Origin of the sequence: Daejeonella sp. (assembly GCF_017495225.1) — a bacterium.
Taxonomy (GTDB): domain Bacteria; phylum Bacteroidota; class Bacteroidia; order Sphingobacteriales; family Sphingobacteriaceae; genus Daejeonella.
On record NZ_JAFEIG010000005.1, the window covers coordinates 1 to 57,671 of the forward strand.

General features: G+C 36.5%; 48 protein-coding genes and 1 tRNA gene (1 of these 49 running past the window's edge). 24 read left to right on the forward strand and 25 right to left on the reverse strand.

All coding sequences use genetic code 11. The features are described 5' to 3' along the window. Positions 1-589: 589 nt before the first annotated feature. From QZ136_RS02030 to QZ136_RS02045, 4 genes are all read right to left on the reverse strand, one after another. Positions 590-2,323 (reverse strand): M56 family metallopeptidase, encoded by a 1,734-nt coding sequence (locus QZ136_RS02030; protein WP_291399772.1) that lies wholly within the window; start codon positions 2,321-2,323, stop codon positions 590-592. Position 2,324: 1 nt separating this feature from the next. Continuing rightward, positions 2,325-2,696, reverse strand: coding sequence for a BlaI/MecI/CopY family transcriptional regulator (locus tag QZ136_RS02035; RefSeq protein WP_291399774.1), 372 nt, complete (start codon positions 2,694-2,696; stop codon positions 2,325-2,327). 484 nt (positions 2,697-3,180) lie between these two features. Further along, entirely contained in the window at positions 3,181-3,747 is a 567-nt protein-coding gene (locus QZ136_RS02040) for an energy transducer TonB (RefSeq protein WP_291399776.1), read from the reverse strand. 1,182 nt (positions 3,748-4,929) lie between these two features. Next, positions 4,930-5,754 carry a DUF1080 domain-containing protein gene (locus QZ136_RS02045; RefSeq protein ID WP_291399778.1) on the reverse strand — a complete coding sequence of 275 codons (825 nt, stop codon included), beginning with the start codon at positions 5,752-5,754 and terminating at the stop codon, positions 4,930-4,932. A gap of 560 nt (positions 5,755-6,314) precedes the next feature. On the opposite strand from QZ136_RS02045, the gene QZ136_RS02050 reads away from it, so the two are divergent. After that, the gene (locus tag QZ136_RS02050; protein WP_291399780.1) at positions 6,315-6,686 is read left to right on the forward strand and encodes a DCC1-like thiol-disulfide oxidoreductase family protein; all 372 of its coding nucleotides are present in this window, start codon (positions 6,315-6,317) and stop codon (positions 6,684-6,686) included. 79 nt (positions 6,687-6,765) lie between these two features. Here the strand turns inward: QZ136_RS02050 and QZ136_RS02055 are convergent, their stop codons facing one another. The 8 genes from QZ136_RS02055 to QZ136_RS02090 all read right to left on the reverse strand — a co-directional run bounded on the left by QZ136_RS02055 (position 6,766) and on the right by QZ136_RS02090 (position 18,809). After that, positions 6,766-8,400 (reverse strand): TldD/PmbA family protein, encoded by a 1,635-nt coding sequence (locus QZ136_RS02055; protein ID WP_291399783.1) that lies wholly within the window; start codon positions 8,398-8,400, stop codon positions 6,766-6,768. A 40-nt stretch (positions 8,401-8,440) separates the two neighbouring features. Then, on the reverse strand, positions 8,441-9,757 hold the full coding sequence (locus QZ136_RS02060) for a TldD/PmbA family protein (RefSeq protein WP_291399785.1): 1,317 nt from the start codon (positions 9,755-9,757) through the stop codon (positions 8,441-8,443). 3 nt (positions 9,758-9,760) lie between these two features. Further along, on the reverse strand, positions 9,761-11,395 hold the full coding sequence (locus QZ136_RS02065) for a TldD/PmbA family protein (RefSeq protein ID WP_291399787.1): 1,635 nt from the start codon (positions 11,393-11,395) through the stop codon (positions 9,761-9,763). A 77-nt stretch (positions 11,396-11,472) separates the two neighbouring features. Beyond that, the gene (locus QZ136_RS02070; protein WP_291399788.1) at positions 11,473-13,230 is read right to left on the reverse strand and encodes a hypothetical protein; all 1,758 of its coding nucleotides are present in this window, start codon (positions 13,228-13,230) and stop codon (positions 11,473-11,475) included. 1 nt (position 13,231) lies between these two features. Further along, positions 13,232-15,382 (reverse strand): DUF4175 family protein, encoded by a 2,151-nt coding sequence (locus QZ136_RS02075; RefSeq protein WP_291399791.1) that lies wholly within the window; start codon positions 15,380-15,382, stop codon positions 13,232-13,234. Further along, the gene (locus tag QZ136_RS02080) at positions 15,379-16,887 is read right to left on the reverse strand and encodes a BatA domain-containing protein (protein WP_291399797.1); all 1,509 of its coding nucleotides are present in this window, start codon (positions 16,885-16,887) and stop codon (positions 15,379-15,381) included. The genes QZ136_RS02075 and QZ136_RS02080 overlap by 4 nt, the downstream gene beginning before the upstream one ends. A gap of 3 nt (positions 16,888-16,890) precedes the next feature. Beyond that, on the reverse strand, positions 16,891-17,778 hold the full coding sequence (locus tag QZ136_RS02085; RefSeq protein WP_291399799.1) for a DUF58 domain-containing protein: 888 nt from the start codon (positions 17,776-17,778) through the stop codon (positions 16,891-16,893). A 38-nt stretch (positions 17,779-17,816) separates the two neighbouring features. Beyond that, positions 17,817-18,809 (reverse strand): MoxR family ATPase, encoded by a 993-nt coding sequence (locus QZ136_RS02090; protein WP_363244650.1) that lies wholly within the window; start codon positions 18,807-18,809, stop codon positions 17,817-17,819. 141 nt (positions 18,810-18,950) lie between these two features. Between QZ136_RS02090 and QZ136_RS02095 the strand changes: the two genes are divergently transcribed. Together QZ136_RS02095 and ispG are read left to right on the forward strand one after the other, a co-directional pair. Beyond that, positions 18,951-19,577 (forward strand): DUF4159 domain-containing protein, encoded by a 627-nt coding sequence (locus QZ136_RS02095; protein WP_291399803.1) that lies wholly within the window; start codon positions 18,951-18,953, stop codon positions 19,575-19,577. 128 nt (positions 19,578-19,705) lie between these two features. Beyond that, positions 19,706-21,823 (forward strand): (E)-4-hydroxy-3-methylbut-2-enyl-diphosphate synthase, encoded by a 2,118-nt coding sequence (gene ispG, locus QZ136_RS02100; RefSeq protein WP_291399805.1) that lies wholly within the window; start codon positions 19,706-19,708, stop codon positions 21,821-21,823. Here ispG and QZ136_RS02105 read toward each other — a convergent pair. After that, the gene (locus QZ136_RS02105; protein WP_291399807.1) at positions 21,816-22,649 is read right to left on the reverse strand and encodes an alpha/beta fold hydrolase; all 834 of its coding nucleotides are present in this window, start codon (positions 22,647-22,649) and stop codon (positions 21,816-21,818) included. The two genes, ispG and QZ136_RS02105, sit on opposite strands and share 8 nt — an antisense overlap. A gap of 360 nt (positions 22,650-23,009) precedes the next feature. Between QZ136_RS02105 and hemA the strand changes: the two genes are divergently transcribed. The 12 genes from hemA to QZ136_RS02165 all read left to right on the forward strand — a co-directional run bounded on the left by hemA (position 23,010) and on the right by QZ136_RS02165 (position 35,964). Next, positions 23,010-24,236, forward strand: a complete 1,227-nt coding sequence (gene hemA / locus QZ136_RS02110; RefSeq protein WP_291399809.1) for a glutamyl-tRNA reductase — start codon at positions 23,010-23,012, stop codon at positions 24,234-24,236. Positions 24,237-24,305: 69 nt separating this feature from the next. Beyond that, entirely contained in the window at positions 24,306-25,916 is a 1,611-nt protein-coding gene (gene hemC / locus QZ136_RS02115; protein ID WP_291399811.1) for a hydroxymethylbilane synthase, read from the forward strand. Between the two features lie 22 nt (positions 25,917-25,938). Beyond that, entirely contained in the window at positions 25,939-26,907 is a 969-nt protein-coding gene (hemB, locus tag QZ136_RS02120) for a porphobilinogen synthase (RefSeq protein ID WP_291400062.1), read from the forward strand. 103 nt (positions 26,908-27,010) lie between these two features. Continuing rightward, positions 27,011-28,390 carry a glutamate-1-semialdehyde 2,1-aminomutase gene (gene hemL, locus QZ136_RS02125; protein WP_291399813.1) on the forward strand — a complete coding sequence of 460 codons (1,380 nt, stop codon included), beginning with the start codon at positions 27,011-27,013 and terminating at the stop codon, positions 28,388-28,390. After that, positions 28,387-29,262 carry a HAMP domain-containing sensor histidine kinase gene (locus QZ136_RS02130; RefSeq protein WP_291399816.1) on the forward strand — a complete coding sequence of 292 codons (876 nt, stop codon included), beginning with the start codon at positions 28,387-28,389 and terminating at the stop codon, positions 29,260-29,262. Before hemL ends, QZ136_RS02130 begins: the two co-directional genes overlap by 4 nt. Then, a complete protein-coding gene (locus tag QZ136_RS02135) occupies positions 29,252-29,956 on the forward strand; it encodes a response regulator transcription factor (RefSeq protein ID WP_291399818.1) in 705 nt (234 codons plus the stop codon). Before QZ136_RS02130 ends, QZ136_RS02135 begins: the two co-directional genes overlap by 11 nt. 2 nt (positions 29,957-29,958) lie before the next feature. Continuing rightward, positions 29,959-30,465 (forward strand): tetratricopeptide repeat protein, encoded by a 507-nt coding sequence (locus tag QZ136_RS02140; RefSeq protein WP_291399820.1) that lies wholly within the window; start codon positions 29,959-29,961, stop codon positions 30,463-30,465. 20 nt (positions 30,466-30,485) lie between these two features. Then, a complete protein-coding gene (hemE, locus tag QZ136_RS02145) occupies positions 30,486-31,511 on the forward strand; it encodes a uroporphyrinogen decarboxylase (protein WP_291400063.1) in 1,026 nt (341 codons plus the stop codon). 37 nt (positions 31,512-31,548) lie between these two features. Further along, entirely contained in the window at positions 31,549-32,088 is a 540-nt protein-coding gene (locus tag QZ136_RS02150; RefSeq protein WP_291399822.1) for a CopD family protein, read from the forward strand. Positions 32,089-32,164: 76 nt separating this feature from the next. Next, positions 32,165-33,304: a hypothetical protein gene (locus QZ136_RS02155; RefSeq protein WP_291399824.1), complete on the forward strand. Its 1,140-nt coding sequence runs from the start codon at positions 32,165-32,167 to the stop codon at positions 33,302-33,304. A 34-nt stretch (positions 33,305-33,338) separates the two neighbouring features. After that, a complete protein-coding gene (locus QZ136_RS02160) occupies positions 33,339-34,736 on the forward strand; it encodes a serine hydrolase (RefSeq protein ID WP_291399825.1) in 1,398 nt (465 codons plus the stop codon). Between the two features lie 121 nt (positions 34,737-34,857). After that, on the forward strand, positions 34,858-35,964 hold the full coding sequence (locus QZ136_RS02165) for a Fic family protein (protein WP_291399826.1): 1,107 nt from the start codon (positions 34,858-34,860) through the stop codon (positions 35,962-35,964). Positions 35,965-36,111: 147 nt separating this feature from the next. Here the strand turns inward: QZ136_RS02165 and QZ136_RS02170 are convergent, their stop codons facing one another. Next, entirely contained in the window at positions 36,112-36,978 is an 867-nt protein-coding gene (locus tag QZ136_RS02170; protein WP_291399828.1) for a J domain-containing protein, read from the reverse strand. A 156-nt stretch (positions 36,979-37,134) separates the two neighbouring features. Between QZ136_RS02170 and QZ136_RS02175 the strand changes: the two genes are divergently transcribed. The 4 genes from QZ136_RS02175 to QZ136_RS02190 all read left to right on the forward strand — a co-directional run bounded on the left by QZ136_RS02175 (position 37,135) and on the right by QZ136_RS02190 (position 40,359). Continuing rightward, positions 37,135-37,704 carry an RNA polymerase sigma factor gene (locus QZ136_RS02175; protein ID WP_291399830.1) on the forward strand — a complete coding sequence of 190 codons (570 nt, stop codon included), beginning with the start codon at positions 37,135-37,137 and terminating at the stop codon, positions 37,702-37,704. Further along, positions 37,685-38,476: a hypothetical protein gene (locus QZ136_RS02180; RefSeq protein WP_291399832.1), complete on the forward strand. Its 792-nt coding sequence runs from the start codon at positions 37,685-37,687 to the stop codon at positions 38,474-38,476. Before QZ136_RS02175 ends, QZ136_RS02180 begins: the two co-directional genes overlap by 20 nt. A gap of 11 nt (positions 38,477-38,487) precedes the next feature. After that, on the forward strand, positions 38,488-39,300 hold the full coding sequence (locus tag QZ136_RS02185; protein WP_291399834.1) for an outer membrane beta-barrel protein: 813 nt from the start codon (positions 38,488-38,490) through the stop codon (positions 39,298-39,300). A gap of 66 nt (positions 39,301-39,366) precedes the next feature. Then, on the forward strand, positions 39,367-40,359 hold the full coding sequence (locus QZ136_RS02190; RefSeq protein ID WP_291399836.1) for an ABC transporter ATP-binding protein: 993 nt from the start codon (positions 39,367-39,369) through the stop codon (positions 40,357-40,359). A 36-nt stretch (positions 40,360-40,395) separates the two neighbouring features. On the opposite strand, the gene leuB is transcribed toward QZ136_RS02190, so the two are convergent. The 11 genes from leuB to atpD form a co-directional block, all read right to left on the reverse strand. Next, on the reverse strand, positions 40,396-41,454 hold the full coding sequence (gene leuB, locus QZ136_RS02195; RefSeq protein ID WP_291399838.1) for a 3-isopropylmalate dehydrogenase: 1,059 nt from the start codon (positions 41,452-41,454) through the stop codon (positions 40,396-40,398). Positions 41,455-41,837: 383 nt separating this feature from the next. Continuing rightward, entirely contained in the window at positions 41,838-43,355 is a 1,518-nt protein-coding gene (locus QZ136_RS02200; RefSeq protein ID WP_291399839.1) for an alpha-isopropylmalate synthase regulatory domain-containing protein, read from the reverse strand. Positions 43,356-43,369: 14 nt separating this feature from the next. Then, complete coding sequence (leuD, locus tag QZ136_RS02205; protein WP_291399853.1) at positions 43,370-43,966, reverse strand: 3-isopropylmalate dehydratase small subunit; 597 nt, start codon at positions 43,964-43,966, stop codon at positions 43,370-43,372. Positions 43,967-43,994: 28 nt separating this feature from the next. After that, on the reverse strand, positions 43,995-45,389 hold the full coding sequence (gene leuC / locus QZ136_RS02210; RefSeq protein ID WP_291399855.1) for a 3-isopropylmalate dehydratase large subunit: 1,395 nt from the start codon (positions 45,387-45,389) through the stop codon (positions 43,995-43,997). A 48-nt stretch (positions 45,390-45,437) separates the two neighbouring features. Beyond that, on the reverse strand, positions 45,438-46,946 hold the full coding sequence (locus QZ136_RS02215) for a 2-isopropylmalate synthase (protein WP_291399857.1): 1,509 nt from the start codon (positions 46,944-46,946) through the stop codon (positions 45,438-45,440). A 177-nt stretch (positions 46,947-47,123) separates the two neighbouring features. Continuing rightward, the gene (gene ilvC / locus QZ136_RS02220; protein WP_291399859.1) at positions 47,124-48,179 is read right to left on the reverse strand and encodes a ketol-acid reductoisomerase; all 1,056 of its coding nucleotides are present in this window, start codon (positions 48,177-48,179) and stop codon (positions 47,124-47,126) included. Positions 48,180-48,228: 49 nt separating this feature from the next. After that, complete coding sequence (gene ilvN / locus QZ136_RS02225) at positions 48,229-48,849, reverse strand: acetolactate synthase small subunit (RefSeq protein ID WP_291399861.1); 621 nt, start codon at positions 48,847-48,849, stop codon at positions 48,229-48,231. A 29-nt stretch (positions 48,850-48,878) separates the two neighbouring features. Continuing rightward, positions 48,879-50,615, reverse strand: coding sequence for a biosynthetic-type acetolactate synthase large subunit (gene ilvB / locus QZ136_RS02230; protein WP_291399863.1), 1,737 nt, complete (start codon positions 50,613-50,615; stop codon positions 48,879-48,881). 55 nt (positions 50,616-50,670) lie between these two features. Next, complete coding sequence (gene ilvD, locus QZ136_RS02235; protein WP_291399865.1) at positions 50,671-52,350, reverse strand: dihydroxy-acid dehydratase; 1,680 nt, start codon at positions 52,348-52,350, stop codon at positions 50,671-50,673. Positions 52,351-52,874: 524 nt separating this feature from the next. Further along, positions 52,875-53,123, reverse strand: coding sequence for an ATP synthase F1 subunit epsilon (atpC, locus tag QZ136_RS02240; RefSeq protein ID WP_291400065.1), 249 nt, complete (start codon positions 53,121-53,123; stop codon positions 52,875-52,877). A gap of 117 nt (positions 53,124-53,240) precedes the next feature. Beyond that, positions 53,241-54,746, reverse strand: coding sequence for a F0F1 ATP synthase subunit beta (gene atpD / locus QZ136_RS02245; RefSeq protein WP_291399867.1), 1,506 nt, complete (start codon positions 54,744-54,746; stop codon positions 53,241-53,243). A gap of 324 nt (positions 54,747-55,070) precedes the next feature. Between atpD and QZ136_RS02250 the strand changes: the two genes are divergently transcribed. The 5 genes from QZ136_RS02250 to obgE all read left to right on the forward strand — a co-directional run. Next, the gene (locus QZ136_RS02250) at positions 55,071-55,991 is read left to right on the forward strand and encodes an SDR family oxidoreductase (protein WP_291399869.1); all 921 of its coding nucleotides are present in this window, start codon (positions 55,071-55,073) and stop codon (positions 55,989-55,991) included. Positions 55,992-56,068: 77 nt separating this feature from the next. After that, positions 56,069-56,530 carry a redoxin domain-containing protein gene (locus QZ136_RS02255; RefSeq protein WP_291399871.1) on the forward strand — a complete coding sequence of 154 codons (462 nt, stop codon included), beginning with the start codon at positions 56,069-56,071 and terminating at the stop codon, positions 56,528-56,530. Between the two features lie 101 nt (positions 56,531-56,631). Further along, positions 56,632-56,705 (forward strand) — tRNA-Arg (locus tag QZ136_RS02260). A 100-nt stretch (positions 56,706-56,805) separates the two neighbouring features. Next, positions 56,806-57,378: an adenylate kinase gene (locus tag QZ136_RS02265; RefSeq protein WP_291399873.1), complete on the forward strand. Its 573-nt coding sequence runs from the start codon at positions 56,806-56,808 to the stop codon at positions 57,376-57,378. A gap of 77 nt (positions 57,379-57,455) precedes the next feature. Further along, a protein-coding gene (obgE, locus tag QZ136_RS02270; protein ID WP_291399875.1) for a GTPase ObgE crosses the window boundary here: on the forward strand, positions 57,456-57,671 show its start. 801 nt of this gene lie beyond the right edge of the window; 216 of the gene's 1,017 nt are visible here — the first part of the coding sequence; the start codon lies at positions 57,456-57,458; the stop codon falls past the right edge of the window.

The window sequence follows — 57,671 nt, forward strand, 5'->3', positions numbered from 1 at the left end:
GTTGGTTAGTAGTTGGTTGGTTAGACTAGCGACATTTGGTAACCGGTGGCTGAGGCTCTCGAAGCCCGTTATCAGTTGACCTTGTCAGTTAGCAGGCAGACGACATCTGAATTAGTACATAGTATTTAGTACATAGTATTTAGATATTAGCTATTTTTTTTTACTTGTCTTTACTCCTTGCTCCTTAATCCTTTTTCTAATCTCCGCAATCATGAAAATCAAATAAATCATAGTTCAGACAATTTAGTTGGTTAGTAGTTGGTTGGTTAGACTAGCGACATTTGGTAACCGGTGGCTGAGGTTCTCGAAGCCCGTTGTTAGTTATCAGTTATCAGTTGACCGTAGTCAGTTAGCAGGCAGACAGACGACATCTGAATTAGTACATAGTATTTAGATATTAGCTATTATTTTTTTACTTGTCTTTACTCTTTGTTCCTTGTTCCTTGCTCCTTGCTCCTCATTCTTTTCTCTTTGCTCCTTATTCCTCGCTCAAACATTTATTAATACCAATTAAAGCCCTTAAAATTATGAGTTGGCGTCATGGATACCCAATTTATACCAACTCATAATTTAAAAAACACATACCGACCTAATTGATTTTTTCTCCGCTAGGTTTTGGGGCAAGCTGGAAAGAAATTGGTAAGGTAAAAGCTACATTAACTGGTTTTCCTTTTATCGTTCCAGGGGTCCATTTCGGACTTTCTTTAAGGACCCTAATAGCCTCTTCATCTGCACCACTACCAATACCTTTTAAAACTCTTACATCTGTGATATCACCGCTTTTTAAGATAGTGAAGCTAACTATCACTCTTCCCGTAACATTATTTTTTCTTGCTTCTTCTGGATATTTAAGATTAGCTTGAAGATATTCGCCCCAAGCTTTCATTCCACCTACGAATGATGGAGGATTATCCACATCGCCAAAGTCTACCTTTTTTTCTGGGGGAGGGAACTGAATGACATCCTTGTCTGTGTTTTTTTCTTGAGCATAACCTACAACATACATTGTTTTAATTAAATTGGTTTTCACAGTCTTTCCGAAATCTGGTAGAGGAACAAGCTTGGACTCCATTCCTGATAATTGAAATGCAATTGCCATTGAATACTCATCGTCTTTAGCCTCTACAGACTCCTTGAAAAGATCGAAAGAGCGGAGTACTTCCAAATCGATATCATTTTGTAAACCTTTTGTTATTTTGACATTTGAGATTTTTCCGCTCTGCACTTTGAACGATACGATCGCATAACCCATGATATTATTTTCTCTGGCTGAACTAGGATAACGAAGATTTTTTTGTAAATGCTTCCAAAGGGTGTTGAAGTCATTTTCTTGCGAATTTTCATTGGAATTGATTGAATTCGGCTTTTCATCGGCAACAGACGATTGAATTTTTGTTATTTCGTTTGAATTCTTTAAAGAATCTTTTGCCAAAATCTCTTTTGACACCAATGGCATAAGTAGCTCCTCGGCCTTCGCTAATAAGTCTGTTTTTTGTTTTGCCACACTTGCAGCTGAGAAAATTAACATAAGGGTAAAAAGCGGTGCAGAAAGACCATATTTCCAAAGGCCTGTTTTGCTTGATTTGGTTTTGTTAAGCATCTTAATTCGTCTTTTTAAAATTGAATTATTGAAAAAATTGTTAGTTAGTGCATTGGGATTAATTCCCATTGCATTGTTAAATAAAAGCATGGCATATTGTGATTTACATTCCATGTGCTTTGCTGCTTCTTCATCTGCGATAAACTCATGGATTTGCATAATTTCCTTTTTATACAAGTAAATAATCGGATTAAACCAGTTAATGATACTTGATAGTTCAGCCAAAATGATATCTATAGAATGTAATTCCCTGATATGTACTCTTTCATGATTAATAATAGTATCAGAGTCGGGTAGGGTTTTGTCGACAATTAATTTATTGAAAAATGAAAATGCCGAACCTTTTTCTTCTTTTAGCTTCGATTTAAGCATTAAAAGTCTAAAAATGAATCTTAAAAAGAAAAATGTTACACCAATCAGATAAAGCATTATAATTAAGTCTGACATTGCCCAAGTTGTTGATTTTTCCACGTCTTCAACTACAATCGTTTCAAAGATGAAGTTTGCAGGTACAATAGCTGATTCTCTAATCTTATTTGTTAGAAACAAATCATTAAACCATGGCGAGTTGAGAAATGGAATGGTAAATGATAAAATGATACTCCCATTCAGAAATATTCTATTTTGTTTAAAATAGGTTTCATTTCTTAAAATTACCGTATAAAATCCCATGAATAGGATCAAATACAGGTTTGTCTGTAAAAGATAATTCAAGATATTCATATCATTTGTTCTTAAGTTTATCAATCAATTTCAATATTTCATCAGCTTCTTTGAGGTTGAGTTTTTTCTCTTTAACGAAGAAAGAAAACATGTTTTCAACCGAGTTTTCGAAATAGCCACTTAGAAGTTTTTCAGTGGCAAAGCTTTTATACTCCTCAATACTAATTAGAGGAAAATAACGATGGCTTTTTCCGAAGGCCTCATGGTCAATAAATCCTTTAGATTCTAGAATACGTATAATAGTGGATACCGTATTATAGGCAGGCTTGGGCTCAGGCAGCAAATCAACTACATCTTTTACGAAAGCTTTTTCAAGATCCCATAAAGCCTGCATGATCTGCTCTTCTGCTTTAGTTAATTCTTTAATTTCCATAATCCTTTTTTAATTAACAACAATTAATAATACCTGGTTCGAACTGGTAAATCAAATCTAAAACTAATTTATTAGTTAATCAACTAAATATTTAGTTTTCAATGAAAATATTTTACAATTAATTGATAATCAGTTTAATAATTTACAAGTAATCATCCTTTGTAAATCTTTAATAGTCAGAGGAGAGGATCTATCTAATGAATTAAAGAGAATGGCAAATTTGATAGGACAAGTCCTAAAAGTAATCTATTAGTAGGTGAAATTAAAAATACTCTGGAGAGTGTGAGTCAATAATTTAGTTTAAGAATTTGGAAAGGGGGAGTCAGTTGTCTTTATCTTTGTCAGATAATCGACATTTGTTCACCGCTAGCTGAGGTTCTCGAAACCCCTTATTAGATAGCAGAGATATTTTACAATAATTGTCCTACAAAAAATAAAAAATGAGCTGGCATATTGTATTTCCCAATTAAACCAACTCATAATTTTAAAAATTTCTTCTAAACGGACTTAGGTTATCTTCATTAGTTTTTGGTGCTAATTGGAAAAAAATTGGCATTGTATAAGCTACTCTAACGGGTTTTCCATATTGATAGCCTGGTTTCCAATTGGGACTTTGTCGCAGGACTCTCACCGCTTCTTCATCACAACCACCACCAATGCCTCTTAAAACCTTCACATCTAAAATCTCTCCGATTTGTGAGACTACAAAGCTAACTATTACTCTTCCTGTAATGTTATTTCTTCTTGCATAGTCTGGATATCTAAGGTTTTCTTGGAGATATTCTGCCCAGCCCCTCATTCCGCCAACGAATGATGGTAATTGTTCTATACTTGAAAAGTCGTAAATTTTTTCTTGTGTATTCGACTTTGTAGTATCTCCTTGTAAATTAGTCATTATTGGTTTTACCCAATTCTCCGAGTCAGATAATACATCTGTCTTTTTTTTTGCGAAGAGTGCATTCGAGGATATTAATACCAAAGTAAATATGCTTAAAACTGAAATATATTTGCTCGAGTTTGATTTTATTGATTTAAATTTATTAATCACCATTACTATTCTTTTTTAATATTTATTAACTAAAATAGTAAATATTTTCTTTATAAACAATTATTTTAATAAAAATTATATTTAAATAGCTTAGTATAAGTAGTTAATCTATAAATACTTAGCTAACCGAAAATGTTAGAACGATGATTTATCTGATTAAAAATTATTTGAAAAACGAATAAGGAGCAAAGAGAAAAGAATAAGTAGCAAGGAACAAAGAGCAAAGACAAAAGACAAAAGAAACCAGCACACGAGTATTTCAGATGTCGTTAGCCTGACAACCGATAACAGACAACTCATTTCCTACCTTTAAGAAAAGGCTTCGAGTACCTCAGCTACCGTATAAATTATTTCTCCCGCAGATCCCGCAGAATTCCGCAGATCGCCTCTGCGCTAATTCGCGAAAATCTGCGGGAGCCAATTTTAATCGATTTCCAGATGTCGCCAGTCTGCTTTCAAAAACCTAGCTTCATTACCTCAGCCACTGGGCAACATATGTCGTAAGCCTAACCATCTAACCAACTAATTAGAGCAAGGAATAAGGATCAAAGACAAAAGACAAAAGAAACCAGCACACGAGTATTTCAGATGTCGTTAGCCTGACAACCGATAACAGACAACTCATTTCCTACCTTTAAGAAAAGGCTTCGAGTACCTCAGCTACCGTATAAATTATTTCTCCCGCAGAACACGCAGAATTCCGCAGATCGCCTCTGCGCTGATCCGCGAAAATCTGCGGGAGCCAATTTTAATCGATTTCCAGATGTCGCCAGCCTGCTTTCAAAAACCTAGCTTCATTACCTCAGCCACTGGGCAACAGATGTCGTAAGCCTAACCATCTAACCAACTAATTAGAGCAAGGAGCAAAGAGTAAAGACAAAATACAGTATTTCAGATGTCGTTAGCCTGACAAAGACAACTGACAAAGGGCTTCGAGTATCTCAGTCACCGGGTACAGATGTCGTTAGCCTAACCAACTAACCAACTAACCAACTAACCAACTAACCATCTAGTTAGAGCAAGGAGTAAGGAGCAAAGAGTAAAGACAAAATACAGCATTTCAGATTTCGTTAGCCTGACAAAGACAACTGACAACGGGCTTCGAGTACCTCAGCCAACGTGTTACAGATGTCGCTAGCCTGATAACTGACAACTGCTAACTGATAACCGCCAACTGACAACTCCCTATTTCCCCAACACCTTCCCCAGTACCTTCTCTAATTTAACTGGATCATTCATATATTTTTTCAAATCGAAAAGCTCTACTTTTCTGAATTCTACAGGGTGACTTTCGCTTTGGAGTGAGATATAACCCTCTTTTAGTGCTTGACCATCCATTTTTAAGGAAGCATTGAAATTAGCGACATTGCCGCCTCCAATTTGAGGTTTTGTATATTCAAATACTGTTTTTCCTTCCAATCGATGCTGAATAAGCGAATCGCCTAGGACTACAATTTCTGCTCTTACCCATTGATCGCCATGATATGTTTTTGAGCTTGAGTTTACACAGTGTGGAGTGAATAATTTCCCATTCACATGAACATTAGTGCCTGGTGTACAAAGGTTAAGGGTAGTTCTGTCAGATTTGCCATCACCACCTAAAAATTGAGTCTCTAAAGAAATTGGAAAATCCTGATTAAGCTCCATACTTTCTGGCGATTGTCCATGCAGCATAGCTCCACTATTTCTAAATGCCCAGCCTGGTCCACCGGGAATTTGATCTCCAGTAAAACGGTACTCCACCACGAGCACATAAGCCGAAAATGGTTTTTTATAAAATATATGTCCATAGCGTTCATTCCACTCTTTATAACCATCATAAGATACTTTCATCACCTGATCTTCCACGCGGAACGTGTTTTGATAATTTTCATTTAGCGGGTGACCATTAATCTTAACTTTCCAATCATTAAGATCTTTACCATTAAATAGGCTTATCCAACCCTTTTTTTGTGCTGAACAGGTAGTGCTTATTAGCAATAAGGCAATTGTGATGTATTTTGTGAACATATATTTTATTTTGAATAACTAATATAGGAAAAAAATTAAAATGGTTTTCCAACCTAGGTACAGGTCGCGACCTGTCCTTACCAAAAAATTAATTAGATTTTTTTCTAAATGGACTTTAATATTTTTTAATTTGAACCATTAAGGGATTAAGAAAAATTAAGAATTGGATAAACCACAATTATTTAAAAGATTTTTTTTGCGTCTCTGCGAGACCCACTCTGCGCTAATCCCCTCAAATCTGCGGGAGAAAAATGACCAAACGGGCTGGTACGGTGACAACACCGACCAGAGGAGCGATAATTAATACTTAGTATTTAGTACAGAGTATTTAGAAATGAGTGAATTGGAAAATTGGATTTTTAATAACTATGGATAGTTTTAGAAATATAATTATTAAGAAATTGATGAATGGCAAGCCCTTCATGAACCATAATTTCTTAATGTTTTTAATTTGAACCATATGTAGGGACAGGTCGCGACCTGTCCTTATCTAATACCTTAAATATCTATCATTTATCAATGGGAATAATCGTAAATTTGTAAAAAATAATGGGCAATTAATGCGTTTTAGCAAGTTGAAAGTTTTTGTTGATGGTTGGTGCCCGATGTGTAGGAAATTTGGCCGTGTTTTAGTAAAATTAGATATTTTAAACCTCATCAGCCTCCAAGATATTAGAACATCTGAAGTCCCAAGTCAAGATTTTAAAGACAAAGGCCTAAAGGCCATAGCATCAAGCAAAAGCAATGGAAAAATTTATTTTGGCTTTGATTCCATCTTTCAAATTTCCTTGTTAATTCCTTTTTTATGGATATTCATACCCTTTTTATTCGTCCTAAAAATCACTAAAATTGGTGCTTTTTTATATTCTGAGTTGGCAATGAAGCGGACTATCATTCCATTGCATTGCGATAAGGATTGTGATGCAATCTAATTTAATCTGTCGATTTTTTGCAAAAAAAAATACCGGCAAGCTCTGAGAATTTGCCGGTATCTAATTGATAGTGAAGAAATTATATCTTCCTTCCTGTATTAATGACATTAACCCCCTTGAAAAGGGTAGTAGCACATCCATGAGTAACAGCACTTACCTGGCTCGGCTGACCTTTTCCATCGAAGAAAGATCCGCCCAGACGATAGTCTTTTTCATCACAAATTGCAGAGCAAGAATTCCAAAATTCTTGGGTGTTTGATTGGTAGGCCACATCTTTCAATAAACCACCAATTTTACCATCCTTAACTTCAAAACATAGCTGACCGCTAAATTGGAAATTATACCTCTGCTGATCAATAGAGTAGGAGTTACGTCCGAAAATATAAATTCCTTTTTCTACGTTTTTCACCATTTCGTTTGCGCTGAGCGGTGTTTTACCTGGCTTCAATGAAACATTTGGCATGCGCTGAAATTGAACCTTATCCCAACTGTCGGCATAGCAGCAACCCTGCGATTCTGGAAGTCCGAGGATATGTGCCTGATCACGAGTAGCTTGATAATTAACCAAAATGCCATCTTTAATGATATCCCAGTTTTTACATTTTACCCCCTCGTCGTCATATCCTACAGCAGCTAAAGAGCCTTTTTCAGTTTTATCGGCTTCGAAATTCACAATCTTGCTTCCAAAATTGAATTTCTTACTTTCCCATTTATCCAAGGTTAGGAAGCTTGTTCCTGCATAATTCGCTTCATATCCCAATACACGGTCGAGCTCTGAAGGGTGTCCCACCGATTCATGTATCGTAAGAAATAAGTTGGTTGGATCAATAATCAGATCATATTTACCAGGCTCAACAGGCTTAGATCGTAGTTTCTCGTCCACATGTCTTGTTGCAGTAACTGCATCCTCCAACATGTTATATCTGTTTTTGTAAATGGTAAATGGCCCCTCAATCTCTTCTTCCTTCTTAGGATTTAGATATTCATAACCCATGCCCATTGGCGAACTCAGTGAGTTACGTGTTTCAAATTTCCCTGATTTAGAATCGATTTTTGTTACTGTAAATGTTGGCCACAACCTATGGATGTCTTGATCGATGTAAGAACCCTCAGTAGAAGCAAAATACTTCTGCTCATTCACCAAAAATAGGGATGAATTCACAAAATTTGCTCCGCCTTTCATTGCAGCATCATTCACAGCAAGTAATAATTCGGTTTTTTCCTTAATCGGAATCTCAAAAGCATTTTTCTCAAAAGGTGTTTGCCAGCTTACTTCACCATAACCCTGCTGTGGAGCAAGTTTAACCGGTTCCGTTAATAATTTGGAATTCACTTTTGCAATTTGTACTGCCGATGCAGCTGCACGCGCAATATTGTCTTCCGTTAAATTATCAATCGCGGCAAAACCCCAGCTTCCATTGGCAATTACCCGAATTCCCATTCCATAAGATTCAGTATTGCTAATGTTTTCCACCCGATTTTCACGGGTGGTTAAAAACTGATTTAAATAGCGACCAATGCGAACATCGGCATAGCTAGCACCCTTTGAACGAGCGGCATTTAATGCAATATCTGCTAACTTTTTCTTAAGACTTACATCAATGGGCATCAAGGCTTCTTCAATGGCAATATCACGGCCTAAAACCGGAATAGATTGTAGCATCGATGCACCCACACCAATTCCTGAAACGTATAAAAAATCTCTTCTTCTCATAACGATAATTTATTAATTTATAATTAAATACCGATCTGAATTATACTGCATCAGACAGTGAAGAGAAAGTAAAGTCTCTAATTTTCATTGGTGGAACAATCATATTACCACTACGTTGTGGTTTACCCAAAGCTTCCACATTGTTTAGCATGATTATCGGACTTTCATTAAATCTGAAATTTTTTACTGGGTACATTATTTTTCCGTTTTCAATGTAGAAAGTACCGTCACGTGTAAGTCCCGTTAGTAATAAAGTCTGAGGATCCACACTTCTGATATACCAGAAACGAGTCACTAAAATACCTCTTTCGGTACTCTTAATAAGGTCTTCAAGAGAGGCTGTTCCACCTTCCATGATTACTCTATTGGCACCTGGGACAGGTTTTACGCCTTTTTGTTGTGCCCAATAACGAGAGTAGCTTAGGTTTTTTACTACACCATTTTCTACCCAGGTTACTTTTTCTTGTGGGATACCATCGCCATTCCAAGTCGCTGAAGGGAGGTCTGCATTAAAAGGATCTGAGTAAATATTTACTTGTTCATTAAACAATTGCTCACCTAAACGCGTACCGCCACCTTTTTTGCTCATGAAGCTTCTACCTTCTTCGGCACTTCTAGCGTCAAAACCACGAACCATGTTTGATAGCATATCGCTAGCAGCCAAAGGTTCTAAAATAACGGTGTATTTTCCAGGCTCCAATGCTTTTGCACCCGCAGAACCCACTGCTTTTTGGGCAGCGACTTTTGTTAAGGCTAAAGTATCAAGTTTTGAGATGTCATTGAAAGATTCACTAACATAGCCTGATCCTGTACCTGCCTGATTACGAGTGGTTACCGAGAAGGAAACATCAGTATCCATATTGTATGCAAAAAGTCCCTTAGAGTTCATGATTGCTCTAAAGCTAGTTGAGTTTTCCAAGAAACCTGCCGCCTCTAGATTGGCTGCTTTTGCAATATCCAGACTCTTTTTAACGGCCTCTGCACGAATATCTGGATTTACAGCTGCTGTAGTTTTGTTGTAAGTGATAGATTCAGCAAATGTTTTTGGTCCCTCTAATGAAACATACTCCGGATTTGGAGGTGCCAATTGTGCTAATTCCTCAGATCTTCTAACCACTTTTTCAAGGGATGCATCATCAAACTCATTGATTGTTGCTGATCCTGTTTTTTTACCAAATGTGGAACTAATTGCTAGTCCCATAGTGCTAATATCTCCCGCTGTTGAAACGGCATTTCTTGCATAGCGAATATTTCCGCCTTCGGTACCTGTCAGACTAACTTCACATTCGTCTGCTTTTGAAAAGCTCAATGCTTTTTTCAGAATTGCTTGAGCTTCTGCTTTACTTATTATGCCCATATCTTAAATTTTTCTTGCTGTATTAATAACATTTACTCCATTAAATCTTGTTGTAGAACTTCCGTGAGAAACGGCATTCGACTGGCCTGGTTGCCCTTTTCCATCGTTAAATGCACCACCTAAGCGATAATCGCGTTCATCACAAATAGCACCCACGGCATTCCAAAATTCTTGTGTATTTGATTGGTAAGACACATCTTTTAGCATGCCCACAATTTTACCTTCCTTAATTTCGTAAAACATTTGTCCGCCGAACTGGAAATTATATCGCTGCTGATCAATTGAGAATGAGCCATCCCCAATGATGTAAACACCTTTTTCTACATCTTTAATCATGTCGTCAACGCTTAATTCCTCTTTCCCAGGTTGTAGGGATATATTAGGCATACGCTGAAATTGTACATCTGCCCAGCTTTGAGCATAAGAACATCCCTGAGATTCTTTTAAACCAATCATGTGTGCTTGATCACGTGTTGCTTGGAAGTTTACTAAAACACCATCTTTTACGATATCCCATTTCTTGCATTCAACACCTTCATCATCATAGCCTACAGCCCCTAAAGAGGTCTTTTCGGTCTTGTCGGCTGTAACATTCACCAATTTATTGCCGAAATTGAAGTTTTTAGAATTTAGCTTGTCGAGGGTTAAGAAACTCGTTCCAGCATAATTAGCTTCATAGCCGAGTACACGGTCGAGTTCTGTAGGGTGTCCTACCGATTCATGTATGGTTAGCCAAAGGTGTGAAGGGTCAAGAACTAGGTCATATTTGCCTGGTTCAACAGACTTAGCCTTCATTTTTTGGTCTACATTAACTGTTGCAGCTTTTATATCTTCAAGGATATCATAGCGGTCTTTGTATCGAGTAACTACTCCCTTAACTTTACTGCTCTCTGTAGGATCGAGGTATTCATAACCCATACCCATTGGGGTACTTAGCGACCTAATCGTATCAAACTTACCATTGCTACGATCAATTTTAGTTACCTGGAAATTAGGATATATTCGGTGAATATCTTGATCAATATAGGAACCATCCGTAGAGGCGAAATATTTCTGCTCATTAACAGCGAATATCACCGAGTTTACGAAGCTTGCTCCACCCTGCATCGCTAAAGCGTTTGTAGCAAGTAAAAGATCAACTTTTTCTTTAACTGGAACCTCAAATGCATTTTTTTCGATTGGCGATTTCCAGCTAACCTCACCATAGCCATTTTGAGGGGCTAATTGGACTGCCTCACCTTGAATTTTGGCATTAGCCTTCGCCACAGCAACTGCTCTTTCGGCAGCTTTGGCAATTTCTTCCTTAGTTACATTGTTTGTGGAAGCGAAACCCCAGCAACCATTGGCAATTACGCGAACCCCAACACCATAGGATTCGGTATTAGAAACCCCTTGTACATTTTTTTCACGTGTAGCCACAAATTGATTGAGGTAACGACCAATACGAACATCGGCATAACTCGCTCCTTTTGCTTTAGCCGCATTTAGAGCTACATCGGCCAATTCTTTTTTAATTCTTGTATCCACAACATTCAATGCTTCCATTGGATCGATGGGATTACCGAAAAGTGATAAGTTTGGTAGCATTAATGCCCCCGCACCGAGTCCACTTAGGTAGAGAAATTCACTTCTTTTCAATATGTTATCCTCCTTTAAATTGGTTAATTATATAAAAAACGCTTTGTTAAAATTTTTAATCATTTCTAAACATGAAGTTAGGATAATTTTTCTTCAAGCCATAAATATGTGCAACAAAGTAAAAATAAAATGTAAAACCAGATTGCTGAAAATTGATCTTCATAAATTGAATTAGCAAATTTTTCTTCGATACTTTCCTTTTTTTCGCGCATCCATCTTTTCTTAGTATTTTTTGTTTTTTCTGCAGCACGCACTCCTCTCCAAGCCGATTTATCAAATACATAAATCCATTCTTGCTCATTATCAATGGGTTGCCAGCCTGTGTTTTTTGGCCACCAGCTTCCTCGCTGCTCAAATTGAAGTATAGGATCTTGAATTAAAGCAATCTGATCATTATTTATATTAAGTTGTGAAGAATCACTCGAAAGTTGCAATTCTTGATCTAGTATCGGTATCTGCGGAAGAATATAATTAACAGAACTTTCCTTCTTTTTTCCAGCTTTTTGAAGAATGTACGTCCAGAATGAGGAATAATCATTTAGCTGATTACCAAGAACCCATGTATAAGAATCATTGATCAAACTAAGTACAATTCTACCTTTTCCCAATAATTTACTGCTTATTAGAATATCGCCTGATTCATTTTTAACCAAGCTTTGTGTTCCTGATTGAGGCATTATCGATAATAATGTACTTCCCTGAAGAATGTTTTTTGTTGCTTCTTGGCCATTCCAAGTTAAATTCATGGTTTTTGGAATAACTTTTTTATTCTCCTGCAGGCTAAAGGCTTTCTTATAAAAACCAGATCCAGATTCAATAGCATCGGTTTTAATTATCAATCCCATGCCCAAATTGACTTGATTTTGCAAAGCTTGACTTTCTGCATTGCTTAAACGTGCTAATTCTTGGATATCGCCTATAAGCACATCGAAATCATTCAGCAAAGTGCTATTAATACGCGTCAAATCGATTTTTAAGCCATTTAGAAACTCGCTATTGAATTTATTGGTGCTTATAGTAGTTCTTATGGCTAGGCTATAGCCTTGTTCTGAAAGCCAATTTTTGAGAAATTTATGCTCAAAGTCGGGTGATGCGGCCAAAATCAAAATTCGCATGGGCTCTTTTGCCTTAACCAGTATTGGCAAGTCTTCTTTAGCTAATGTATCTCCATTGGCTAAGGCAATTAAGGAATAAACTGCTTTATCGAGGTGTTTTGGGATGCACTTTAACTCAAAACTGGTACTTTCTTTTTCGATAATTACCGAATCTAGATTAGTGCCCATCCCTTGTAAAACTAGCTTAATCTCTCGCTTTTCAAGGTTATTGTAGCTCCCTTGAATTAATAATTCTTCTCCTGATCTTATCTTTTTTGACCAGTTAATAGAGCTAATTCCATCTGCCAAAACAGAAGGATGAAAAATTAGATTTTTATCCTTAAGACTCTCAAATTCATGATTTTCTAAGCCATAGCCATAAACATGGAAAATTTCAAATTTGGGATTTGAACTTAAAAATTCATTGAGATCGCCAATGTGTTTTACGTTTTTATTTTTTTCTGCAATCTCTTTTTCTGTAGTAAAAATGGCGCGACCTTTCCAGCTTGCCAGACTATCTTTATGATAGCCTTCAGTCAATAAAATTGCGATATTTGTCTCTTTATCAGAAACTTGACGCTTATATTTAATGGGTGAAGCAATAAAAAAGAGCGCGATTATCGCAAAAATCGAAGCCAATATTCTCAAAATTCGGTTCGATTTATTTTCGCGTTTAATCTCCTTAAACAGGATAAAAGCGAGTAACAAGGCTAGGGCAATAAAAATATAGATCTGATCCATTTTAAGGTTGCGCTTGCTTTAATTGTTTAAAATATTCTGTTGAAAGGGATGTTTTTGAACGCGCAGGATTTGCCTGTGGTGTTCTATTTTCATCCTTAATTATTCTTTGCAATGCAGATTCCACCATAGAAATCTCTTTGGAACTAAGCTTTAAATTAATGTTTGTGCTAATGATTTTTCGCATGATTTCTAAAGCACTTAGGTAGCTACTAGGCTCAGAAATTGCCTTTGCACTGATTTTTCGGCTTGCATCTTGAAGGATTGTACGATCTTGCCGACTTAAAACTGCTCCATTTCTAAGTTTTGAAATTATGGCACTTGCTTTTTTTAATGAACTCTGTTCCTCATTTTTTGAAAAGGTTTTTTCGGCAATAGGTTGAATGATTTTATCAAGCTCGCCACTAAGCCGCTTTTCTTCTTTGATTGCTGCAGTTTTTAAAGCTGTTTTTGATACATAAGCTCTTGATTTTTGTTGTAAATCTTTCAATAAACGCAAGGCTTTGTACTCAAATGGTAATGCTTCATCCGGCTTATATGTCCGCAAACGTAATTCCGATTTCCACATTTCAGTCAGCGTGGCTTTTAATTGAGCCTTCAACTCCGGCTCAAAAAAGGTGGCATCCTCTGCAACATCATGCTTATGAGCATAAGAATCCATAATTTTCTCGGCATCACCAAAGTTGGCTCCAGCTTCCTCATCTTCATGATCCTCATGGCCTTCATGATCCTCATGTTCTTCATTGCCAGGGCCAATTTCGCCTTCTGATTCCTCCCCTAAAAACTTCCCATAGCGAAGACGCAAGAGTTTTTGATCGATACCTAAATTATTGCTTCTGCTTCTGAACTCTTCAATGCTGAGACTATTCTTTTCTTTGAGTAGCTTTTCTGTGTCGATGATAATCTGCCTTTGACTTCTAAAATATTCTGGAACCAAGTTTACACCACCCAACATGCCATCCATGCTCATTAGTTTTGCCGTGTCTTGTATGCTTACTTGGTAAACGTCCGAGCGACTTATCTGCTTGCGACTATCTATGGCTTGAATGTAAAAATAAAGTTCATCGCCCGCTTGCATTCCTAAACTTGCTAAGTCGATGGTTTTCTGTAGTTTATATTCTTTATCCCCACTAATTTTATCGCTAAAGCGGATGCTCTGCTCCTTAAATTTTACTCCTTCCCCTTGACCGCTACTAATTGTAGCCGAAATATAAACCTCATTTATCCCATAATCATCATTTACCTGAACTTGTAAATTTGTTCGTTGAGGCTCACCATAATCAATGGTGCTATATTGCTTTGGCGATGAAATTCGAATTAATGGCGCTTCATCTTTTATGATTTCTAATTTATATAAATCCGACAATTTGCCATCTAATTTCACTTGGTAAAATCCCGATTTATTAATGCTTCTGCTAAAGGCCCAAAGTGTCCGACTTTTATTTAAAGCACGTAATTTTGAAGTTTCTGTATCATTGAAAATAAAATCCAATCTATCCACCGATTGATTTGTCTCAATGGTCCACTCAAGTACAGAAGCATCTTCAACAATAGCTGAAAACTGCTTTTGAGTCCGCTTTTTATTGTTTGTATAAGATGGTGGCGTAATTTTTAAACTGACAGATGCTATTTCTGGCAATATTTTATCCGCTACCAAGGTATTTGTCCCACTAATAGATAAATTATTAGATTTTAAGTCGATTGGGTCAATTTTCCCAATCAGTATTGCAGCCGAAACAGATAAAATCATTAAAAGGGATGCAGATTTTAATCGTTTGTAAATTAAACCGGGTATTTTAAGGTTATTTAACTGATTTTCAACTTTTTGTGCTTGTATTTTTTCCAGAATGTTTAATTTTTCTACATCTTTTAAAAGCAGGGAACTGCTTTCTTCTAATTGTGGATAGCTCTGGTTTAATAATCGGGCAACGTCTTCTTCGTTAATTTTTAGAATATTAGAAATTTTAATAAAAATCAATCCTAAAATTAGTGTTAAATGAACTGTGTGCCAGCTGGATATGCTTGAAAAGATATCCCAAATAGATATTGTTAAAATGGAGATAGAAAAAGCTAAAAACAGCTTTGCCAATAGACTCGATACAATCCATTGGAATTTTATTTTTTGAATAAATGCTTTTCCTGTTGAATAACTCATGCTAAATTATTTCTAAAGCTTAAGTACCTTTCAAGCATAAAAATTAGGATCAATGCGAGCCAAAACTGATTTTCTAAATCGGTGCTATTAGATGGTTTTTTATCAGCCAAGGCTTCTTTCTGATTTGAAAAAATCGGAAGCATTTGTGTTTCGCTTACTTTTCTATTGTCTAGTTCATGTATTTTTGGGTTGTTATTTTTTGATAAAATAATGTTTATCAATGCTTTAGGAAGCTCCTCGCTCCAAACTAACTCGTTCCAATCGGGGTTAAATCTGGAATAAAATTCGATTTTGCTATAATTTTTTTCTTGCCTCTGACTAAGAATTGGGTTTCCGAAACCGTCTTGCCAAATTAGAAAATCACCAGTTTTATTTTCATGGATATTAATTCTTTTGTAAAGTCCAATTTCTGAATCGCTAGTATTTTGATCGAGCTTTAGTGTGGTACGTACATTTTTAACTGCACCACTTTCATAGGTTAAAATTTTGGTTTTTGGCGCAATTTGCTGTGGTATTGCCGATTCTGATAGCCAAAAAATAATATTTTGCCCCGAAGGGATGTTTTTGGTGCTAAATTCTTGGAGCTCAATTTTTCGTGAAGTATATGTTTTTATCGCCTTGATGGCTGCTTTAATATAATTGGCGTCCGACTTAAATTTATCGGTATAAATCGCTATTTTGATGCCTGTGGTATCGATTGTAAGCGAATTGCTATTTTTATTTTTCGTATCTTTATAATTGAGCTTTGCAAGTCCTTGTTCAAAATTCAAAGTCAACCTGCTGTTTTTAATTGTTGGATCGAAGGTTTCGGTGTTGTAAGTGGTGGCTGTGGGACTACTAGTCGCGATTGTTGCCATGATGCTTCCTGATTCTTGAAACCATGCATTTTCAAGCCAAGAATTTGTAGAATCTGCTGCTGTGATTGTTTTCCAGATCAGAGGGAATGAAATTTCAGCACGCTTATTTCCTAGTTTATTTAATCTATTGCCCGTAAACAGAAAAGCTTTTGTATTGGCTGGAATTTTAACATTCAATAAATCAAGGAGTGGCCAATAGGAAAAGGCTTCATTTTTGTCTTTTGTAGAGGTATTTTCTTTTTGAATTTCATCAATTTTAGTCTCTCTGAAATTAGGTTCGAAATAACGTAAATCATATCCCAATCCAGCAAGAGAGTCGATTTCAGGTTTAAAATTGCTATAAATTTCTTTACTGTTTTCTTCTTCAATGAGTATCCATGCTGATTTTGTTTTATATGTATTGATACTGTTCCAAAGTGGCTTTGCCAAGATAATAGCTAAAATAATCAGTAATAGGCATCGTAATAATAAAAGAAGGAGATCGATTAGTTTTAGGCTTTTTGCACTTTGCCTGGAACTTTCACCCAAGAGACTAATGCTGCCAACTTTGAGTGTTTTGCCTTTTTTTACATTCCACAAATGGATGATCAGCGGAATAATAATTCCGCCAATAGCAAATAACCAGATGGGATTTAATACTTGTAGCAAGGTTTAAATTCTTTGTTTTTTACGTTGATTTAAAAAATCTCTTAATGCTTGGTCGAGAGGTTCGGCCATGCTAATCATTCGATAATAAATATTTCGATCTAAAAGCTTCATTCTGAGTCCGTTCAGGTGCTCGTTTAACTTCTCTTGATAGTCTTTTTTTGCTGTTTTTACATCAATTTTAACAGTTTTTCCGGTTTCCAAATCTTCTAATTCTGAATAAGCTTTAAAATCGAGGTCGAGTTCATTTTTGCCCATCAAATGGAATACAATCACTTCATTTTTTAGTGCGTTGAATGTATCTAGTAATTGCAAGAGCTCTCCATTTTCTTCGTAAAGGTCTGTTATAAAAATTAGGAGCTCTCTGCCCTTGGATGCAGAATAAAGATCTTTATAATAAATAGGTTTTGTAAAGCTACCTCCAGCTTTAATATTTTCCAGTTGATAAAACATTCTTGATAAATGTTGGAAATCTTGTTTGGAGGCTAAGGAGTAAAAACCTTCATCCTGAAACACATAGAGCCCGATTGCATCGCCTTGTAAATGAGCAAGATAAGCAAGTGATGCGACTAGATATTTAGCATAATCAATTTTTTTGAAGTTCCCATCTTCATGATTCATAGAGGCACTTGCATCAATTACAAAGCGTACCGAAATGCTCGTTTCCACTTCAGATTCGCGGATATAATAGCGATCAGAACGGCCATACATTTTCCAATCGAGCCATCGTAAATCATCACCAGGTTGGTAGGAGCGGTACTGACTAAATTCTAAACCCGGACCTTTCAGAGCGCTTTTATTAAGTCCCGTCATAAAACCATCCACCACAGTTTTTGCTGCCAATGAAAGGTCTTTGATTGCCATTACGACTTTCGGGTCTAATAATTTACTCATGTGGTAGTTTTGCTTAATTAAGAAATATCAATAATTATTTAAGCCTTTATTTTTGAACGTTCCACCGATTTAATTAGTTCGGCTGTCACTTGATCCGAGCTCACATTTTCTGCTTCAGCTTTAAAATTAACGAGTATTCGGTGTCTTAATACCGGATAAGCCATGCTATGCAAATCTTCCATAACAACAGCAAAACGGCCTTTTAGCAAGGCTCTTGCCTTGGCTGTTAATATTAATGCTTGCCCTGCTCGTGGTCCCGCGCCCCAGCGTACCCATTCTTTAACATATTCTATGTTGGTGGTATCAGGACGTGTGGCACGAATAAAATTGCTGACATATTCCACCAAATCTTCGCTAATACTTACCTCTCTAACGAGTGATTGGATCTGTAATATATCTTCACCGCTCAAAACGGGTGTTATTTCTGCTTTTTTAGAACCAGTAGTATTATTTAATATTCCAAATTCTTCTTGTGCTGTAGGATAGCCTATTTTTACAAAAAGTAGGAATCGATCGAGTTGTGCTTCAGGTAGGGGATAGGTTCCTGCCTGCTCAATTGGATTTTGGGTTGCAAGTATAAAAAACGGACGATCAAGAGGGTATGTTTGTCCGCCATAAGTTACCTCAAACTCCTGCATGGCCTCAAGTAACGCTGCTTGAGTCTTTGGTGGGGTACGATTTATCTCATCCGCAAGAATGATATTTGCAAAAATTGGTCCTTTATTAAATTTAAAAAACCTTTTTCCTGTACTATGATCTTCTTCTAAAATTTCGGTTCCAATGATATCGGTAGGCATCAAATCGGGTGTAAATTGAATCCTACGGAAAGAAAGATGCATGGCTTGCGATAAGCTCTTTACCATCAATGTTTTTGCAAGTCCCGGAACCCCCTCCAACAGACAATGCCCACCAGCCATTAAAGCGATGATCATTTCTTCCAATACTTGATCCTGTCCAACAATAACTTTTTGAATTTCCTGCTTTAAATGAGGTAGTTTTGAAATTATTGCCTTGATCTTGCTTTCTGACATTTCCATTTCGTATAATTGAATAAATAAAGCGAAAATTAGGAATATTTTGGCGGATTGTAGAGATATGTGTTTTTCCAACCGTATTTTTACACAAAAAGCTTTCTAAATTGTTTTTTGGGAAGAATATTAAAGATTTTGTTGATGAACGTTATTTCTAAGTTCACATTTGCGAGAATTAAATACCGCTCAGGAAACTGGGACACGGATCAACGTATGCCTTCCAATTTGCTGAACTCTCTAGTAGAATATACCACAATTCCGATTAATTATGAAGAAAAAGTTGTAGATCTTGCTAGTAATGAGATATTTATGTATCCGTTTACTTATCTCAGCGGACATAAATTGGTTCAATTCAATCAGCAGGAGAAGGTCAATTTTAAAAAATACGTTGAAAATGGGGGCTTTGTGTTTGTAGATGATTGTAATCATGATATCGACGGACTCTTCGCTAAATCGTTTGAGGCGCAAATGAGCTCACTTTTTGGTCCCACAGCCTTAAAAAAGATTCCGAACAATCATGAAATTTATCGATCTTTTTTTGAATTTGAAAAGGGTCCGCCTACCACTTCTTTTGAACTAAATGGCTGGGGCGATGATTTAGTTCACGATTACCTTAAAGCAGTGGAGTTTAACGGCCGAATTGGTGTTTTATACAGCAATAAGGATTATGGATGTGAGTGGGATTATGATTTTAGAAATAAACGCTTTTATGCTGAAGATAATACCAAATTCGGGGTCAATATTATTGTGTATGCGATGGGAGTGTGAAATATTTTCACTGTATTTATTTGATTATCAGGATATTGTATTTAATTGTATCGCTTTTTAGCCTTACAAAAATTTGACAATAGATAAGCATCATATTATGTATTTTTGTAAAATTTTGATCCTTTTTAATGATAAAGAAGCCATTTGATGCTCTAAACGGCAAGTATTGTAACTCTTTGGATACTTATTCTAGGTTTGTAACTCGGGAAGTATTGATTGGAAATATTGCGATGGGTGCGCACAATCCGATAAGAATTCAAAGTATGACTACAACTGATACCATGGATACCCTTGGCACGGTTGAGCAGACTATCCGAATGGTGGATTCTGGATGTGAGTTAGTTAGAATAACTGCACCTAGTATTAAGGAAGCTAAAAATTTAGCTTTAATTAAAAAGGAATTAGTTGCCCGTGGATATCAAGTCCCATTAATTGCAGACATACATTTTACACCTAATGCAGCTGAAGAAGCAGCTAGGATTGTAGAAAAGGTCCGAATTAATCCTGGGAATTACGCAGATAAAAAGCGTTTTGAAAATTTTGAGTATACCGATTCTGAGTATCAAGCTGAGCTAGAGAGAATTTACAAAAAATTCACCCCTCTTGTTAAAGTTTGTAAGGAATATGGTACTGCCATGCGAATTGGTACCAATCATGGTTCACTTTCTGATCGAATTATGAGCCACTATGGCGATACTCCTCGTGGGATGGTAGAATCCGCCATGGAGTTTATGCGCATGTGTGAGGATTTAAATTATTATAATCTCGTAATTTCAATGAAATCGAGTAATCCTCAAGTGATGGTTCAGGCTTATCGATTACTAGTTGAAACTATGGTAAAGGAGGGAATGAATTATCCTTTACATTTAGGTGTAACCGAAGCTGGTGATGGAGAGGATGGAAGAATTAAGTCGGCAGTAGGTATTGGTGCCCTTTTGGAAGATGGTTTAGGTGATACCATTCGTGTTTCACTTACAGAAGATCCTGAATTTGAAGCTCCTGTGGCTTCTGCATTGGCAGATAGGTATAAGGTGAGGCAGTTGTCAGTTGGAGGTTCTCAGTTGTCAGTTGACGGTTCTCAGTTGGCAGTTGGCAGTCAAAAAGTTGACAGTTCTCAGTTGACAGTTGGCAGTCAATCAGTTGGTAATAAATCAGTTGACAGTTATCAGTTATCAGTTGGCATTGATGGAAATAGTTTGGGGGCAAATCATAATCCCTATGAGTATCAGAAGCGTCAATCAGCAGAGCTAAATACCTTTATTGGCGGTCATCAAGTACCTCGAGTAGTAATTGATATTTCAGGTAAAAATTTAAAAGATCCAGCGGTTTTAGGTGATGTAGGATATATCTATTCATCACTGCTTGATAAATACAATATGGCTGAGCAATCATGCGATTTTGTTTATTTAGCCGATCAATTACCTTCTTTTAGCTTCCCTGGTAATTTAAAGCAACTTTATAATTATTCAACTTGGAAGACGCTTGCCAATAAAAGTAATTGTCATCCATTTTACACTTTGGAAGAGTTTATATCATCAAAAGATCATGATGCTGCATTGAACTTAGTTTCAATAAGCAATCAAGATATTGATTCTGAGTTATTTAAGGATTTACCTCTCGATGATACCTTAGTTTTTGTTTTAGAAACTGACGCGCTATGTGGTTTGCAGGATCAGCGTAATGCCTTCTTCAAATTAATCGAAATGGGTCTTGATGTTCCAGTAATTATCAAGCGAAAATATTCCTTAAATGATCAAAAATCGGTTCTCTTACCTCAAGAATCTGATTTTCAATTATATGCTGCCACTGATTTCGGAGGTTTATTATTGGATGGTTTTGGTGATGGAATTTGGGCAGAAGCATCAGATATTCCGACAAAAAATATTCTTTCTACCTCTTTTGGTATTTTGCAGGCTACGCGTTCTAGAATTTCAAAAACCGAATATATTTCTTGTCCGAGTTGCGGTCGCACCCTCTTCGATTTACAGATTACTACTCAAATGATTCGTAGCCGTACAGATCATCTTAAAGGCTTAAAAATTGGAATCATGGGCTGCATTGTGAACGGTCCCGGAGAGATGGCAGATGCTGATTATGGTTATGTAGGTACGGGACCGGGTAAAATAACCCTGTATCGTGGTAAGGAAGTTGTGAAAAAGAATGTTGATTCTGATAATGCTTTAGATGAGTTAATTGGGATTATCCGTGAAGATGGGAATTGGATAGAGCCAGAAATAATTAGCTAATTTTTAGAAATTCCACGCTTTTTTCGCATACCAAATGAAGCTCAAGGGATAATTCATCTTTTGTGAAAGGATGTGAGACACCAAAAACGTGGTTTGCATAAGGAACAGTAAATAATTCTGCTTGCGGACAATTTTCATTGAGTTTTAAGGCCTCATCAAGAGAAACATTAATATCTTGATCTCCGTGAATAATGAGCCAAGGCTTATGAATTTGTTGAGCTGCGAGTAATATATCGTATGCTTTTACATTTTTTTCTAAATCGTGTAAAAGGTCGATTTTTAGGGGAGTGTACTGTTTTGTGCGTGTATTAAAACTAAAAATAACACCCTTGCTTCGCCACTCTTTTTCATCTTCTTTTTTCCAGAGACTTCTAAAATCAGAGATTGCAGCCCAAGTTATCAGTTTGTTGATACGAGTGTCTTTAGCAGTCTGAATGATCGATGTTCCGCCACCTCGACTATGTCCGATAAGGTATAATTTTTCTGATTTAGGAAAGTCTTTGCCACTTTTTGCAAATGAAATTACTTGGTCTAAATCAAAAAATTCTTTACTAAATGTATTGTCGCCAAAGGCACCAAGATCAGTGAATTCTGTTGGTTTTTCGGGACTTGTACCATTATGTGAAAAATTGAATTTTAGAAATCTGAATCCTTGTTTTACAAAGTATTCTGCAACAAGATTGTAGGCTCCCCAATCTTTAAAACCTTTAAAACCATGTACAAATAATACAATGGGCCGATCTTCTTGACCATTTTTAAAATGAAGATCCATTAAAATGGGTCTTCCTTCTGCTCCTTCAATAGTGAATGATTGACGGATAATCATAATATAATTAATTTTAATATCTATTTGGCGATAAACACCATATTCAATCAAACTCTTTTGAAATGAACATTACAATATATGAAAATTAAGCTATTTTCCAAACTTTATTGGATGTTTTGTAACAAATTCGGCCCAATTTGATCTATTTCTATTAAATTTTATTTATTGGGATTATTTACGTTTTATCAAGATTTTTTTCAAAAAAACATCCCGAATTAATATATTTCGAGGTTATTTTACAGCTTATTGTCATATCTTGTTTATAATCTTTCTAAACGCTTGTGTTTACATAGGTATGACATATTGAAAAACCCTTATTTATTACATTTGTTTCGGTTTTAAAAAATAGGATTACACAACTTGAAGTATTTAAAAGTCATTGCCTTTACGCATAAACAAATCGACCTAAAGGATTTAGGTAAATTTGTTATTTGCAACGAGTCATTGGAAAGTAGTTTAGAAAGTGTTAGACAGAAGTTTGGCATTCCTGAAATATTTTACATTGGGACTTGCAATCGCGTAGAGTTTGTTTTTACTGCTGAGCAAAATCTAACACATGAATTTGTAAAGGATTTTATTCAGGCTTTAAACTTGCCCATTTCTGAAGAGCAGGCTCATAATTTTTCTGAGCAAGTTTCAATTTATGAAGATGAGGATGCATTAAATCATCTTCTTAGGATTTCATGTTCACTAGAGAGTTTAGTAGTTGGTGAAAAGGAAATTCTTGCCCAAGTACGTAAGGCTTATGATACTTGCCGTGTTGCAGGCTTTACCGGCGATTACATGCGTCTTATAATGAACCGTGTTGTTAAAACATCCAAAGAAGTTTATACCAACACCGCTATTGCTCGCAAACCTATTTCAGTGGTTTCTTTAGCTTACAGAAAATTGCGAGAGCTTAAAATGTGTACTAATTCTCGAATTTTGATTATCGGTGCCGGCGAGACAAATAAAAATCTTTCTAAATATCTACAAAAGCATAAATATTCAAACTTTACAATTTTTAATCGCTCGATTGAAAATGCACGTGTTCTTGCTGATGAATTGGGTGGTGTAGCTTATGGTTTAGATGCATTAAAAACGTTTAAAAACGGATTTGATGTTATTATTACTTGTACAAGTGCTACAGAACCTATAATTACCAATGAAATTTATAAGTCACTTCTTAATGGAGATGAATCTAGAAAAGTGATTGTTGATTTAGCTGTTCCAAATGATACAAGTCCGGAAGTGCTTCAAAACAACCCTGTTACCTTCATCGAAGTCCATAGTCTGCAGGAAATAGCCAACAGCAATTTAAAGGAGCGTTATGAGGAACTTATTTTTGCTGAGCGTATTATTGAAGAGAACATTCAAGATTTCAAACCTGTTTTAAAGCAACGCCGGGTTGAGATTGCCATGAAAGAGGTGCCAGAAAAAATCAAAGAAATCAGGAATGCTGCTGTAAACGGTATTTTTGCTCAAGAAATTGAAAATATGGATCAACAATCGCGCGAAGTATTAGAGCGAGTGATGAATTATATGGAAAAGAAATATATCAGCCTTCCAATGATTATGGCAAAGGATATATTGATAAATAACAGTTGATTTCCTGCTTATCCCAATGATTTTGGCTATTTTTGGCCTTCAAAAAACGAGTCAATACAATTTAATGCCATGTCTGATCATTTAACAGAAGATAAAGAAAAGTCTAAAATAATTATTGGTACCCGAGGGAGTGAGCTCGCATTATGGCAAGCTAATTACGTTAAGGATCTTTTGTCTAACATCGGACTTGATTCGGAGTTAAAAATCATTAAAACTCAAGGCGATAAAATTCTTAACTTAAGTTTTGATAAGCTTGAAGGCAAAGGCTTTTTTACAAAAGAACTTGAAGAGGAGCTTTTAAATGGGACTATCGATCTTGCTGTTCATTCTCATAAAGATTTACCGACTAATCATCCTGAAGGTTTAATTATAGCTGCAGTTTCTGAGCGTGAAGATCCTGCTGAGCTTCTTTTAATCTTGAAGGATTGTGTTGATGTTCAGCATAAATTATCTTTGAAATTTGGGGCTATGGTTGGTACATCGTCTAACAGACGAAAGGCACAGCTTTTGGCAGTTCGCCCAGATCTTGAAATTGAAGAGCTTCGTGGGAATGTGATTACAAGAATCCAGAAGTTAAGGGATGAAAAATATGATGCTATCATGCTTGCTAAGGCAGGTGTTTTGCGCTTAGGGCTCGATTTAAGTGAATTTTATGTCGAGGAGTTGGAGCCTAATGAATTGATTCCTGCGCCTGCTCAAGGTGTTTTGGCTTATCAAATTCGTGAAAGCGATACCGCTCTTTTTGAAAAGCTTCAAGCCATTAATAATAAGGATATTGCAGAGCAAATTGGTATCGAAAGGAAAGTGTTGAACCTATTTGAGGGTGGCTGTCAAATGCCTTTGGGATGTTATTGCCGTAAGGATGGTAATACGTTTCAAATCTGGACTTCCAAGGCGGATGATGGTGATGATTTTCCGGATAGACTTTTCACTGAATCTCAAACATCTGAAGGAATTGCTGAAAAGATTGTTGCAAAATTTGCTCCTAATCGGGAATTTCCCAAAAATATATTTATTACCCGCGAACTTTCTGAATCAAGCTACCTAAAACACTCCATGGCTAAGCATGGCGTTGAAGTGGAGGGGCGCTCTTTAATTCGGACTTTCCCATCGATTAATAAATTGGATTCATTTATTTTTAGAAATATAGATTGGGTTTTCTTCAGTAGTAAGAATGCGATTGAGTATTTCTTCAAATTAGAGCCCCAACTTCCTAAAAAAGTCAAATTTGGAGTCTTGGGTAGAGCTTCCGAGGATGCACTACGTCTCCATGGTAAAAAAGCCGATTTTAATGGTGAAGAGGAGGGTATTGATACAAGCGATATCGCTAAAGAATTTGCTAAACTTGCCAATGGTAAAAATGTTCTTTTCCCAAGTGCAAAAGGCTCTTTAAAGACTATTCAAAAGGAATTATCTGCTGATACTAAAATACTTGAATTGACTGTTTATGAGACTGTTAGCGCAGATGATGTTGAAAAATCTAATGCTGAAGTCTTGATTTTTACAAGTCCCTCAAACGTAGATTCCTATTTTGCCAAGAACTTGCTTGAGCCTGATCAAAAGGTAATTTGTATTGGTAAAACAACAGGGCAGAAATTTGATGAAATGGGTGTTAAATATACTTTGCCATTTTCGCCTGATGAAATAGGCTTGGCAGAGGCCGTATTTGCGCTCGACTAATTTAAAATATAGCATGGATAATATGTTAATTCGCCCTAGGAGACTAAGAAAAACGCCGATTTTGCGCGAGATGGTTGCAGAAACCAGATTGTCGAAGGATATGTTCATTTATCCTTATTTTGTTGTTCCTGGCAAAAATGTGGTTCATGGTATTGATGCAATGCCTGGAATTAATCATTTTTCAGTTGATACACTTTTGAAGGATGTTGAGAAATCCTTGAAAGTGGGACTAAACAAAGTATTGCTTTTTGGTGTTGGTGAAGAAAAGACGGAGGATGCCAGCTCTTCTTTCGATAAAAATTCGATCGTAGCAAACGCGGTGCGTGGATTAAAAAAGGCTTTCGCAGACGATATTTACATAGTTACTGATGTGTGTACTTGTGCATACACTACGCACGGTCATTGTGGGATACTTCACGACAATTATGTACAGAATGATCAAACTGTTGATATTTTAGCACAAATGGCCTTGGCGCATGCTCAGGCAGGTGCTGATATGGTTGCTCCTTCGGATATGATGGATGGACGAATTCGTGGGATGCGTGAAAAATTGGACCAGCATGGCTTTGTAAACACTGCCATTATGAGTTATAGCATAAAATTTGCTTCAGCTTATTATGGTCCTTTTAGAGAAGCTGCCGATTCAGCTCCAGGCAAGGGCGATAGAAAGGCCTATCAGATGGATTTTAGAAATCCTCGTGAAACGATGCGCGAATCTGCTCTTGATGAGCAGGAAGGCGCTGATATTCTGATGGTTAAGCCAGCATTAGCCTATTTAGACGTTATTCAAAATTTAAGAGCTAGCACCAATTTACCAGTTGCTTGTTATAATGTTTCAGGCGAATATTCGATGGTTAAAGCAGCAGCAGCAAATAATTGGATTGATGAGCAGAAAGTAGTCATGGAAAATATGTATGCCTTTACTAGAGCAGGAGCTAATATTATAATTACTTATCATGCTAGAGAAATTTTGGAGAAAAACTGGATGTAAGTGAGTTGACAGTTGTGAGTTGACAGTTGTCAGTTATCAGTCGAACGACATCTGAAATTTTCTACTAACTACTAATTACTAACTACTAACTACTATAATAATAATGTTAGAATCAATAAAAAAGATATTTTCTGGATCAGAGGAAGAGCCCATTGTTAATTCTACGGTTAAGCCGGATATTTCTAGAGTGAAGTCGGCAGAATTATATGAAAAATCAAAGACTTTTTTCCCTGGTGGCGTAAATTCGCCAGTTAGAGCCTTCAAGTCGGTTTATGGAACACCACTATTCATTCAAAAGGGTGATGGTTGTTTTATTTGGGATGCGGATGGCAATCAGTTTATTGATTTTTGTGCTTCTTGGGGACCATTAATCTTGGGTCATAACAATACGGCAGTCCGTGAAAAAGTGACTGAAGTAATGCAGAATGGTATGAGTTTTGGGGCTCCTACAGCTCTTGAAAATCAGTTAGCTGAACTCATCCTTAAGCATAATAAATTCATTAAAAAGCTTCGTTTTACGAGTTCTGGAACAGAAGCGGTTATGTCGGCGGTTCGTTTGGCACGTGGTTATACCAAGCGCGATAAAATCATCAAATTTGAAGGTTGCTACCATGGTCACCTTGATTCATTACTGGTAAAAGCGGGTTCAGGTTTAGTAACTTTCGGTGAAACATCCTCTGCGGGCATCCCAAAATCTGTGGCGGATGAAACAATTGTTATTCCGCTAAACAATATCCAAGCTGTAGAACAAGCATTTGAACAATTTAAAGATCAAATTGCGGCTGTAATAATTGAACCTATTCCAGCTAACAACGGACTATTACTTCAAACTAAAGAGTTTTTAGAATTCTTGCGTAGCATTTGCACAAAAAATAAGTCATTATTGATTTTTGATGAGGTTATTTCCGGATTTAGAGTCGGATTTGAAGGTGCAGCAGGTTATTATGATATCCAACCAGATATTATCACTTATGGTAAAATTATAGGTGGAGGATTGCCGGTAGGGATGTATGGCGCCTCTGAGGAGATTATGGGCATGATTTCGCCAGATGGCCCTGTTTATCAGGCAGGTACATTATCTGGGAATCCAGTAGCCATGGCAGCAGGCATCGCACAATTAACAGAATTATCTAAATCAAGTTTTTACAAAGATTTGAATGCCAAAACTGCTGAATTTGTGGAGTCTATTCAACGCTATGCAACTGCTAAAAATTATAAATTTAAGGTTTTTACAATAGGTTCTATTTTTTGGTTTGCATTTACAGAGTTGGAAAGTATCAGCTGTGCTGAAGATATCAATCCAGCAAGCATGGAAAAATTCAAAATCATGCATAGAGAGCTATTAAATCGAGGTATTTATCTCGGTCCCTCTGGCTATGAAGTCGGTTTTGTTTCATCAGCACACTCAAAAATTGAACTAGAGAAGGCAAAACGTGCTATTTTCGAGAGTTTGGATATTGTTTTTAAGGGTCAAAGAGCATGAGAAGACCGCTTATCATATTTTATGGACTAATTGTTTACACCGTAATTCAAGTAATATGGTGGGGCAGGTTATTGCTTGCTGCAAAGCCTGATAGTCTGGGTATGATAATCGGTGAAAGTTCTGTTTTTATATTTATTTTCCTTGTTGGTGCTTTTTACATGCATAAAGCCATTAAAGGCGAACGTAAATTGCATAATCAGCAACGTAATTTTTTGCTTTCCGTAACGCATGAGTTAAAATCGCCATTGGCTTCCATTAAATTATATTTGGAGACTATCATTAAGAGAGATTTGGATGCAGAGCAGCGGAAATCATTTTTGACTAACTCTTTAAAGGATATTGAGCGTCTTGATGATTTGGTAGAAAATATGCTCATCGCCACAAAAATTGAAAGTAAATCTTACACTTTTCCTAAGGAACAGTTTAACTTTTCACAGCTTGTTAATTCTGTTGCAGATCGTTTGCAATTGCATGCCTGTAGTTCTCATGTGATTAAAACGAAGGTTGATCCCCTGATTTTTATTAATGGAGATAAATTTGCGCTTACATCAGTAGTAACCAATTTGGTTGAAAATGCCGTAAAATACTCTCCACCTTGTGCCGAAGTGAATGTAATTTTGAAACAAAAAGGTACGCAAATAACCTTAATTGTTTCCGATTCTGGGATTGGTATCAATGATCAAGAAAAATCACGTATTTTTGATAAATTTTATCGGGTGGGAAGTGAGGAGACTCGCAAAACAAAGGGGACAGGTTTAGGTTTGTTTATTGTTAAGCAAGTTCTTGATAAGCACCAGGCTACAATTAAAGTGAAAAACAACAATCCTTCGGGGACTATCTTCGAAGTTATATTTAACGCACATGCTAATTAAACAAAGAATACTCCTAGTAGAAGATGAAGAGCATCTTCTCGAGGCCATCAAATTAAATTTGGAGCTTGAAGGATACAAGGTTTCCACAGCTACAGATGGGAAAAAGGCTTTAAAGATATTCAAGGAAGAACGGTTTAACTTAGTTATTCTTGATGTGATGCTGCCCGAAATTGACGGTTTTCAAGTCGCAGAGACTATTCGTCTTGAAAATTCGGAAGTTCCAATCATGTTTTTAACAGCCAAAAACACGAGCGAAGATCGTGTTATGGGTTTGAAAAAAGGTGCTGACGATTACTTGGTAAAGCCTTTTAACCTTGAAGAATTGATTTTAAGAGTTGCCAATCTTGTAAAGCGTAGCCTTAAAGGAGATGAACTGAAGGAATTAAATTCATATAAAATTGGAGATAAAACCATTTATTTCAATTCATTTGAGTTAAAGAGTGACGATGGAACGATAACTCCACTTACTAAAAAGGAGACGATGCTTCTTAAATTATTAATTGAGCGTCGTAATGAGGCGGTTTCAAGAGAGCAGATTCTTGAAACAGTTTGGAATTATGATGTTTATCCATCCACTAGGACTATTGATAATTTCATTCTGACATTCCGTAAATATTTTGAACCAGATCAGAAGAATCCGACATATTTTCATTCCATCCGTGGGGTTGGCTATAAATTTATTGATAATCACTAAAAATGCTTACTAGAAAGGCTCGATTGTGGGTTATTTTAATTGCTGTAATTTTACTTTTCTGGACGATCTATCAAGGAGTTTATGAAATAAGTGCGGCAGTGGTTTTAATGATTGGCTTCCTAATTTGGGGCTATTTTAGAGAAGGAACGGTGGTAATGGCAGCGCGAGAATTTCATGCTAAAAACTACGAAGAAGCTGAAATTTTATTAAGAGAAATTGAGGATCCTGATCGTTTAGGAAGGCATCGTCGTGGTTTTTATGAGTTTATTTATGGGAACTTAGAACTTCATAAACATAATTATGAAGAGGCTGAAAAGCACTTTCAAATTGCAAGTCGATTTCCATTACGTAACCAAAATGATAAAGCCATTGTATTGGTACATTTGGCAAATATAAACCTTCGCAAGAAGGATAAAGAAAAGGCGAAAGCCTATGTTGAGAAAGCTAAAACCTTTAAAATCTCAGCGAGAGTAAAAAATATTATCGAAAAGATTGAATCTGAAATTTAAATAACGTGAGCGCGAATAACATTCAAGAGAGCCTATTTTTAAGGGCTGCATTTTCAAAAAGTACCGAACGTCCTCCAGTGTGGATGATGCGTCAAGCAGGTAGATTTATGCCCGAATATTGGGAAATTAAAAATAAATACTCATTCCTGGAGATGTGTAAAACTCCGGAAATTGCTGCAGACGTCACCATGTTGCCTGTAAACCTTTTAGGTATCGATGCAGCAATTCTGTTCTCGGATATATTGGTAACGGCAGAAGCGATGGGTGGTGATTTGAGCTTTACTCAAGGTGTGGGACCGAAATTTGCTAATCCAGTACGTAATCAAGCAGATGTTGATAGACTTTTGACCGATGTAGATGATAAACTTCAATACGTTGCTGATGCTATAAAAGTGATTCAGCAAAGGTTAAATGGCAGCATTCCTTTAATTGGCTTTGCTGGCGCTCCTTTTACGGTAATGAGTTATCTTGTTGAGGGCGGTTCGTCAAAGGATTTTAAATTGACTAAGCTGCTGATTCATAATCATCCTGAATTGGCGCATCAATTGCTAGCCAAAATTGCTAAGGTTACTATTGATTATTTAAATCTTCAAATTGATGCAGGAGTAAATGCTTTACAATTATTTGATAGCTGGGCTCTTGCTTTATCATGGGATGATTATAAAGAATTCTCACATAATTATAACACAGAAATTATCTCTAAACTGAATAGAAAGGATATTCCAATTATTTCATTCTGCAAAGGAAGCTCCGTTTTTGCACCTTTAATGGCCGAATCAAAGCCTGATGTGATTTCTATCGATTGGAATGCAGATTTATTAGATATTAAGAGAACATTACCCGCAGGAATTGCAGTTCAAGGAAATTTAGATCCTCATATTTTATATGCTGATAAAAAGGTAATAAAGGAAAGAATCCATCGTCTTTTTGAACGTATGCGTGGCGAAAATGGCTTTATTTTCAATTTAGGACATGGTATTATGCCAGATATCCCATTTGATAATGTGAAATATGCTGTTGAATTAATGAAGGAATTTAGATATTAATTGAAAGCCTAGCTTTTAATTATTTAACAAGCAAAACATGGCCTATTTATACTTAAAATCCATTCACATCATTTTTGTGGTCAGCTGGATGGCAGGCTTGTTTTATATTGTACGCCTATTTATCTATCATGTGGAGGCCAAAGAACGACCAGAATCTGAAAGATTAACCCTGCAAGCTCAGTTTGAGATCATGCAGCATAAGCTTTGGTACATCATCACCACACCAGCTATGGCACTTTCGGTATTAGCGGGTATAGGCATGATTTGGGTAAACCCCAATTTGCTGAATATGAGTTGGATGTTGGTGAAACTTGCTTTTGTTGTTGGCTTATTGATCTATCATTTCATGTGTCAACAAATCATGAATAAGCTAAAGCGAGGCGTTTTTACTTGGACATCCACCCAATTACGTTTATGGAACGAATTGGCAACCATATTTTTGGTAGCCATTGTGTTTACCGTTATTTTAAAAAGTGCGGTAGATTGGATTTATGGATTAACCGGACTAATTGTTTTTAGTGCTGTGATCATGTCGGCCGTTAAGATTTATAAGTATTATCGTTTAAAAGGAAAATAAATTAGATTCTGTGTTTCTTTAATATTAGATTTATATTATTGAAATGAAAAACAATTTGTCTGATTTATAATTCCTAATGAAGAGATTTCTACCTTTTTTATTGCTTCTCAGCATTTTTAATACCTCTATTGCCCAAATCTCAACAGATAGTTTAGAGTATCGAATTCGTCCGGATAGCCTCAAAACAGGTGAACTTCATTTAAGCGTTCAAAGTTTCAACTTTATGAGAAACTATGAATATTTCAATAAAATTCAGGATGGTTATACTTTGTTTGGGACTCAGATTGAGCCTCAATTAGTGTATTATCCACATCCACAATTAGCAATTAGTGCGGGTGTACATCTACAAAAAGATTTTGGTGCAAGAGGTTTTTATCGTACGCTTCCGCTTTTTAGTGTGAAGTTTAAAAACGGGAATACTACACTTATCAATGGAGTTTTGGAAGGGAATATCCATCACCGCATAGTAGAACCTATCTTTGATTTTGAAAAGAGAATTACTGATCCTGTTGAATATGGGACGCAGTTTATGCTTGAGAATAAATCCTTGTTTTTGGATGCTTTTATCAATTGGAAGCGTATGATTTATAAGCCATCACCAGTACAAGAGGAAGTATTGGGTGGAATATCTGCAAACTATAAACTGCTAAAGGGTTCGAATATTCAGCTTTCTATTCCGCTACAGCTGGCTGTTTATCATAAAGGAGGACAGATTGATGAGACTTCGGATCCTCTCGAAACATTTGTCAACTCGGCGGTGGGTTTGATGTTAAAAGTGCCTATGAAAGGTTTTGTCAAAGCTTTTAGGACAGAGAACTATTTAATTGGATATAATGATTTTTCGTTCACACGTATTCAAGCTTTTAGCAAGGGGCATGGTTGGTTTTTAAATGCTGGAATTGACACCCATCATGGATCTTTATTGGGAACATATTGGAATGGGATGTCGTTTATTTCACATAATGGAATGCCATTGTATCAAAGTGTTTCGCAACATATTAACCATGTTGGTTATACAGAAAAAAACAGAAAATTAATTATGCTTCGCTATTCCTATCAGAAGCAATTAATTCCCAATCTATACCTTGATTTCAGATTTGAACCATACATGGATTTAGGTCGCCCAGCTGGATCAAGAAAGATTGAATTTTCTAATTCTTCTTTCTTGGTTTATAAGCAATCTTTTAAGGTATTGAAACCGAAGGAGGAGAGGTAATTCGATTCATAAACCATTCTTTTTATTAATTTTTATGAAGAAAATACTTTTCATTTTTCTGTTTACCATTATTTCAAACCTAGTGTTTTCGCAAAATGAAAAACATAATGTGGTTTTTAAGGATTTCAAAGAAAATTATAATCGAGGCAATTTTGAAAATATTTTCAATGGTTTTTCTGATGAAATGAAAAATGCTCTACCGATTGAAAAAATAAAGGAGTTTCTCGGGGGACTAAAATTACAAGCTGGAAATATAGAGGATGGTGCTTTTGTGAAATTTGAAAATCAAAGCTTTGCCGTTTACAAAACTGAATTCGAAAAATCAATTTTAGCAGTCAATATTTCTATTGATGATAAAAATTTGATAAATGGCTTCTATGTTAAACCATTTGTGGATGAAGTCACTCTTAATAGGGTAAATGCTTTATCTGAATTCCCAAGTGAGATTGCTAATAGTATTTATTCTCAAGCGAAAAATTTGCCTAATAAGACCCAATTTTCAATTGCGGTCTTAAAAGATGGTGATGTAAGTTATTATGGAGTGCTTATTGAAAATGACACTATAAATTCAATAAAAAACTTTAATAGAATTTTTGAAATTGGCTCAATTACCAAAGTTTTTACATCTACTGTTTTAGCTTCCTTAGTAATTGATAAAAAACTAGATTTAAATAATTATGTAAATGATTATTATTCAATCGATTTTAAAAATAGCGTAAAAATAAACTTTTCGGATTTAGCTAATCATACTTCTGGTTTACCTCGGTTGCCAGAAAACTTTGATTTATCAAATGAGATTAATCCTTATAGGAATTATGGAGAAAAGGATTTGAATGAATATTTGAGAAATATCTTAGAAATAAAAAATAGTGTTGAAAAGAAGTACGACTATTCGAACTTAGGTGCTGGTTTACTTGGGTATACCTTAGGAATTAGCCAAAAAACCAATTTCAATGATTTATTGCAAAAAAGAGTTTTCAATAAATATAAAATGAAAAACTCATATACTAGTCCGAAGGGAATTGAATTTAATATTGTGAAGGGTTTGGATACCAAAGGTCAAGAAATTCCTAATTGGGAATTTGATGTTCTTTTTGGGGGAGGTGGAATATTGTCAAGTACTGAAGATCTGGTTAAATTTTCTAGAGCACAGTTTGATAAAAGTAACAAAGAACTGGAATTAACTAGAAGTGCGACTTTCAATATAAACGATAGGATGAAAATAGGTTTAGGATGGCATATTTTAAAGACGGATAAAGGGTCTGATTGGATTTGGCATAATGGTGGTACCGGTGGTTATTCATCGTCGATGGTTTTGGATGTTGAAAAGAAGAACGGTGTGATTGTTTTATCGAATGTATCTGCTTTTAATCCTCAGATGCCTAATATTGAAAAGTTGTGTTTTGGATTGATGAAAATGGTTAAGAATTAGTTTTATTACTTAGAAAGTTATCTCAATTTACCCTTTGTTAAAATTCTATGCGGTGAAAAATTAAATTAATCACCGCATTTATGCGGTGATTAATTTGTATATTTACCGCAAATTATTTATTATGCCAAAATACATTTACGAGCATAAAAACTGGACTGATTTTTCATGGGATGATAAAGCTATCAATTCGGTTTTTGGGGAAGTTAAACTTAAGCAGGGTAGAATTATTGGGCAGATGAATGCTCTTGGTTTTTCTAATAAGGAGGATGCTACTCTAAATGCGCTAACCTTAGATGTTGTAAAATCATCTGAAATAGAGGGCGAAATCCTTAATTATGAACAAGTACGTTCATCAATTGCAAGACGCTTAGGTATCAATACTGCTGGTCTTGTTTCTAGTAGTCGTCATATTGAAGGAATCGTAGAAATGATGCTTGATGCTACCCAAAGGTATTATTTGCCTTTAACCGAAGATCGCTTGTTGGGTTGGCATGCAGCTTTATTCCCTGCGGGTTATAGCGGCCCATATAAAATTGAAGTTGGTAAATATCGGACTGGCGAAATGCAAATTGTTTCGGGTGCTATCGGCAGAGAGAAAGTTCATTATGAAGCAGTAAAATCCAAATTGGTTAAAATGGAAATGGATAAATTTTTGGACTGGTTCAATAGTGATAGCACTTTAGATCTTGTATTAAAAGCGGCTATAGCTCATTTTTGGTTCATTATCATTCATCCATTTGATGATGGAAATGGTAGGATTGCCAGAGCGTTAACTGATATGTTATTAGCAAAATCAGAGGGAAGTGGGGAGCGTTTTTACAGTATGTCAAGTCAAATATTAATAGAGCGTAAACGTTATTATGACGTATTGCAATCAGTACAACATAGTTCAAAAGATATTAGCGAATGGTTAAACTGGTTTTTAAATTGCCTGAATAAGGCTATGCTAATGACTGAAGATGCGGCACAAAGTATTCTGCATAAATCTGTTTTTTGGAAATTACACGAAAATACACCCATTAATGAACGTCAACGCTTAATAGTGAATAAACTTTTTGATGGTTTTGAAGGTAAACTCCAAAGTTCTAAATGGGCGAAAATAACCAAGGTTTCTAGCGATACTGCTTTGCGTGACATCAAAGATTTAATTGAAAAAGGTATCTTAAAGCAAACAAATGAAAAAGGGCGAAATGCAAATTATGAATTATGTGCTTTTGAACTCAAATAATAAGCAATTATTTGGTGCTTAAAATTTAATTTGTCCATATAGGGAAATTCAACAAAACAGAATGTCTAATTTATAATAGTTCGGGATTAATTATGGCTAGGAAAGTCTAATAAGTGTTTTTTAGTCATTCCCCTTGCAAATCCCATTTTATTTTCGTATATTCTGTAATTGCGTAAATAACTCTTCTTCTTTATCCGTCAAGTTAACGGGTATTTGAACGCTATATTCTATGTATAAATCCCCGAATAGATTATCCTTCTTATAAATAGGAAAACCTTTGCCTTTTAATTTCACTTTGGTGCCATTTTGGGTGCCAGGTTTTACATTCAACTTAACTTTTCCATTAAGGGTTTCAATTTGAATTTCGCCTCCTAAAATAGCGGTGTATAAATCAATTTCATGGTTTTTATGAAGATCATTGCCTTTACGTTTAAATTCAGGATCTTCATTTATTAGGAAGGTGAGAAATAAATCGCCGTTCGTTGAGCCATTTCTTCCAGCAGCTCCATGTCCCTTAATTTTAATGGTTTGTCCGTTTTCAACTCCTGCCGGAATTGTGAGTCGGATGTTTTTGCCATTTATCGTGATAGTCCGTTTTTGCGTGGTATAAACATCCCTTAAATTAAGTCTCAGTTCCGCATTTAAATCCTGCCCCTTTACATTGGCTTGTCTTCCCGATCCTCCAAACATCGAACTGAAAAAATCAGAGAAGTCGCTATCGCCGAAATTTCCATTATAGCCTTGCTGCCTTCTAGAGCTTCTTGGTCCCGCCGACTCATATTGATTAGCATGTTTCCAATCCTTCCCAAACTGATCATATTTTTTCCTTTTTGCAGGGTCGCTCAATACCTCATTAGCCTCATTTACCTCTTGAAATTTTTTTTGAGCATTTTGATCGTTAGGATTTACATCCGGATGGTATTTCCTCGCTTGCTTGCGATATGCATTTTTAATTTCCTTGTCGCTTGCACTTTTGTCAATACCCAATATTTGATAGTAATCTACAAATGCCATGAATTAAGATTTATTTGAGGTGAAATGAAAAATGCACCATAATGACCAGAATGATACTAATTTACTGAAATTTTGCCATTTTTTGATGATAATTTTTAATTATTTTATTGTGGATGCAACTCTTTTTTAAAGTTTAGCATCTTACCTTTAAAGAATATGAATTTGACTCACGCGTACACGATTGATAGTCTGCTTGAGGGATGTAAAATGGGTGATCGAAAATCCCAGGAAAGTCTCTATAAAACACTTTCATCAAAAATGATGGGTGTTTGTATGCGCTATGCAAAGGATACGAATGAGGCGGAGGATGTTTTGCAAATGGGTTTTATAAAAGTTTTTCAGAAGGTTTCTGAATTTAGAGGAGAAGGTTCTTTTGAGGGTTGGATTAGAAGAATTATGGTGAATACTGCTATTGAATCTTATCGTAAAAACCTTAGAAATTTAAATGTGGTGGATATTGATGAGGTGTACGATCAGCCGCAGAGTACATTTGACATGAGTGGATTAGAGATGAAAGATTTACTTAAACTGGTGCAGCAGCTTTCAAATGGCTACCGATTAGTATTTAATATGTATGTGATTGAGGGTTTCTCACACAAGGAAATAGCTGCCGAGCTCGGGATTAGTGAAGGGGCATCAAAGTCTCAATTATCAAGAGCGAGGTCAATATTAAAAGAAAAAATAATTAAAATGGAGGGCTTAAATTATGCATCCCATATCGGATAAAGAATTGGATAAATTATTTCAGCAGCGTTTTGAAGATCTTCAAGTAGAACCTTCAAATGCGGTTTGGGAAAAGATTTCCAATAGCTTGGATAAGAAAAAACCGGCAAAAAAGACTTTTTCTATCTTCTGGATGGCTGCTGCGAGTATTGTAGTGGTACTTTCTGCCGGATTATGGTTTACAAAATCAGATGAGAAAATCATAGCTAAAGGCAGTATCGAAATTGTTCAAGAGGAAAATAAAGTGATTGAGCAAGACGCTGTAAGTGAGGGTCTTAAGGTTACTAGCGAAGAGGAATCTGTCCCGGTTTTGATAAGTAAGTCATTGGAAAATAAAGTAGCTAATGATTTGCCAAAAGCAGAACCAACTTTAGTAAATGAAGTTGTGAAGGTAATTCCCGAAATAAAAGCTTCTGAAGAGCCATCTGGGGAAGTTATTGTTTCGAATGTTATCAAGAGGCCAATTGTCATTCAGCCTAAACAGCCAGTGAAAGTCCCGGCGAGATACTCCGGTGATCAGTCGGCACTCGATTTAAGCCAGCCTGATTTAAGTCGTGAGGTTTTAACCGCCTCAATTAGTGCCCAAGATCGAAATTCTACAGATGGATTTAATTCAAGAAATAGGAAAGTTAAGGGAGTGGGAGGTTTAGTGAACTTCGTAATTGCGCAAGTAGATAAACGTGAAGATAAACTGATTGAATTTACAGAAAGTGATGAGGGCACTGAAGTATCAGGAATAAATTTAGGACTATTAAAAATAAAAAGTAAGAAGTAAAATCTATTGAAATGAAAAGAACATTAATTTTTGTTGCCCTTTGTATGGCATTGACAAGTGCGAATGCACAGGATAAAAAGGATACTGCACTTGTGATTAGTAGTGATACTATTGGTGACTATAAAAAAAGTGTAGTGATTAAAATTGGTAAAATAGAAATTGTTAAAAAGGATAGCTCGAAAGTTGTTGTAAAGCCAAAAGATAAGCTCAAGCTACATTTTACTGCCACCCGTTTTGATTTTGGTATAAGTACCTATCTTGATAATGGTAGTTTTACCTTAAGTCCTGCAAATGCTTTTTTAGAGCGCAATAACTCAAAAAGTAGAAATTTTGCATTTGATTTCCTGGAAATGGGCTATCGTTTTAATAAAAATTTTAAAATTTATACTGCTGCAGGACTTGATTGGACGCACATGCGCTTAAGGCAAAATATCACCATTCAAAAGTCGGCACCTACACTTAGCTATGTAACTGAGTCAGTTGATTTCAAGAAGAATCGTTTTTCAAGCCAATATCTACGTATTCCTTTGGCTTTTCAATTCCGTTCAAATCCTATTAAAAAAGGGGATAGAATTGAGTTTGTAATTGGTCCAGAAGTTGGTTTCCTATTGAATGGAAAGGTTAAGCAGGTGAGCAAAGAAAATGGTAAAGAGAAATTTAAGGATGATTATAATTTAAATCCTTTCAGATATGGAGCCGTTGCAAGATTGGGTTATGGCGGAACAGGAATTTACGTAAAATATTATGGTACAGATGTTTTTGCTGAAGGTCAAGGTCCTACAGATTTCAAAAATTTAGCATTCGGAATTTCTTTTGGCATGTAAAAAATATCTTCAAAACCCCGCCTTTGCTATCATGCTTAGGCGGGGTTTTTTATTATATTTGAATCCATGTCGCAGCCTATAATTTCTCTCCAAAATATCAGTAAGCATTATTCTGAGGATTCTTCAGCGGGTGTTAATTCAATAAATCTTAGCATTCAAAAAGGTGATTTTATTGCTATTGTTGGCGAAAGTGGAAGTGGTAAGAGTACTTTGCTGAAATTAATTTACGGACTTTTAATGCCCGATTCGGGCGAGATTGAATTTAAAGGTAAGCCTCTTCATGGTCCCATTGAGAAATTAATCCCGGGCCACGAATCGATGAAAATGCTCAATCAAAATTTCAACCTCAATATTTATGCGAGGGTATATGAAAATATTGAAAGCATGCTCTCAAATGAAGATTTGAAGTCTAAAAAAGAGAAGGCTCAGTCGATGATGAATTTTCTCAGAATTGATCATTTAGCCAATAAAAAAATCATTGAGTTGAGTGGGGGTGAGCAGCAGCGTGTGGCATTAGCAAGAGCAATTATTACTGAGCCAGAGGTTTTATTGTTGGATGAGCCTTTCAGTCAGCTGGATGCATTACTAAAAACTCAATTCCGTGCCGATTTAAAAAGGTTAAATGAGGAGCTTGGAATTACGGTGATTCTTGTCTCACACGACCCTGTGGATGGATTAACCCTTTCAAATCAGATGATCATTTTAAAAGATGGAATTTTGATGGAATCGGGCAAGCCAGATCAAATATATTTATCGCCAGCACATATTTATACAGGAAAACTTCTTGGCAATGCCTTTGTTTTATCCGCTGATGAAGCCCAAAAAATGGGTATCAAAGTCAAGAAGGAAAGTGTAATGATTTACCCTGAATGGGTACAGCTAAAAAGTAGCTGGAGCAGTAAAGGATATTTAATAAAGGATATTTTCTTCAAAGGTTTTTATGAAGATTTGCTTTTAGAGCGTGATGATGTTCAGATTATTGCGATGAATCCTAAGCCAGGAATTTATGCTAAAGGGCAGAAAGTGCAGGTGGTAGTTGATAAGTATTTAGAATATTAAGGCCGACCTATTTGGAAATAGGCCAGCCCTAATTCTTTAAATATTTTTGGCTAACCAATCGCCAACTTCGCTAGTTTTATAGGCTTTATTTTTCCCGGAAAGATCTTCAGTGACAATGCCTTCAGCTAATGATTTATTAACCACTTGACGAATTAATTCGGCTTCTTCTTTTAAACCAAATGCATCTTCAAACATCATGGCAGCCGAAAGCACGGTAGCAAGTGGATTTGCAATGTCTTTGCCTGCAGCTTGAGGGTATGATCCATGTATGGGCTCAAATAAAGAGGTGTGTAGGCCTATCGATGCGGATGGCATTAATCCCATTGAACCAGAAATTACTGATGCCTCATCCGTTAAAATATCGCCGAAAAGATTTTCAGTAATCATCACATCATAGGTATTTGGCCATTGAACGAGTCGCATGGCTACTGCATCCACAAATTCATAGCTAACAGTTACTTCTGGATAGTCTTTTTCCATGTCCTGTACCGTTTCTCTCCACAAGCGTGAGCTTTCAAGCACATTGGCTTTATCCACACAGCATAGTTTCTTGCTTCTTGTCATGGCCATTTCAAAACCAATTTTTGCTAGGCGGGTGATTTCATCACGAGTATAAGTACAGGTATCAAAAGCCGTATTTCCATTATCTTTTCTACCTCGCTCCCCAAAATAAATGCCTCCAGTTAGCTCACGAAGAATGATGAGATCTGTTCCTTCGATACGCTCTCTTTTTAAAGGAGAATTATCAATCAGTGAAGGGAAGGTGAAAGTAGGACGAACATTGGCAAATAAACCTAGTTTTTTACGCATTTTTAGAAGTCCTTGCTCTGGGCGGACTGGCGCTTTGGGATCGTTGTCGTATTTAGGGTGACCAATGGCTCCAAAAAGAATGGCATCTGCAGCCATACATACCTCATGGGTAGCATCTGGATAAGGCTCACCAACAGCATCAATGGCGCAAGCACCTGTCAATGCAGATGTCCAGCTAATCTCATGATTAAATTTCTTAGCTACCGCATCACATACTTTTACGGCTTGGTCAATTACCTCCGGACCAATTCCATCTCCGGCTAAAAGGGCAATGTTTAATTTCATTATTTTAGTTATCAGTTGTCAGTTATCAGTTGTGGGTTATAAGTTGTCAGTTATCAGTTGTCTGTCAATCGAATTAAATTAGATGTTTATTTATTTTGTTATTTGTCTTAAGATATTTAAAAAGAGTATAATTCTTGGGCTATTATGGATTAAAGATCTCCGTAATCACACAAATCAAAAAAATCATAGTTCAGACATTTTTATTTAGTATAAAGTAATTAGTATTTAGTATTTAGAAATGAGTTATTTAGAAATTTTGTTAATAAATAACTATGTCCTTAATCTTTGCTCCTTATTCCTTTCTCCCTATTCCTTACTCTTTTCCATCCACCATATCAGTTGTCGTATGTCTGTCAACTGCCAACCGATAACTGACAACTCAATTATATAATATTCAGCATTTTTTGTGTCGATTTAATCGCACATACCGTTTGATCGGAATCTAAACCTCTTGTAATAAATTTCTTGTTTGGTGTTTCCCAAGTAATAATTGTTTCACAAAGAGCGTCAGAATTACTGCCAGGAGCAATTCTTACTGCATAATCAATCAACTTCGGTAAACATAAATCTTTTTTGGCATAAACCTTGGTGAGGGCCTTCATAAAGGCATCAAATTGTCCATCGCCTTGTGCATTTGCTTCAAAAAGTTCGCCATCAATTCTTACAGATATTGTTGCAGAGGGTCTCAAACCCTTAGAATGGGTTAATACATAAGATTCAACAACCACCTTATCAACGGCAGTATTGCTGTTTAGTACATCTGAAATGATATAAGGTAAATCTTCTTTTGTAACCGTTTCCTTCATGTCGCCGAGCTCGATAACGCGTTGGGTGACTTTTTTCAGATCCTCATCACTTAATTTAAGTCCCAGTTCTTGTAGATTTTTCTCAATATTAGCCTTTCCAGATGTTTTTCCGAGGGCATAGCTTCGTTTTCTACCGAATCGCTCAGGCAGAAGGTCGTTAAAATAAAGGTTATTTTTATTATCACCATCTGCGTGAATACCAGCAGTTTGCGTAAATACATTTTCACCGATAATGGGTCTATTTGCAGGAATTCTAATCCCAGAGAAAGTTTCAACGAGCTTGCTTACTGTATAAATAGCTTCTTCATTAATATTATTTTCTAACTCAGGCATAAAATCATTAAGTGCAGCCACTGCACTAGCAATGGAAGCATTTCCTGCCCTTTCTCCCATTCCATTAACGGTTAAGTGTAAACCATCGGCACCTGCTCTAATTGCCTCTAAAATATTGGCATTTGCTAAATCATAGTCGTTATGAGCATGGAAATCGACATGCATCTCAGGATATCTGGTTTTAATCTCCGAAATGTACTTAAAAGTTTCATTTGGTGTCAAAACACCTAAAGTATCGGGCAATAAGACCCTTTTTATCGGCTGTTTAGATAAAAAATCGAGGTATTGAAACACATAATCAGGGGAGTTACGCATCCCGTTACTCCAGTCTTCAAGGTAAATATTAGTAGAAATACCTAAATTTTGTGCCTGTTCAATTATGGTTTTAATTTCAGAAAAATGTTGCTCTGGACTTTTCTTTAGCTGATGAGTGAGGTGGTTCAAAGAACCTTTGGTCAATAAATTTTGGACCTTCACACCGGCCTTTGCCATCCACTCGATGGAAACCCCTTGATCCACAAAAGAGAGAACCTCAATTTTCTGGGTATAGCCATGGAAATTAGCCCAGTCCATAATAGCCTTAACGGATGCAAATTCCCCTTCAGAAACTCTTGCAGAGGCAATCTCAACACGATCCACTCTAAGTTCTTCAATAAGCAGCTGTGTGATGGTCTGCTTTTCAGATATTGAGAATGAAACTCCAGAGGTTTGTTCACCGTCGCGGAGCGTTGTATCCATTATTTCTATTTTCCTTTTTTCCATTTTACTGCTATTATTTATAAAGGAAGTTTGCTGGCGAATTCTTCTATTTCAGTTTTGATATTTTGCAGATAATCGATGTCGTCGAAGCCATTTACCATATTATCTTTTTTGTAGGCGCTAATCTCAAATGTTTCTTTCTCGCCAGTAGATAAAATGCTGATGCTTTGCTCTGGAAGATTAACTTCTAATTCGGTTTTAGGATCTGCTTCAATAGCACGGAAGATTTTTTCGGCAAATTCCGGACTAACTTGCACGGGTAAAACACCAATATTGAGGCAATTGTTCTTGAAGATATCGGCAAAAAAGCTCGAAACTACACATCTGAAACCATAATCGTATACCGCCCATGCAGCATGTTCTCTTGATGATCCTGAGCCAAAATTCTTCCCACCAACAAGTATTTTGCCACTGTAAAGAGAGTTATTTAGTACAAATTCAGTCTTGGGTGTATTATCTGGATTATATCTCCAATCTCGGAAAAGGTTATCACCAAATCCCACACGCTCTGTAGCCTTTAAAAAACGTGCCGGTATAATTTGATCGGTATCCACGTTCTCTATTGCTAGGGGAACGGCAGTGCTTTTAAGTATATTGAATTTATCGTAAGCCATTTTTATTCTTTTTGATATTCGCTTTTAATTAAATGAGTGTTCTAGGGTCAGTTACTTTTCCAGTTATTGCTGCTGCTGCGGCAACAAGCGGACTAGCAAGCATTGTTCTTGAACCTGGACCTTGACGGCCCTCAAAGTTTCTGTTAGAGGTACTTACTGCATATTTCCCTGCTGGAATTTTATCATCATTCATCGCAAGGCATGCAGAACAGCCCGGCTGACGTAAAGTAAATCCAGCTTCATTTAAAATATCTAACAATCCTTCCTCTTTAATTTGTGCTTCCACAATATGGGAACCAGGTACTAGCCAAGCAGTTACGTGATCAGCTTTTTTCTTGCCCTTTACAATGGATGTAAATGCTCTGAAATCTTCGATACGTCCATTGGTGCAGCTACCTATAAATACATAGTCCACTTTTTTGCCCATCATCGACTCGCCTTCATTAAAGCCCATATAGTTTAATGATTTAGCATAAGATGCAACACCACCCTCTACTTCAGTTGCGTTCGGAATTGATTTTGAAATTCCCATGCCCATTCCTGGATTTGTACCATAGGTAATCATAGGCTCAATAGAATTACCATCAAAGCTATATTCCATATCAAAAACTGCATCAGGGTCAGTTTTTAAGGATTTGTAATAGCTTAGTGCTTTTTCCCAAGCTTCACCTTTCGGACTAAACTCGCGGCCATTAACATAATTTATGGTGGTTTCGTCGGGAGCAATCATGCCGCCTCTAGCCCCCATTTCGATACTTAGGTTGCAAACTGTCATACGGCCTTCCATGGTCATATTTTCGAATACTTCACCTGCATATTCAACAAAATAACCGGTTGCCCCGGATGTGCTAAGCTGTGAAATGATGAACAAAGCCACATCTTTGGGAGTAACACCTTTACCAAGTTTCCCATTGATGTTAATTCTCATTTTCTTAGGTTTTTCTTGCATGATACATTGAGTGGCAAGAACCATCTCAACTTCAGAAGTTCCTATTCCAAATGCAATAGCGCCAAAAGCACCATGTGTGGATGTATGTGAATCTCCACAAACAATAGTTGCCCCGGGTTGGGTAATCCCATATTCAGGACCAACAACGTGCACAATTCCGTTTTTCTGATGTCCCAATCCCCAGTAGCTAATGCCATATTCATTTGAATTAGACTCCAAAGCCTTCAATTGGTTTGCAGAAAGTGGATCTTGAACAGGTAAATGCTGATTTATTGTAGGGGTATTGTGATCAGCTGTCGCGAAAGTCCGACCTGGATACAAAACTTTAATCCCTCTGCTTTTTAGTCCGAGGAAAGCTACCGGACTAGTAACTTCATGGATTAAATGCCTGTCAATAAATAACACATCTGGGCCACCCTCAATCTTTCGAACTACGTGAGAATCCCACACTTTGTCAAATAATGTTTTGCTCATTTTTTTTAGTTTTTAGTACTTAGTACTTAGTATTTTTACTTAGTTATTTTACACAAATTTGTTTAATGCATCTAGATAGGCATTGGCAGAAGCACGAACGATATCAGTGCTAAAACCATAGCCTTTATAGGATTTTCCATTATCTGTAACGCGCATATCTACCTTGCTCACATCATCACTTCCACTATGAATTGCATGGATATTAAACTCCTTGATGTTAAAGCTTTTACCAATAATTTGTTCAATAGCCTTGATTGTAGCATCTACAGGGCCATTCCCTTTAGCTGTGGCTTCGCTATCTTTGCCTTTATAATTAAGGGTTATGGTGGCTTCGGGACTAGCCTGGTCGCCACAAACCACTTTTAGCGCTTTTATTGCTAGTCCGTCTTTATAATTATTTTCTGTTTCATGCCCCATCAGGAATAAGATATCATCATCTTTTATCTCCTTTTTACCGTCTGCGAGTGTCAAGAAACGCTCATAAACCTGATCAAGGTCAATACGTTCGATGGTATAACCCAAACGCTCTAAGTGGTGGTTAAGGGCATGGCGACCACTTCGGGCGGTTAAAATGATCTCTGATTGATCAATTCCAACATCCTCAGGGTTTATAATTTCGTAGGTTTCTCTATTTTTTAAAACCCCATCTTGGTGGATTCCGGAGCTATGTGCAAATGCATTTTTTCCAACAATTGCTTTATTTGGTTGGACAGGCATGCGCATCATACGGCTTACCATTCCGCTTAATTCGTATAAATGCTTACTATTTATTTTATGGGTAAAATTCAAGTTGTGATGAGTTTTAAGGATCATCACAATTTCTTCCAAAGCTGTATTTCCTGCACGCTCACCTATTCCATTGATGGTGCATTCCACTTGTCGGGCACCATTTTGAATACCAGCAATACTATTTGCTGTTGCTAGCCCTAGGTCGTTATGGCAATGCACAGAAATAATTGCTTGGTCAATATTTTTAACGTTTTCTTTCAAAAAACGAATTTTTTCTCCGTATTGTTCAGGAAGGCAATAGCCATTGGTGTCTGGAATATTTACAACCGTTGCACCAGCAGCAATTACCGCTTCTATCATTTTTGCTAAATATTCATTGTCAGCTCTGCCGGCATCCTCAGCATAGAATTCGATGTCTTCGACAAAACTTTTAGCGTATTTAACCGCCTCAACAGCACGCTCCAAAATTGCTTCACGATTGCTATTGAACTTATATTTTATGTGATTATCAGATGCTCCAATTCCTGTATGAATACGTGGTCTTTTAGCAAATTTTAGAGCTTCGGCGGCACAATCGATATCTCCTTGATTAGCTCTAGTGAGTGCACAGATGATTGGCTCACGTACTGCTTTTGAAAGTTCCAATACGCTTTGAAAATCACCGGGACTTGAAATTGGGAATCCAGCCTCAATAACATCTACGCCAAGAATTTCAAGAGACTTGGCAATTTCTATTTTCTCTACCGTAGAAAGCTGGCATCCAGGCACTTGCTCTCCATCTCTAAGCGTGGTATCAAAAATATAGATGCGGTTTGGATCGTGTAACATATCAAATAATTATTCAAGCATTTCTGCTTTTGTTGATTCCCAAAGTGGGAATTTATTCTCTTTTTTATTTTAGTTTTCTGTTAAAAAATCTTGATAATCAATGATTTAAGTGTTATTTTAACAGAATAAAATAGAATTTAAGCTTGCAAAAAATTTACAAGCTTAAATTCATTAAACTTATTTTTCAGGTTGATTTTCAGGGCGTAAGCTTCTTACCGCCTGACCTGCCTGCCAAATTTCGCTATCATGTAAAGTTTTCAGTTCTGCTTCAAGCTTTACACGGTAGTCTGGTTGGCTATTTAATTTGATTGTTCTTTCTGCCTCTTTTCCAGATGCTACGCTTTCATACAATTCATCAAATACAGGTTGAGTTGCATCGCGGAAACGTCCTTTCCAGTCTAAAGCCCCACGTTGTGCAGTTGTAGAACAATTGGCATACATCCAGTCCATTCCATTTTCAGCAACTAAAGGCATCAAACTTTGAGTTAGTTCTTCTACAGTCTCATTGAATGCTTCAGAAGGTGAATGTCCGTTTCTACGTAAAGTATTGTATTGAGCTTCAAAAATTCCAGCGATGGCGCCCATCAAAGTTCCACGCTCACCTGTAAGGTCAGAGTAAACCTCTTTACGGAAATCAGTCTCAAATAAGTATCCAGAACCAACGCCAATACCTAGTGCAATGGCGCGATCTCTACCTTTTCCTGTTGCATCTTGGTGGATAGCGAAAGATGAGTTTAAGCCTTTTCCAGCTAAGAATAAACGACGTAAAGATGTTCCAGAACCTTTTGGAGCTACTAAAATAACGTCAACATCTGCTGGAGGAATAATTCCTGTTTGTTCTTTGTAGGTGATACCAAATCCGTGAGAAAAGTATAATGCCTTTCCTGGAGTTAAATATTTTTTAATTGTTGGCCAAAGAGCAATCTGTCCGGCATCTGATAAAAGATATTGAATGATTGTTCCTTTTTCAGCGGCTTCTTCAATTTCAAATAGAGTTTCGCCAGGTACCCAACCATCTGCAATAGCTTTATCCCATGTTTTTGAGTCTTTACGCTGACCGATAATCACATTAATGCCGTTGTCGCGTAGGTTTAATGCTTGCCCCGGACCTTGAACTCCGTAGCCAATTATTGCTACAGTTTCATTTTTAAGTACTTCACGTGCTTTGTCTAAGGGGAATTCTTCGCGGGTTACTACCTCTTCAACAACCCCACCGAAATTGATCTTTGCCATTTTGTTTTGTTTTTATTTAATGTTATTTATTGATTTTCTTTTTATTGATTTACATGGTGAAAATCTTTTGCCCGTTATTAAGGAACTCATTTTCAGATGTTTCTTCTCCAGGTTCAGCCTTTTCAAATTCACGTAATTTGCGGTTAAATCCTTCACTATGTTTTATGATAGCAACTCTAGCACTACGTACAAATTCTATTAATCCAAAAGGTTGTAAGATCTTAATTAATGCATCTGTTTCTTCGCGGTGTCCAGTAGTTTCAAAAACGGTATAATCCTTACGAATTACTACTGCACGGGCACCATTTTCACGTAGAAGACGCTCTACACTAGCTTTCTCGGCGATAATGTCTGTCGGGACTTTGTAGAGCGCGAGTTCTTGCCAAATCACTTCATCGTTTGTATTGAAGTAAACTTTCAACACCTCAACTTGCTTTTCAATTTGTCGGGAAAGCTTTTTTACCACTTCTTCCGTTTCATTTACCACAATATTAAATCTGTGAATACTTTCAATTTCAGAGGGGGAAGTGTTAAGGCTATGAATATTTATTTTGCGGCGAGTGAAAATAATTGCGATCCTGTTTAGGAGTCCGATTTGATTTTCAGTGTACACCGTAATATTATATTCCTGTTTTCCAGGTGCTTTTTCTGTCTCGTTTTGATTGCTCATTTTTTTCTTTCTAATTTGATGAACATGTATTATTTCAACCTGATTTCACTCACGCTACATCCCTGTGGAACCATCGGGAACACATTATTTTCTTTAGTTACCATCACTTCTAAGAGGAATGATCCCTTGTTATTTAACATTTCTTCTAATGCTGGACTAAGATTTTCACGTTCAGAAATGCTTCTTCCTTTTATGCCATAGGCTGCTGCAACAGCCACAAAATCAGGACTTTGAATGTCAACAAATGAATATCGATTATCATTAAAAAGCTCCTGCCATTGTCTTACCATTCCTAAAAAACGATTGTTTAAAATGAGGATTTTTACATCAACACCACTTTGCATGATGGTACCAAGTTCCTGAATGGTCATTTGAAATCCGCCATCACCAATTACAGCAACCACAGTTTTTTGAAGAGCACCAAACTTAGCTCCAATAGCAGCAGGTAGGGCAAATCCCATAGTTCCTAGTCCGCCACTAGTCACATTACTCCGACTATTATTTAATTTAGCATATCTGCAGGCCACCATTTGATGCTGACCAACATCTGTTACGATTACCGCTTCACCTTTTGTTAGTTCATTCAACTGATGAATTACTTCACCCATAGTGAGTTCACCACTTGCAGGATGAAGCTCATTTTGAATTACTGCATCAAACTCATTTTTATCGAATTCTCTAAATTTTTGTAGCCATTGGTGATGATCTTTTTTCTGAATCAATTCTGTTAAGGCTGGGATTGTTTCTTTACAATCGCCCCATACTGGAACAGTAGTTTGAACATTTTTATCTATTTCAGAAGGATCGATATCTAAATGAATGATTTTTGCCTGTTTAGCATATTTATCTAAGCGACCTGTAACGCGATCATCGAATCGCATTCCGATAGCAATAAGTACATCACACTCATTGGTAAGCACATTAGGGCCATAATTACCATGCATTCCCAACATACCAACGTTTAAGGGATGGTCTGTAGGGATGGCTCCAGCACCTAATATTGTCCATGCAGAGGGGATTCCACTTTTTTCAACTAGCGCTTTAAATTCCTTCTCTGCTTCACCTAGAATTACCCCTTGACCCCAAATAATGAAAGGTTTCTTAGCCTGATTGATTAATTCTGCAGCTTGAACAATGTATTCTTTTCTAATCAATGGCTTCGGACGATAGCTACGAATGTGATTACAAGGAGTATATCCGCTAAAATCAAATTTTTGAAGCTGTGCATTTTTGGTAATATCAATTAAAACTGGTCCAGGGCGGCCACTTCTAGCGATGTAAAATGCTTTGCTGATTACTTCTGGAATTTCATTTGCATCCGTTACTTGATAATTCCATTTTGTGACAGGAGTTGTAATATTGATCACATCCGTTTCCTGGAAAGCATCTGTTCCTAAGAGATGAGCAAATACTTGGCCAGTAATACAAACTAGGGGAGTGCTATCGATCATGGCATCTGCAAGGCCTGTTACTAAGTTTGTTGCGCCCGGACCGCTAGTTGCGAAAACTACTCCAACTTTTCCAGAAGTTCTTGCAAAACCTTGCCCAGCATGAATTCCACCTTGCTCATGTCTTACTAGAATATGATTTAATTTATCTTTATAATCGTAAATAGCATCATAGATTGGCATAATTGCTCCTCCCGGATAACCGAAAATAACATTTGTCCCCTCTGCAATTAAGGCTTCAAGTAAAGCTACAGAGCCCGAAACTTCTTTTGTTTCAATAGGTTTAGTTTCACTTAAAATTGTCTGGGCCTTTTCCATAATATTCTGTTTATTTTCTATGTGTGTGCAAATGGAATTAACATTTGCTCATTTTTTAATCTTCGTCTGTTACGCAACCCTCTGAAGCGTTTTTTACTTGTTTGAAGTATTTGAATAAGACCCCATTTTTTACTGGAGGCTCCGGTTGTTTCCACACTTTTCTTCTATTTGCCATTTCTTCATCCGAAATCATGACATTAATTGAATTCTTGATGGCACTAATTTCTATGGTATCACCATCCTGAACTAATCCGATATTTCCACCTTCAAATGCTTCGGGAGTTATATGGCCCACAACAAAACCGTGCGTTCCACCTGAAAAACGTCCATCAGTAATTAGTGCAACTGAAGATCCTAAACCGGCACCAAATATGGCAGAGGTCGGTTTTAACATCTCAGGCATGCCTGGAGCACCTTTGGGACCAACATTTCGGATAACAACAACATCGCCTGCTTTTACTTTACCACTACTAATGCCATGAATTAATTCAAATTCGCCATCAAATACACGTGCCGGACCGGTAAACGATTCGCCTTCTTTGCCGCTAATTTTAGCTACTGAGCCTAGTGGAGCAAGGTTTCCATAAAGCATTTGTAAGTGACCAGTTTTTTTAACCGGATTTTCATATGGTAGGATAACATTTTGACTATTAAAATCTAGATCAGCAGCATTTGCTACATTTTCGGCGAGTGTTTTGCCAGTAACAGTAAGGCAATCGCCATGAATCAGACCTTTTTGTAAAAGATATTTTAGTACAGATGGTAAACCACCGATAGCATGAACATCCTCCATCATGTATTTACCACTAGGTTTTAGGTCAGCAATAACTGAAGTTTCATCACTAATTTTTTGAAAATCAGACAATTCAAGCTTTATTCCAACCGATTTAGCCATTGCAATTAGGTGCAAAACAGCATTGGTTGAACCTCCAAGGACCATAACTGTAACGATGGCATTGTGAAATGCCTTTCTAGTCATGATATCTCTTGGTTTAATATCTTTTTCAAGAAGTATTCGAATGTATTTACCAGCTTCTAAACACTCTTGTCTTTTTTCATCACTTAAGGCAGGGTAGGAGGAGCTATAAGGAAGGCTCATTCCCATGGCTTCAATTGCAGATGCCATGGTATTGGCTGTGTACATTCCACCACATGCTCCTGCACCAGGGCAAGCTCTTTGAATGATTCCTTGGTAATCCTCTTCATCTAGATTCCCTGCTAGTTTTTGCCCTAATGCTTCAAATGCAGAGACAATGTTTAGAGATTGGCCTTTATACTGACCTGAGTGAATGCTACCACCATATACCATAATTGCAGGGCGATTTAAACGTCCCATAGCGATAATGGCTCCAGGCATATTTTTATCACATCCCGGCAAGGCAATTAATCCGTCATAATAGTGCCCACCACAAACAGTTTCAATAGAATCTGCAATAAGATCCCTTGAAACTAAGGAAAAGCGCATGCCTTCTGTTCCGTTTGTAATTCCATCACTTATACCGATTGTGTGAAACATCAGGCCAACCAAATTATTATCCCAAACACCTTTTTTAACATCTTTTGCAAGATCATTGAGATGCATGTTACAAGTATTGCCGTCATAGCCCATGCTCACAATACCAACTTGAGCTTTTGCAAGATCTTCGGTTGTTAATCCAATTCCATAAAGCATAGCCTGTGAAGCTGGTTGCGTGGGGTCTTGGGTGACTGTTTTACTGTATTTATTGAGTGCCATGTATTTTATGTCTTGATCTTTTCCTTTTTGGGGTGATATTGATTTGTTCTTTTTAAAACAAGAGTTTTTATCCTATAAGCTCTAATTAAATAATGCAATTGATGGTTATAATTTATACTAGCAAGCGAATAATCAATGCTTTTAGGAAAGCTAATTTTAGGCCTGCTTAAATCAATTTTTGACCATTATTTGACTCTTTATTAATTTCTTAATTATTGTAATTTCAATTTAAGTTCTTATTGTTTAACTATCAATAGAGGACTGATTTATTTTTAATTAGAATAAAATATTGAATAATCAAAATTTACAGTATAAAATTTTGTCAATAATGAATTGTTCTACATAAAATATTGATATTGTAGACCAAAATGGTTTTGGGTTTTCGGTTCAAAAAATTGATTTATCAGCTAATTGAGACATTTTCTGCTTAAAATCAGATTTATTGGCTAGGAATTGAAATTAAATGGAAACAAAAAAGCCCTTCAAATCCGGAGATTAGAAGGGCTCTAAAAGAGGGGTATTTTTTAGGAATTTATGGTTCCTTCGGCAAGTACCATAATTGAATTATTTAATACTTCAATTACACCGCCTTTGATATAAATAGTTTCTTCAGAATTGTCTTTACGGATAATCACTTTACCATCTTCTAAAGTAGAGATGATTGGAGCGTGGTCTTTCAAGACTTCGAATGATCCCATTGTACCAGGTACAGTTACAGATCTTACTTCTCCTTCGTAAACTTTTTTATCAGGTGTTAATATTTCTAATTTCATATTTTTTAGAATCGAGATGTGAGATGTGAGATTTGAGATGTGAGATGTGAGATGTGAGATTTGAGATCGTCTCACATCTTTTGTCTCATATCTCACATCTAATATCTCATATCTCCCTTAAGAGTTTGATTCAGCTAATAATTTCTTGCCTTTTTCAATCGCATCTTCGATAGTACCCACAAGGTTAAATGCAGCTTCAGGATATTCATCCACTTCTCCATCCATAATCATATTGAAACCTTTGATAGTATCTTTAATATCTACTAATACTCCTTTTAGTCCGGTAAACTGTTCTGCAACGAAGAATGGTTGTGAAAGGAAACGCTGAACACGACGAGCACGTCCAACTACTAATTTATCTTCTTCAGAAAGTTCGTCCATACCTAGGATGGCGATGATATCTTGTAATTCTTTGTAACGTTGTAAAATTTCTTTCACTCTTTGTGCAGTACCATAATGCTCATCGCCTAAAGTAGCTGCATTTAGGATACGTGAAGTTGAATCTAGAGGATCCACTGCAGGGTAAATACCAAGCTCAGCAATTTTACGAGATAATACTGTAGTTGCATCAAGGTGAGCAAATGTTGTTGCTGGTGCCGGGTCAGTTAAGTCATCCGCAGGAACATAAACTGCCTGTACTGATGTAATTGAACCTCTTTTAGTTGAGGTAATTCTCTCTTGCATCAATCCCATTTCGGTAGCCAATGTTGGTTGGTAACCTACCGCAGAAGGCATACGGCCAAGAAGAGCCGAAACTTCAGAACCTGCCTGAGTGAAACGGAAAATATTATCTACGAAGAAAAGGATATCTTTTCCTTGTCCTTCACCATCTCCATCACGGAAATATTCAGCAACAGTTAATCCTGAAAGAGCAACACGTGCACGTGCACCAGGAGGCTCATTCATTTGTCCGAAAACTAATGTTGCTTTTGAATCTTTTAATGCTTCTTTATCAACAGATGCTAAATCCCATCCGCCTTCTTCCATAGAGTGCTTAAAGGCATCTCCATAGTTAATTACTCCTGATTCGATAAATTCACGTAGAAGGTCATTTCCTTCACGAGTACGCTCACCAACTCCAGCAAATACTGATAAACCTGAGTATGCTTTCGCAATATTATTTACCAATTCCATGATTAGTACTGTTTTACCTACACCAGCACCACCGAATAATCCAATTTTACCACCTTTTGCATAAGGCTCAAGTAGGTCGATTACTTTAATTCCAGTGAAAAGCACCTCAGTTTCAGTACTTAACTCATCAAATTTAGGAGGTGTATTGTGGATAGGATAACCATCAGAAGTATCCATAGTATCAATACCATCGATTGCCTGACCAACAACGTTGAACAAACGACCTTTGATTTTGTCGCCAACTGGCATTTTGATTGGTGCTCCGGTATCAAGCACACTCATTCCACGTACAAGTCCGTCTGTTGAGTCCATCGCGATTGCGCGAACACGGTCTTCTCCAAGATGCTGCTGAACTTCAAGAATAATCTTTTGTCCATTATCTTTTACAATCTCTAATGCATCATAGATTTTAGGCAAATGTGCATTTTCTGTGAAGCTTACGTCGACTACAGGTCCGATGATCTGTGCAATTTTTCCGGAGTTTGGCATATAAATTTTGTAAAACTTTATTAAATCAACAATTTGACCCTTTTTCAGAGCCGATTTTTGGTCTGCAAAAATACTCTTTATCCCCGTAAATCAAATACTTAATGAAAGTTTTTTAATCAACATTTTTTATTGCTTTTTCAAAACTTGCAAGAATGCTATTTTGAGTCGTATTGAAGCTCTTTTTTTCTTGATTAATCGACCTAAATGGCTAATTTTTAAATGCATTTCTTAAAATTTCGGTAAATAGAACAAAAAGATGATTTTATTATGTTCATTCCTGTCCAAAAATTAGATTCTTAAAAAAAAATCTGTTTTATTTGAAAGATGAAAAGAATAATGGTTACGGGGAGTAATGGATTACTCGGGCAAAAAATCACGGATCTTTCTTTGCTAGATCCTGAAATTGAGCTTATTGCCACTTCAGTAGGTCCTAATAGGCACCCAGTAAAATCTGGATATACCTATGAGGAGCTTGATGTTTTAGATCCTATTCGCTTAGATGAATTGGTGGCAAAATATCATCCGAATGCAATAATTCATACAGCTGCAATGACTAATGTAGATGCATGTGAGCTTGACCATGAGAAATGCTATGCGCTCAATGTTAAATCGGTTGAAAACCTGATTAAAGTTTCTCAAAATACAGATATTCAATTGATACATTTATCAACTGATTTTATTTTTGATGGAGAGGATGGTCCCTATGCAGAGGATGCAGAACCAAATCCACTGAGTTATTACGGTCAAACCAAGCTTGAATCTGAAATAATATTACAAAATTCCTCATGTAACTGGGCTATTTTGCGAACCATTATTGTGTATGGCATTGTAAATGATATGAGCCGCACCAATATAGTTTTATGGGCTAAGGCCGCATTAGAAAAGGGAGAGCCTATTAATGTAGTTAATGATCAATGGCGCATGCCAACTTTAGCCGAAGACTTAGCACAATGTTGTTTGCTGGCAGTTAAAAATAATGCTAAAGGCGTTTTTAATGCTTCTGGAAAGGATTTGATGAGTATCTTGGAAATTGTGGAGCGTGTGGCAGATTATTATGGCTTAGATAAATCCTTAATCAATCCGATTTCTGCTGAAAGCCTTAATCAAGCGGCTAAAAGACCTAAGAAGACCGGTTTTATTTTAGATAAAACGATAAAAGAATTGGGATATCAACCCCATTCCTTTGAAGAGGGTATCGCTTTTATGGAAAAACAAATAAATGCGATTAATAATATGAAAAAATAGCATTATTGAATAGGTTTTTCCCACCGAATACGTTAAAAACTTTTTAAAATATTAACTTCGAAAAAAAAATAAATCTTATGGCAAATCTAAAAGGACAACAAGCGTCTGATTTTACCCTATACAGTTCCGAATTAAAGGAAGTTTCCTTGGCAGATTATGCAGGAAAGAAAGTAGTAATTCATTTCTTTCCAATGGCTTTTACTGGAGTTTGTACCACTCAGTTATGTACCATGCGTGATACTTTTGGTTATTACGATGAGTTAGGTGCTGAAATTATCGCAATTTCTGTGGATTCTCCATTTACACTTGCTAAATTCAAGGAAGAGAATAATTATCAATTTCCATTGCTTTCTGATTTCAATAAAGAAGTATCACAAGCTTATGGAGCATTTTATGATGAATTTGTATTTAATTTAAAGGGAGTTTCTAAAAGAGCAGCCTTTGTTTTAGATGAAAATCATAAAATTGTTTACGCAGAAGTTTTGGAATCGGCGGGAGATCTTCCTGATTTCAATGCAATTCGTGAAGCAGTAAACTGAAAATAAGGTCTTTTGGCCCTGATTTTTAAGGGATTACGAGTATTTTCAAAAAAACTATGTTTGTATGAAAAGAAAGCATATTTTTGCAGTCCGTTAAAAATGCACCTGTAGCTTAATTGGATAGAGCACCTGACTACGGATCAGGAGGTTAGGGGTTCGACTCCCTTCAGGTGCACATTGTAAAAGCCTTTTCGACTTTAACGGAAAGGCTTTTAATTTGCATTAAACCATCCTGTCATCACAAATTTGACCCAACAGGATTAATTAGATATCAAATGCTGAACTTAGTACTGTTTGGCCCTCCGGGAGCTGGTAAAGGAACACAATCCGAAAAGTTGATAAATAAGTATAAACTTATCCATTTATCAACCGGCGATATACTTAGATCTGAAATTTCTATGGGTACCGATCTAGGTCTTGAGGCTAAGAAGCTTATGGATCAGGGTTTGTTGGTTCCAGATGAAGTGGTAATTGGTATGATTAGCAATAAATTAGACTCCAATAAGGATGCTAATGGTTTCATTTTCGATGGTTTTCCACGTACCGTTGCTCAAGCAGAAGCTTTAGATAAATTATTGCAATCTAAAGATTCATTAATTGCAGGAATGATTGCTCTTGTTGTAAATGATGAGGAATTAGAAAAGCGTCTCCTTAATAGAGGTAAGGATTCTGGTCGCCCAGATGATGCAAATCCTGAAGTTATACGCAAGCGAATTGTAGAATATAATTCTAAAACAGCCCCAGTAGCTAATTATTATAAAGATCAGAATAAGTTCACCAGCATTAATGGAATAGGTACAGTTGATGAGATTTTCAATTCAATTTGTTCTGTTATTGATTCTTTTTAATTAAGAAAAATCTTAATTTCATCCCCTTGAGATCATCAAGATTCCTACACGGATTTTGTTCTCTGTAAAAATAAATTATGTCTCAGAGCTCAAATTTTGTTGATTATGTTAAAATCTGCTGCCGTTCAGGTCATGGCGGAGCTGGATCATCGCATCTTCATCGTGATATTTTAACTTCAAAAGGTGGCCCCGATGGTGGCGACGGTGGTAGAGGTGGGCATATCATAGTTAAAGGGAATAGTCAACTTTGGACTTTATTACATCTTAAATACCGAAAACATATTATTGCGGAA

Excerpts from the sequence above, each read along its gene's own strand:
- QZ136_RS02030 (WP_291399772.1), bottom strand. The coding sequence starts at position 2,323 with ATGAATATCTTGAATTATCTTTTACAGACAAACCTGTATTTGATCCTA.
- QZ136_RS02035 (WP_291399774.1), bottom strand. The coding sequence starts at position 2,696 with ATGGAAATTAAAGAATTAACTAAAGCAGAAGAGCAGATCATGCAGGCT.
- QZ136_RS02040 (WP_291399776.1), bottom strand. The coding sequence starts at position 3,747 with ATGGTGATTAATAAATTTAAATCAATAAAATCAAACTCGAGCAAATAT.
- QZ136_RS02045 (WP_291399778.1), bottom strand. The coding sequence starts at position 5,754 with ATGTTCACAAAATACATCACAATTGCCTTATTGCTAATAAGCACTACC.
- QZ136_RS02050 (WP_291399780.1), top strand. The coding sequence starts at position 6,315 with ATGCGTTTTAGCAAGTTGAAAGTTTTTGTTGATGGTTGGTGCCCGATG.
- QZ136_RS02055 (WP_291399783.1), bottom strand. The coding sequence starts at position 8,400 with ATGAGAAGAAGAGATTTTTTATACGTTTCAGGAATTGGTGTGGGTGCA.
- QZ136_RS02060 (WP_291399785.1), bottom strand. The coding sequence starts at position 9,757 with ATGGGCATAATAAGTAAAGCAGAAGCTCAAGCAATTCTGAAAAAAGCA.
- QZ136_RS02070 (WP_291399788.1), bottom strand. The coding sequence starts at position 13,230 with ATGGATCAGATCTATATTTTTATTGCCCTAGCCTTGTTACTCGCTTTT.
- QZ136_RS02075 (WP_291399791.1), bottom strand. The coding sequence starts at position 15,382 with ATGAGTTATTCAACAGGAAAAGCATTTATTCAAAAAATAAAATTCCAA.
- QZ136_RS02085 (WP_291399799.1), bottom strand. The coding sequence starts at position 17,778 with ATGAGTAAATTATTAGACCCGAAAGTCGTAATGGCAATCAAAGACCTT.
- QZ136_RS02090 (WP_363244650.1), bottom strand. The coding sequence starts at position 18,809 with ATGTCAGAAAGCAAGATCAAGGCAATAATTTCAAAACTACCTCATTTA.
- QZ136_RS02095 (WP_291399803.1), top strand. The coding sequence starts at position 18,951 with ATGAACGTTATTTCTAAGTTCACATTTGCGAGAATTAAATACCGCTCA.
- ispG (WP_291399805.1), top strand. The coding sequence starts at position 19,706 with ATGATAAAGAAGCCATTTGATGCTCTAAACGGCAAGTATTGTAACTCT.
- QZ136_RS02105 (WP_291399807.1), bottom strand. The coding sequence starts at position 22,649 with ATGATTATCCGTCAATCATTCACTATTGAAGGAGCAGAAGGAAGACCC.
- hemC (WP_291399811.1), top strand. The coding sequence starts at position 24,306 with ATGTCTGATCATTTAACAGAAGATAAAGAAAAGTCTAAAATAATTATT.
- hemB (WP_291400062.1), top strand. The coding sequence starts at position 25,939 with ATGTTAATTCGCCCTAGGAGACTAAGAAAAACGCCGATTTTGCGCGAG.
- hemL (WP_291399813.1), top strand. The coding sequence starts at position 27,011 with ATGTTAGAATCAATAAAAAAGATATTTTCTGGATCAGAGGAAGAGCCC.
- QZ136_RS02130 (WP_291399816.1), top strand. The coding sequence starts at position 28,387 with ATGAGAAGACCGCTTATCATATTTTATGGACTAATTGTTTACACCGTA.
- QZ136_RS02135 (WP_291399818.1), top strand. The coding sequence starts at position 29,252 with ATGCTAATTAAACAAAGAATACTCCTAGTAGAAGATGAAGAGCATCTT.
- QZ136_RS02140 (WP_291399820.1), top strand. The coding sequence starts at position 29,959 with ATGCTTACTAGAAAGGCTCGATTGTGGGTTATTTTAATTGCTGTAATT.
- QZ136_RS02150 (WP_291399822.1), top strand. The coding sequence starts at position 31,549 with ATGGCCTATTTATACTTAAAATCCATTCACATCATTTTTGTGGTCAGC.
- QZ136_RS02155 (WP_291399824.1), top strand. The coding sequence starts at position 32,165 with ATGAAGAGATTTCTACCTTTTTTATTGCTTCTCAGCATTTTTAATACC.
- QZ136_RS02160 (WP_291399825.1), top strand. The coding sequence starts at position 33,339 with ATGAAGAAAATACTTTTCATTTTTCTGTTTACCATTATTTCAAACCTA.
- QZ136_RS02165 (WP_291399826.1), top strand. The coding sequence starts at position 34,858 with ATGCCAAAATACATTTACGAGCATAAAAACTGGACTGATTTTTCATGG.
- QZ136_RS02170 (WP_291399828.1), bottom strand. The coding sequence starts at position 36,978 with ATGGCATTTGTAGATTACTATCAAATATTGGGTATTGACAAAAGTGCA.
- QZ136_RS02175 (WP_291399830.1), top strand. The coding sequence starts at position 37,135 with ATGAATTTGACTCACGCGTACACGATTGATAGTCTGCTTGAGGGATGT.
- QZ136_RS02180 (WP_291399832.1), top strand. The coding sequence starts at position 37,685 with ATGCATCCCATATCGGATAAAGAATTGGATAAATTATTTCAGCAGCGT.
- QZ136_RS02185 (WP_291399834.1), top strand. The coding sequence starts at position 38,488 with ATGAAAAGAACATTAATTTTTGTTGCCCTTTGTATGGCATTGACAAGT.
- QZ136_RS02190 (WP_291399836.1), top strand. The coding sequence starts at position 39,367 with ATGTCGCAGCCTATAATTTCTCTCCAAAATATCAGTAAGCATTATTCT.
- leuB (WP_291399838.1), bottom strand. The coding sequence starts at position 41,454 with ATGAAATTAAACATTGCCCTTTTAGCCGGAGATGGAATTGGTCCGGAG.
- QZ136_RS02200 (WP_291399839.1), bottom strand. The coding sequence starts at position 43,355 with ATGGAAAAAAGGAAAATAGAAATAATGGATACAACGCTCCGCGACGGT.
- leuD (WP_291399853.1), bottom strand. The coding sequence starts at position 43,966 with ATGGCTTACGATAAATTCAATATACTTAAAAGCACTGCCGTTCCCCTA.
- leuC (WP_291399855.1), bottom strand. The coding sequence starts at position 45,389 with ATGAGCAAAACATTATTTGACAAAGTGTGGGATTCTCACGTAGTTCGA.
- QZ136_RS02215 (WP_291399857.1), bottom strand. The coding sequence starts at position 46,946 with ATGTTACACGATCCAAACCGCATCTATATTTTTGATACCACGCTTAGA.
- ilvC (WP_291399859.1), bottom strand. The coding sequence starts at position 48,179 with ATGGCAAAGATCAATTTCGGTGGGGTTGTTGAAGAGGTAGTAACCCGC.
- ilvN (WP_291399861.1), bottom strand. The coding sequence starts at position 48,849 with ATGAGCAATCAAAACGAGACAGAAAAAGCACCTGGAAAACAGGAATAT.
- ilvB (WP_291399863.1), bottom strand. The coding sequence starts at position 50,615 with ATGGAAAAGGCCCAGACAATTTTAAGTGAAACTAAACCTATTGAAACA.
- ilvD (WP_291399865.1), bottom strand. The coding sequence starts at position 52,350 with ATGGCACTCAATAAATACAGTAAAACAGTCACCCAAGACCCCACGCAA.
- atpC (WP_291400065.1), bottom strand. The coding sequence starts at position 53,123 with ATGAAATTAGAAATATTAACACCTGATAAAAAAGTTTACGAAGGAGAA.
- atpD (WP_291399867.1), bottom strand. The coding sequence starts at position 54,746 with ATGCCAAACTCCGGAAAAATTGCACAGATCATCGGACCTGTAGTCGAC.
- QZ136_RS02250 (WP_291399869.1), top strand. The coding sequence starts at position 55,071 with ATGAAAAGAATAATGGTTACGGGGAGTAATGGATTACTCGGGCAAAAA.
- QZ136_RS02255 (WP_291399871.1), top strand. The coding sequence starts at position 56,069 with ATGGCAAATCTAAAAGGACAACAAGCGTCTGATTTTACCCTATACAGT.
- QZ136_RS02265 (WP_291399873.1), top strand. The coding sequence starts at position 56,806 with ATGCTGAACTTAGTACTGTTTGGCCCTCCGGGAGCTGGTAAAGGAACA.